This window comes from Halosimplex halobium (genome assembly GCF_051414055.1).
Taxonomy (GTDB): domain Archaea; phylum Halobacteriota; class Halobacteria; order Halobacteriales; family Haloarculaceae; genus Halosimplex; species Halosimplex halobium.
Window position 1 is genome coordinate 56,373 of sequence record NZ_JBLKNX010000006.1, and the last position, 48,100, is coordinate 104,472.

54 protein-coding genes and 2 pseudogenes (1 of these 56 running past the window's edge) are annotated in these 48,100 nt (G+C 70.8%); 28 read left to right on the forward strand and 28 right to left on the reverse strand.

Features of this window, described 5'->3' with window-relative positions; all coding sequences use genetic code 11:
* Positions 1-403, forward strand: the 3' portion of a protein-coding gene (locus ACMGFG_RS08225; protein ID WP_436929857.1) for an SDR family NAD(P)-dependent oxidoreductase. It extends 605 nt beyond the left edge of the window; 403 of the gene's 1,008 nt are visible here — the last part of the coding sequence; its start codon lies beyond the left edge, outside the window; its stop codon occupies positions 401-403.
* A gap of 27 nt (positions 404-430) precedes the next feature.
* On the opposite strand, the gene ACMGFG_RS08230 is transcribed toward ACMGFG_RS08225, so the two are convergent.
* From ACMGFG_RS08230 to ACMGFG_RS08240, 3 genes are all read right to left on the reverse strand, one after another.
* The gene (locus tag ACMGFG_RS08230) at positions 431-1,342 is read right to left on the reverse strand and encodes a PhzF family phenazine biosynthesis protein (RefSeq protein WP_436929858.1); all 912 of its coding nucleotides are present in this window, start codon (positions 1,340-1,342) and stop codon (positions 431-433) included.
* A gap of 86 nt (positions 1,343-1,428) precedes the next feature.
* On the reverse strand, positions 1,429-2,343 hold the full coding sequence (locus tag ACMGFG_RS08235; RefSeq protein ID WP_436929859.1) for a class I SAM-dependent methyltransferase: 915 nt from the start codon (positions 2,341-2,343) through the stop codon (positions 1,429-1,431).
* A gap of 76 nt (positions 2,344-2,419) precedes the next feature.
* Positions 2,420-4,270 carry a PAS domain-containing sensor histidine kinase gene (locus ACMGFG_RS08240; protein WP_436929860.1) on the reverse strand — a complete coding sequence of 617 codons (1,851 nt, stop codon included), beginning with the start codon at positions 4,268-4,270 and terminating at the stop codon, positions 2,420-2,422.
* 218 nt (positions 4,271-4,488) lie between these two features.
* Between ACMGFG_RS08240 and ACMGFG_RS08245 the strand changes: the two genes are divergently transcribed.
* Both ACMGFG_RS08245 and ACMGFG_RS08250 read left to right on the forward strand, forming a co-directional pair.
* Positions 4,489-4,665, forward strand: coding sequence for a ribbon-helix-helix domain-containing protein (locus ACMGFG_RS08245; RefSeq protein WP_436929861.1), 177 nt, complete (start codon positions 4,489-4,491; stop codon positions 4,663-4,665).
* Positions 4,662-5,372 (forward strand): queuosine precursor transporter, encoded by a 711-nt coding sequence (locus ACMGFG_RS08250; RefSeq protein WP_436929862.1) that lies wholly within the window; start codon positions 4,662-4,664, stop codon positions 5,370-5,372. The genes ACMGFG_RS08245 and ACMGFG_RS08250 overlap by 4 nt, the downstream gene beginning before the upstream one ends.
* Positions 5,373-5,869: 497 nt before the next feature.
* Here the strand turns inward: ACMGFG_RS08250 and ACMGFG_RS08255 are convergent, their stop codons facing one another.
* The 6 genes from ACMGFG_RS08255 to ACMGFG_RS08280 all read right to left on the reverse strand — a co-directional run bounded on the left by ACMGFG_RS08255 (position 5,870) and on the right by ACMGFG_RS08280 (position 9,337).
* Positions 5,870-6,421, reverse strand: a complete 552-nt coding sequence (locus ACMGFG_RS08255) for a GTP-dependent dephospho-CoA kinase family protein (protein WP_436929863.1) — start codon at positions 6,419-6,421, stop codon at positions 5,870-5,872.
* A 1-nt stretch (position 6,422) separates the two neighbouring features.
* On the reverse strand, positions 6,423-6,623 hold the full coding sequence (spt4, locus tag ACMGFG_RS08260) for a transcription elongation factor subunit Spt4 (RefSeq protein WP_135365811.1): 201 nt from the start codon (positions 6,621-6,623) through the stop codon (positions 6,423-6,425).
* Positions 6,620-7,198, reverse strand: coding sequence for a DNA-directed RNA polymerase (locus ACMGFG_RS08265; protein ID WP_436929864.1), 579 nt, complete (start codon positions 7,196-7,198; stop codon positions 6,620-6,622). The genes spt4 and ACMGFG_RS08265 overlap by 4 nt, the downstream gene beginning before the upstream one ends.
* A gap of 1 nt (position 7,199) precedes the next feature.
* Positions 7,200-7,580 (reverse strand): PIN domain-containing protein, encoded by a 381-nt coding sequence (locus tag ACMGFG_RS08270; RefSeq protein WP_436929865.1) that lies wholly within the window; start codon positions 7,578-7,580, stop codon positions 7,200-7,202.
* Complete coding sequence (locus tag ACMGFG_RS08275; RefSeq protein WP_436929866.1) at positions 7,577-8,809, reverse strand: translation initiation factor IF-2 subunit gamma; 1,233 nt, start codon at positions 8,807-8,809, stop codon at positions 7,577-7,579. The genes ACMGFG_RS08270 and ACMGFG_RS08275 overlap by 4 nt, the downstream gene beginning before the upstream one ends.
* Positions 8,810-8,917: 108 nt before the next feature.
* On the reverse strand, positions 8,918-9,337 hold the full coding sequence (locus ACMGFG_RS08280; protein WP_436929867.1) for a response regulator: 420 nt from the start codon (positions 9,335-9,337) through the stop codon (positions 8,918-8,920).
* A gap of 141 nt (positions 9,338-9,478) precedes the next feature.
* Between ACMGFG_RS08280 and ACMGFG_RS08285 the strand changes: the two genes are divergently transcribed.
* Both ACMGFG_RS08285 and ACMGFG_RS08290 read left to right on the forward strand, forming a co-directional pair.
* A complete protein-coding gene (locus ACMGFG_RS08285) occupies positions 9,479-10,384 on the forward strand; it encodes a winged helix-turn-helix domain-containing protein (RefSeq protein ID WP_436929868.1) in 906 nt (301 codons plus the stop codon).
* A 139-nt stretch (positions 10,385-10,523) separates the two neighbouring features.
* Positions 10,524-12,767 carry a DUF7289 family protein gene (locus tag ACMGFG_RS08290; protein WP_436929869.1) on the forward strand — a complete coding sequence of 748 codons (2,244 nt, stop codon included), beginning with the start codon at positions 10,524-10,526 and terminating at the stop codon, positions 12,765-12,767.
* A 1-nt stretch (position 12,768) separates the two neighbouring features.
* Here ACMGFG_RS08290 and ACMGFG_RS08295 read toward each other — a convergent pair whose 3' ends face one another.
* Genes ACMGFG_RS08295 through ACMGFG_RS08315 form a run of 5 tightly spaced genes read right to left on the reverse strand, consistent with a single transcriptional unit; the run spans position 12,769 to position 16,107 of the window.
* Positions 12,769-13,530, reverse strand: a complete 762-nt coding sequence (locus ACMGFG_RS08295) for a DUF7289 family protein (RefSeq protein WP_436929870.1) — start codon at positions 13,528-13,530, stop codon at positions 12,769-12,771.
* Complete coding sequence (locus tag ACMGFG_RS08300) at positions 13,523-13,999, reverse strand: DUF7266 family protein (protein WP_436929871.1); 477 nt, start codon at positions 13,997-13,999, stop codon at positions 13,523-13,525. The genes ACMGFG_RS08295 and ACMGFG_RS08300 overlap by 8 nt, the downstream gene beginning before the upstream one ends.
* Positions 13,996-14,922, reverse strand: coding sequence for a DUF7261 family protein (locus ACMGFG_RS08305; RefSeq protein ID WP_436929872.1), 927 nt, complete (start codon positions 14,920-14,922; stop codon positions 13,996-13,998). The genes ACMGFG_RS08300 and ACMGFG_RS08305 overlap by 4 nt, the downstream gene beginning before the upstream one ends.
* Positions 14,910-15,506 carry a DUF7288 family protein gene (locus ACMGFG_RS08310; RefSeq protein WP_436929873.1) on the reverse strand — a complete coding sequence of 199 codons (597 nt, stop codon included), beginning with the start codon at positions 15,504-15,506 and terminating at the stop codon, positions 14,910-14,912. The genes ACMGFG_RS08305 and ACMGFG_RS08310 overlap by 13 nt, the downstream gene beginning before the upstream one ends.
* Positions 15,487-16,107 (reverse strand): DUF7287 family protein, encoded by a 621-nt coding sequence (locus tag ACMGFG_RS08315; protein ID WP_436929874.1) that lies wholly within the window; start codon positions 16,105-16,107, stop codon positions 15,487-15,489. The genes ACMGFG_RS08310 and ACMGFG_RS08315 overlap by 20 nt, the downstream gene beginning before the upstream one ends.
* Before the next feature lie 243 nt (positions 16,108-16,350).
* Here ACMGFG_RS08315 and ACMGFG_RS08320 point away from each other — a divergent pair, with 243 nt between their 5' ends.
* On the forward strand, positions 16,351-17,358 hold the full coding sequence (locus ACMGFG_RS08320; RefSeq protein ID WP_436929875.1) for a DUF5787 family protein: 1,008 nt from the start codon (positions 16,351-16,353) through the stop codon (positions 17,356-17,358).
* Here the strand turns inward: ACMGFG_RS08320 and ACMGFG_RS08325 are convergent, their stop codons facing one another.
* A complete protein-coding gene (locus ACMGFG_RS08325) occupies positions 17,359-17,565 on the reverse strand; it encodes a hypothetical protein (RefSeq protein ID WP_436929876.1) in 207 nt (68 codons plus the stop codon).
* Positions 17,566-17,725: 160 nt separating this feature from the next.
* Here ACMGFG_RS08325 and ACMGFG_RS08330 point away from each other — a divergent pair, with 160 nt between their 5' ends.
* Positions 17,726-18,271: a gamma carbonic anhydrase family protein gene (locus ACMGFG_RS08330; RefSeq protein WP_436929877.1), complete on the forward strand. Its 546-nt coding sequence runs from the start codon at positions 17,726-17,728 to the stop codon at positions 18,269-18,271.
* Here ACMGFG_RS08330 and ACMGFG_RS08335 read toward each other — a convergent pair whose 3' ends face one another.
* Both ACMGFG_RS08335 and ACMGFG_RS08340 read right to left on the reverse strand, forming a co-directional pair.
* Positions 18,272-18,691, reverse strand: coding sequence for an SHOCT domain-containing protein (locus ACMGFG_RS08335; RefSeq protein ID WP_436929878.1), 420 nt, complete (start codon positions 18,689-18,691; stop codon positions 18,272-18,274).
* Positions 18,692-18,753: 62 nt separating this feature from the next.
* Positions 18,754-19,203, reverse strand: a complete 450-nt coding sequence (locus tag ACMGFG_RS08340; RefSeq protein WP_436929879.1) for a hypothetical protein — start codon at positions 19,201-19,203, stop codon at positions 18,754-18,756.
* Between the two features lie 199 nt (positions 19,204-19,402).
* Between ACMGFG_RS08340 and ACMGFG_RS08345 the strand changes: the two genes are divergently transcribed.
* Together ACMGFG_RS08345 and ACMGFG_RS08350 are read left to right on the forward strand one after the other, a co-directional pair.
* Positions 19,403-20,575, forward strand: a complete 1,173-nt coding sequence (locus ACMGFG_RS08345) for a WD40/YVTN/BNR-like repeat-containing protein (RefSeq protein WP_436929880.1) — start codon at positions 19,403-19,405, stop codon at positions 20,573-20,575.
* A gap of 212 nt (positions 20,576-20,787) precedes the next feature.
* Positions 20,788-22,008: a tryptophan--tRNA ligase gene (locus ACMGFG_RS08350; RefSeq protein ID WP_436929881.1), complete on the forward strand. Its 1,221-nt coding sequence runs from the start codon at positions 20,788-20,790 to the stop codon at positions 22,006-22,008.
* 9 nt (positions 22,009-22,017) lie between these two features.
* Here the strand turns inward: ACMGFG_RS08350 and ACMGFG_RS08355 are convergent, their stop codons facing one another.
* A complete protein-coding gene (locus tag ACMGFG_RS08355; protein WP_436929882.1) occupies positions 22,018-23,199 on the reverse strand; it encodes an outer membrane lipoprotein-sorting protein in 1,182 nt (393 codons plus the stop codon).
* A gap of 120 nt (positions 23,200-23,319) precedes the next feature.
* On the opposite strand from ACMGFG_RS08355, the gene ACMGFG_RS08360 reads away from it, so the two are divergent.
* From ACMGFG_RS08360 to ACMGFG_RS08380, 5 genes are all read left to right on the forward strand, one after another.
* Positions 23,320-23,688 carry a hypothetical protein gene (locus tag ACMGFG_RS08360; RefSeq protein WP_436929883.1) on the forward strand — a complete coding sequence of 123 codons (369 nt, stop codon included), beginning with the start codon at positions 23,320-23,322 and terminating at the stop codon, positions 23,686-23,688.
* Positions 23,689-23,717: 29 nt separating this feature from the next.
* Complete coding sequence (locus ACMGFG_RS08365; protein WP_436929884.1) at positions 23,718-24,551, forward strand: ABC transporter ATP-binding protein; 834 nt, start codon at positions 23,718-23,720, stop codon at positions 24,549-24,551.
* Positions 24,551-25,789: an ABC transporter permease gene (locus ACMGFG_RS08370; RefSeq protein ID WP_436929885.1), complete on the forward strand. Its 1,239-nt coding sequence runs from the start codon at positions 24,551-24,553 to the stop codon at positions 25,787-25,789. Before ACMGFG_RS08365 ends, ACMGFG_RS08370 begins: the two co-directional genes overlap by 1 nt.
* A 145-nt stretch (positions 25,790-25,934) precedes the next feature.
* Positions 25,935-26,483: a KH domain-containing protein gene (locus tag ACMGFG_RS08375; RefSeq protein ID WP_436929886.1), complete on the forward strand. Its 549-nt coding sequence runs from the start codon at positions 25,935-25,937 to the stop codon at positions 26,481-26,483.
* Positions 26,484-27,159: 676 nt separating this feature from the next.
* A complete protein-coding gene (locus ACMGFG_RS08380; RefSeq protein WP_436929887.1) occupies positions 27,160-28,221 on the forward strand; it encodes a zinc-dependent alcohol dehydrogenase family protein in 1,062 nt (353 codons plus the stop codon).
* Positions 28,222-28,258: 37 nt separating this feature from the next.
* Here the strand turns inward: ACMGFG_RS08380 and ACMGFG_RS08385 are convergent, their stop codons facing one another.
* On the reverse strand, positions 28,259-28,666 hold the full coding sequence (locus tag ACMGFG_RS08385) for an HVO_A0114 family putative DNA-binding protein (RefSeq protein WP_436929888.1): 408 nt from the start codon (positions 28,664-28,666) through the stop codon (positions 28,259-28,261).
* Positions 28,667-28,668: 2 nt separating this feature from the next.
* Positions 28,669-28,964, reverse strand: a pseudogene (locus ACMGFG_RS08390) (toxin-antitoxin system TumE family protein).
* A gap of 168 nt (positions 28,965-29,132) precedes the next feature.
* Here ACMGFG_RS08390 and ACMGFG_RS08395 point away from each other — a divergent pair.
* Positions 29,133-29,582 carry an RDD family protein gene (locus ACMGFG_RS08395; protein ID WP_436929889.1) on the forward strand — a complete coding sequence of 150 codons (450 nt, stop codon included), beginning with the start codon at positions 29,133-29,135 and terminating at the stop codon, positions 29,580-29,582.
* A 100-nt stretch (positions 29,583-29,682) separates the two neighbouring features.
* Here the strand turns inward: ACMGFG_RS08395 and ACMGFG_RS08400 are convergent, their stop codons facing one another.
* Positions 29,683-30,567: a hypothetical protein gene (locus tag ACMGFG_RS08400; RefSeq protein ID WP_436929890.1), complete on the reverse strand. Its 885-nt coding sequence runs from the start codon at positions 30,565-30,567 to the stop codon at positions 29,683-29,685.
* Positions 30,568-30,794: 227 nt separating this feature from the next.
* Between ACMGFG_RS08400 and ACMGFG_RS08405 the strand changes: the two genes are divergently transcribed.
* Positions 30,795-30,959 carry a hypothetical protein gene (locus ACMGFG_RS08405; RefSeq protein ID WP_436929891.1) on the forward strand — a complete coding sequence of 55 codons (165 nt, stop codon included), beginning with the start codon at positions 30,795-30,797 and terminating at the stop codon, positions 30,957-30,959.
* Positions 30,960-30,978: 19 nt separating this feature from the next.
* On the opposite strand, the gene ACMGFG_RS08410 is transcribed toward ACMGFG_RS08405, so the two are convergent.
* Together ACMGFG_RS08410 and ACMGFG_RS08415 are read right to left on the reverse strand one after the other, a co-directional pair.
* Positions 30,979-32,283, reverse strand: a complete 1,305-nt coding sequence (locus ACMGFG_RS08410) for an amidohydrolase (RefSeq protein ID WP_436929892.1) — start codon at positions 32,281-32,283, stop codon at positions 30,979-30,981.
* A gap of 115 nt (positions 32,284-32,398) precedes the next feature.
* Positions 32,399-33,526 carry a M48 family metalloprotease gene (locus tag ACMGFG_RS08415; RefSeq protein ID WP_436929893.1) on the reverse strand — a complete coding sequence of 376 codons (1,128 nt, stop codon included), beginning with the start codon at positions 33,524-33,526 and terminating at the stop codon, positions 32,399-32,401.
* Between the two features lie 248 nt (positions 33,527-33,774).
* On the opposite strand from ACMGFG_RS08415, the pseudogene ACMGFG_RS08420 reads away from it, so the two are divergent.
* A pseudogene (locus tag ACMGFG_RS08420) lies at positions 33,775-34,884 on the forward strand (MFS transporter); the annotation flags it as partial.
* A 35-nt stretch (positions 34,885-34,919) separates the two neighbouring features.
* Here ACMGFG_RS08420 and ACMGFG_RS08425 read toward each other — a convergent pair.
* The gene (locus tag ACMGFG_RS08425; protein ID WP_436929894.1) at positions 34,920-35,207 is read right to left on the reverse strand and encodes a hypothetical protein; all 288 of its coding nucleotides are present in this window, start codon (positions 35,205-35,207) and stop codon (positions 34,920-34,922) included.
* 109 nt (positions 35,208-35,316) lie between these two features.
* Here ACMGFG_RS08425 and hisG point away from each other — a divergent pair, with 109 nt between their 5' ends.
* On the forward strand, positions 35,317-36,165 hold the full coding sequence (gene hisG / locus ACMGFG_RS08430) for an ATP phosphoribosyltransferase (protein ID WP_436929895.1): 849 nt from the start codon (positions 35,317-35,319) through the stop codon (positions 36,163-36,165).
* Between the two features lie 18 nt (positions 36,166-36,183).
* On the opposite strand, the gene ACMGFG_RS08435 is transcribed toward hisG, so the two are convergent.
* Positions 36,184-36,663, reverse strand: a complete 480-nt coding sequence (locus ACMGFG_RS08435; RefSeq protein WP_436929896.1) for a DUF7473 family protein — start codon at positions 36,661-36,663, stop codon at positions 36,184-36,186.
* 128 nt (positions 36,664-36,791) lie between these two features.
* Positions 36,792-37,352, reverse strand: a complete 561-nt coding sequence (locus ACMGFG_RS08440; RefSeq protein ID WP_123535123.1) for a TATA-box-binding protein — start codon at positions 37,350-37,352, stop codon at positions 36,792-36,794.
* 262 nt (positions 37,353-37,614) lie between these two features.
* Here ACMGFG_RS08440 and ACMGFG_RS08445 point away from each other — a divergent pair, with 262 nt between their 5' ends.
* From ACMGFG_RS08445 to ACMGFG_RS08455, 3 genes are all read left to right on the forward strand, one after another.
* A complete protein-coding gene (locus tag ACMGFG_RS08445; protein ID WP_436929897.1) occupies positions 37,615-38,724 on the forward strand; it encodes a methyltransferase domain-containing protein in 1,110 nt (369 codons plus the stop codon).
* 75 nt (positions 38,725-38,799) lie between these two features.
* Positions 38,800-39,798 carry a thymidylate synthase gene (thyA, locus tag ACMGFG_RS08450; RefSeq protein WP_436929898.1) on the forward strand — a complete coding sequence of 333 codons (999 nt, stop codon included), beginning with the start codon at positions 38,800-38,802 and terminating at the stop codon, positions 39,796-39,798.
* Positions 39,799-39,811: 13 nt separating this feature from the next.
* Positions 39,812-40,378, forward strand: a complete 567-nt coding sequence (locus ACMGFG_RS08455; RefSeq protein ID WP_436929899.1) for a dihydrofolate reductase — start codon at positions 39,812-39,814, stop codon at positions 40,376-40,378.
* A gap of 433 nt (positions 40,379-40,811) precedes the next feature.
* On the opposite strand, the gene ACMGFG_RS08460 is transcribed toward ACMGFG_RS08455, so the two are convergent.
* Both ACMGFG_RS08460 and ACMGFG_RS08465 read right to left on the reverse strand, forming a co-directional pair.
* Positions 40,812-42,038, reverse strand: a complete 1,227-nt coding sequence (locus ACMGFG_RS08460; RefSeq protein WP_436929900.1) for a glucuronyl esterase domain-containing protein — start codon at positions 42,036-42,038, stop codon at positions 40,812-40,814.
* A 70-nt stretch (positions 42,039-42,108) separates the two neighbouring features.
* Positions 42,109-42,564 (reverse strand): ferritin-like domain-containing protein, encoded by a 456-nt coding sequence (locus tag ACMGFG_RS08465; RefSeq protein WP_436929901.1) that lies wholly within the window; start codon positions 42,562-42,564, stop codon positions 42,109-42,111.
* Between the two features lie 157 nt (positions 42,565-42,721).
* On the opposite strand from ACMGFG_RS08465, the gene ACMGFG_RS08470 reads away from it, so the two are divergent.
* From ACMGFG_RS08470 to ACMGFG_RS08500, 7 genes are all read left to right on the forward strand, one after another.
* Positions 42,722-43,450 (forward strand): sugar phosphate isomerase/epimerase family protein, encoded by a 729-nt coding sequence (locus ACMGFG_RS08470; RefSeq protein WP_436929902.1) that lies wholly within the window; start codon positions 42,722-42,724, stop codon positions 43,448-43,450.
* A gap of 73 nt (positions 43,451-43,523) precedes the next feature.
* On the forward strand, positions 43,524-44,519 hold the full coding sequence (locus ACMGFG_RS08475) for a hypothetical protein (protein WP_436929903.1): 996 nt from the start codon (positions 43,524-43,526) through the stop codon (positions 44,517-44,519).
* A 123-nt stretch (positions 44,520-44,642) separates the two neighbouring features.
* A complete protein-coding gene (gene gatD / locus ACMGFG_RS08480) occupies positions 44,643-45,896 on the forward strand; it encodes a Glu-tRNA(Gln) amidotransferase subunit GatD (protein WP_436929904.1) in 1,254 nt (417 codons plus the stop codon).
* A gap of 61 nt (positions 45,897-45,957) precedes the next feature.
* Positions 45,958-46,890 carry a GNAT family N-acetyltransferase gene (locus tag ACMGFG_RS08485; protein ID WP_436929905.1) on the forward strand — a complete coding sequence of 311 codons (933 nt, stop codon included), beginning with the start codon at positions 45,958-45,960 and terminating at the stop codon, positions 46,888-46,890.
* Positions 46,891-46,954: 64 nt separating this feature from the next.
* Positions 46,955-47,251 carry a ribbon-helix-helix domain-containing protein gene (locus ACMGFG_RS08490; protein WP_436929906.1) on the forward strand — a complete coding sequence of 99 codons (297 nt, stop codon included), beginning with the start codon at positions 46,955-46,957 and terminating at the stop codon, positions 47,249-47,251.
* 25 nt (positions 47,252-47,276) lie between these two features.
* Positions 47,277-47,525, forward strand: a complete 249-nt coding sequence (locus ACMGFG_RS08495; protein ID WP_436929907.1) for a type II toxin-antitoxin system RelE family toxin — start codon at positions 47,277-47,279, stop codon at positions 47,523-47,525.
* 72 nt (positions 47,526-47,597) lie between these two features.
* Positions 47,598-48,005: a PaaI family thioesterase gene (locus ACMGFG_RS08500; protein WP_436929908.1), complete on the forward strand. Its 408-nt coding sequence runs from the start codon at positions 47,598-47,600 to the stop codon at positions 48,003-48,005.
* Positions 48,006-48,100: the final 95 nt, after the last annotated feature.

The window sequence follows — 48,100 nt, forward strand, 5'->3', positions numbered from 1 at the left end:
GAAGCTCGCGAACGTCCTGTTCACGTACGAACTCGCCCGGCGGCTCCCGGCGGGCGTGACGGCGACCTGCTGTCACCCGGGCGTGTCGCCGTCGACGGGGCTGTCGCGCGACGGGTCGTCGCTCGCCGAGCTCGGCTGGAAGCTGTTCGGCGTCGTCGGGCGGCTGACCGGACGCGTCGACACCGCCGCCGAGTCCGCCGAGACGGGGACGTACCTCGCCACCGCCCCCGACGTGACCGGCGTCTCCGGCGAGTACTTCGACGACTGCGAGGCCGTCCGGTCGGCCGAGGCGACCTACGACCGCGACGCCCAGCGGGCCCTCTGGCGGGCGAGCGTCGAGTGGCTCGGCCTGGACGACGGCGAGGTCGTCGGCGCCGACGGCGAGCGGGCGCCGGAGGCGTAGGTTCGCGGCGGGAGCGGAGCCGGGCGGTCAGACCAGGTTGCCCCGGGCGACCGGCCGGACCGTGCCGCCGACCTCGACGACGATGCTCCCGGCGTCGGCGCTCTCGCGGGCGCGGAGGTCGAGCAGCGACGGCCGTCCCATCTCGTAGCCCTGTTCGACGCGCACGTCGACGGGACCGGTGCCGAGATAGCCGTGGCGGTGGAGATACGCCGCGAGGCAGCCGTTCGACGAGCCCGTCGCGGGGTCCTCGGGGACGCCGTAGTGGGGCGCGAACACCCGGACGGCGAGGTCGGTGTCGTCGCGCCGCGGATCGGGGCAGACGGCGAGGACGTTCTTCGCCTCGCGGTCGCCGGTGACGGCGTCGTAGGCGGCCCGGTCCACGCCGATCGACTCCAGAGCCGTGCGGTCGGTCAGCGGGGCGACGGTCGTCGGGAGTCCGGTCGAGACGACCTGGACCGGGAACTCGCGGTCGATGTCGGCCGCGTCGAGCCCGAGTACGGCCGCCAGGTCCTCGTGAGCGAGTCGGTCGCCGAACGTCGGCGGCTGCTGGGTCATCCACAGCGTCTCGCGGCCGTCGCGCTCGCGGACCTCGACGGGCACCCTGCCCACGTCCAGGTCGAGGACCACCTCGTCGGGCCGGCCGTCGGCGAGGTGCTCGCGGATGGCGTGGGCGGTCCCGAGCGTCGGGTGGCCGGCGAAGGGGATCTCCGCCTCGGGCGTGAAGATCCGGACCGGCCACGTGTCGGGGTCGCCGTCGCCGGACGACGGGCCGGACGCGGCGTCGGTCTCGACGTAGGTCGTCTCGGAGAAGCCGATCTCGGCGGCGAATCGCTGCATCTCGTCGTCGTCGAGGTCGGCGGCGTCGGTGACGACCGCGAGCTGGTTGCCGGCGTAGCGCTCGCGGGCGAACACGTCGACGAGGTGGAGGGGCTGGGGCATGGCTCGCCCGACGTTCTCGGCGGCGGCCGAAAGCCGTTTCCGTCGCCCGTCAACGACTGGCACGGCGGAGGTCGGCGACCGGGGACTCAGCCGCGGTCGGCGGGTTTCAGGAACCGCAGACAGAGGAAGTTGGGCGGTCCGTCGACGAACGGCTCGATGCGGTCGGGTTCTCGCTCCGCGAAGGCGTCGGTGACGCCCGGTTCGAGGACCCGCTCGACGAGCAGGCCGGCGTCGGTCGCGGGCTCGAACACCGCCTGCAGCGGGCGCCGGTAGAACGGGACGACGAACGGCTCCTCGTCGCCCCAGTCGCGGTCCGCGCGCTCGACCCGCCCGTAGGTCGCGCCGTCGGCGAGCACGTGCTCGCGCGCGCCGTACTCGGCGTCGACGTAGTCGCGGACGGGGTGGCTCGTCGAGACGACGACGCGCCCGCCGGGGCGGAGGACGCGAGCGAACGCCTCGAAGACCGACGGCCAGTCCGCGACGTGCTCCAGCGCGAGCTGACAGAGGACCAGGTCGAAGCTCCCGTCGTCGAGGAAGGGCAGCCCCGCGGTCAGGTCGGCCTCGTGGACCGGTACTCCGGTGTCAGAGTCGCCGAACCGCTCGCGCGCCCGGGCGACCATCTCGGGGCTGGCGTCGACGCCGACGGCGTCGGCGCCCGAATCGATCAGCCGCTCGGTGTAGAACCCGTCGCCGCAGGCAGCGTCGAGGACCCTCACCCCCTCAAGCGCCGGCAACAGCTCCCGGACCGCCGGCCACTCGTAGTGCTCGCGGATCGCCGCGCCCGTGATGTCCTCGTACCCCGGCGCGAGGTCGTCGTAGGTGTCCCGCGCCGGCGGACCGTCGGGCGGCCGGTCGGCGTTCCCGTTCCGGTCGTCCGCCTGACTCCGTTCCTCGCCGTTCGGTTCGTCTCCGTCGTTCCGGTCGTCCGCCTGGCCCGTCCGGTCGTTCGCCCGGTCCTCGCCGGCCGGTTCCTCCCCGGATCTCGCGTCGTCGTCCGCCATCGTGTCAGCGAATCGTCTATCGGCGTGATATACTTTCTCGGGGGCGGCCGGGAGCCGTCCCGGGGAGCCGGCGGCGCTACTCCGCCAGTTCGTCGCCGCGGGTGACGCCGGTGAACTCGAAGCGGGCGCCGCCGGCCTCGCTCTCGGTCGCGCGCACGTCCCACCCGTGGGCGTCGGCGATCTCGGCGACGATGGGGAGGCCGAAGCCGGTGCCGCCGTCCTCGCCCGTCACGCCGCGCTCGAACACCCGGTCGCGCACGTCCTCGGGGATTCCGGCCCCGTTGTCTTCGACGTAGAATCCGGGGTCGCTCTCCGGGAGCGTCCCGACGCGGACGGTCACGTCGTCGCCGCCGTGCTCGACGGCGTTGCGGAAGCAGTTCTCGAACAGGCGCCGGAGCCGGTCGGCGTCGCCCCGGACCGAGTACGCCCAGTCGGTCGCGAGCGTCGCCCCGGCGGTGTCGACGGCCTCCCAGGCGGCCTCGGCCTGGTCGCGACCGGTGATCCACTCCAGTTCGTCGATGTGGCTGCCCTCGCGGGCGTAGGTGAGCACCTCGTCGACGATGGCCTCGATGCGGTCGTGCATCGCCGCGACCTCCTCCAGTTCGGACTCGTCGCCCGTCCGCCAGTACAGGTCCAGCCGGCTCTTGGCGACGTTCAGCGGGTTGCGCAGGTCGTGGCTGAGGATGCCGGCGAACTCCTCCAGCCGCTCGTTCTGGCGGTCGAGCTCGCGCTCGCGGCGCTTCTGTTCGGTCACGTCGACGGTGACGCCGACGATCCCCCGGGCGCGGCCCTCGTCGTCGTACCACGGCGCCTTGGTCGTCTGGAAGAAGAGATCCTGGCCGTTGGGCGGCTGGGCGTGCTCGAGCCGGTCGCGGATCGGCTCGCCGCTCTCGACGACCTCGCGGTCGTCGGCCACCGCCTCGGCGGCGTTGTCCGCCTCGTAGAGGTCGAAGTCGGTCTTGCCCACCACGTCCTCCGGGGAGTGGAGGATCTTCCCCTCCGGCGACTCGATGAACGGCTCGACCACGTCCTCGCTGACGAGGACGTGGCGGCTCTCGGTGTCCTTGAAGTACACCGACATCGGGACGTGCTCGACCAGCGAGCGCAGCATCGCGGCCTCGTCGCCGCCGGGCGGGTCGGCCCGCCGCCCGGACGGCTCGGGCGCGGGCACGTCCGCGACGAGGTAGCCCGTCCCCGTGCGGTCGTCGACGAACAGGTCGACCTCGGTCTTGAACGCGGTCCCGTCGGCGCCGGTGCAGTGCCACTCGCGGCTCTCGTAGTTGCCGCCGCGGGCGCGCTCGACCATCGTCTCGACCGGGTCGGCGTCGGGGTCGATCCACTCCAGATGTTCCTCGCCGTCGGCCCCCCGGCCCTGCCCGCGCAGTTCCTCGGTGATGTCCGTCACGAGCAGGTCCCGGACGGTCGCGTCGGCCAGGTCCGCCGGCTCCCACCCCCACCGGTCGTAGAACAGCTCGTTGGCGTCCCGGAGCGCGAGCGTCTCCGGGTCGAAGGCGACGACCGCCTCGTCGGCGAAGTCCGCCAGCCGCCACGCGGTCGCCGCGGAGGCGTCCTCGGCGAGCCGCTCGACCTCGACCGGGAGTACCGTCCCGAGGTCCGCGTCCGGGTGGACGCGGGCGGCCCGGGCGTCGCCGGCCACCCGCTCGACGGCCGCCCGCGCCAGCCCCCCGGCGACCACGACGACCCCCACGGCGCGGTCGATCTCCCTGATCCGCTCGTAGTCCGCCACGCTCGAACAGACGAGACACTCGGGTTCGATGGTTTCCCGGTCGCCCCCGAGGCTGTCGATACCCCCCTGTTCGACGACCGCGACGGCGCCGTCCCCCGACAGCGCCGCCGCGAGCCGGTCGCGGTCGCCGCGGTCGCCCACGACCGCGACGCCGACTGGGTCGTCCCGTGTCTCCTGCATCGGCACCGTCTTCGCTCGGCCCTGTGAAATACTTCCCGACAGTACATTCCCCGGTGAAATGTGGATATTCCCACAGCCGTCCGGAGATCCCACCGACGCGACCGGGCTTCAACGCCGTCCGCCGGCGGCACAGAGGAAACCTGCTCCGCAGATCGGCCGGGTCGGGCGTCCCCCGGATCGAACCGCCTATATTCCTCGGCGAGCGCCTGAGTAATATCATGCCGAAGATCAGCGTGGAGGTGCCCCAGGAGTTGCTGGACGACCTCGACGAACACGTCGGCGAGGACGGGAAGTTCGTCAACCGCAGCGAGGCGATCCGCGCGTCGATGCGCAAGACGCTCGATATGCTCGACGACATCGACGCCCGGCAGGGCCGCATGGAGGAGGAGCGATGAGCGAGTCCCGCCCCGCGCTCTCGCCGGAGCAGGTCGGGCTCGTCGGCCTGTTCGTTACCGCCATCGTCACCGCCCAGTTGACCGCCTCGAAGCTGCTGATGTTTCAGCTACCCGTCGAGCTGCCGCTGGCCGGCGGCGCGCTCGTGCTCCCGGGCGCGGCGCTGGCCTACGCGCTGACCTTCTTCGCCTCGGACTGCTACTCGGAGCTGTACGGCCGCAAGGCCGCCACCGTCGTCGTCAACGTCGGCTTCCTGATGAACCTCGTCATGCTCGTGCTCGTCTGGAGCACCATCGAGGCGCCGGCCCTGCCCCAGTCCGCCCCCGGCCAGATCGACCTCGCGGCGTTCCGGAACGTGCTCGGCTCCGGCACCGCCATCGTCGTCGCCAGCCTCTCGGCGTACGTCGTCAGCCAGAACTGGGACGTGTTCGCCTTCCACTGGATCCGCGAGGCCACCGACGGCGACCACCTCTGGCTCCGCAACATCGGCTCGACCGCCACCAGCCAGCTCGTCGACACGGTCATCTTCATCCTCGTCGGCTTCGTCCTCCTCGGCTCGACGTCGCTGTCCGGCGCCGTCGCCCTCATCGCCGGCCAGTACCTCTTCAAACTGTTCGTCGCCGTCGCCGACACCCCCTTCGTCTACGCCGTCGTCGGCGCCGTCCGCTCCCGGGAATCGGCCTCCGCCACCGCCTACTCCCCCGAGTGAGGGTGCGTGTTCGGTTCTGTTCTGTTCGCTTCTGGTACTGTGGCGCGAGTGGCGTGACCCTCACCGCGGAACCATCGAGTGCTGAAAGCCCTCGGCCCGCTCGCGGTCGCTGAGCGACATATCCGCGCTCTCGGCACCGCCCGCGCGGATAGGGGTCGCTCAGACGACTGAACAAGCGCGAGCGCGCCTCGCCCTTTCATACGGATTATTGCAAGCGTTTACCGGGTCGACCGCACGCAGTCGTGCGACCGATCCCGGAATGTCTTGCAATAATCCGTATCAGTCCACCAGAACCGCACAGCGCTGCCACGGCACTGCAACCGCACAGCACCGCAGGGGTCCTCACACCTCCCCAGCCTCTTGCGCTCCGCGCGCCTACGGCGTGCGGTGCTCATCCCTCGCGCGATGCTGTCGCGAGACGAGACTCGCGACAGCGCGCGCCAGTTCGACTGTCGCACGGCTACAGGCGAAGCGAGGATGCCGAGAGGAACGGACAGTCACTCGCGGTCGACGTCGAGCGCGTCGAACGCGCGGGCGGGGTCGCCGTCCATGCGGTCGAGGAGGTCGACGACGCGGGCGCGGGTGTCGGCGTCGACTGTGACGTGGACGACGCCCTCGCCGGGTTGGCCGTAGAGGACGCTGGCGCCCGCCGGCGCGGCGGCGATGGCGGGCAGGGCGGCCAGGTCCTCCTCGCCGTCGACGCGGACGAGCGTCCGCTCGCCGGCGGCGAGCGCGTCGACCAGCGCGTCCAGCAGCGCGGCGGTGAGCGTCGCGGGCGGGTTCTCGATGGCGCGGACGCGGTCGAAGCGGTCGTCCGCGATCCCTTCGCTGACCTCGTCGTCGACGGCGGCGCGCTCGGTGCGCTCGTCGACGAACGCCAGGTCGGGGACGCGGCCCGCCTCGAGAGTGTGGTAGGTGACGATGTCGCCGACGGTGACGAGGGGGTCGCCGGCGGCGGCGAGAACGGCGGCCGTGTCGGTCGAGACGGGGCCGAACGGGTCTTTCAGCTCCGAACGGAGCGCGGGCTGGAGTTCGAGGACGACGGTCACGCTAGCGGACCTTCAGCGCGTAGCGGCCGGGCTCGGTGACGCCCATCTCCTCGGCGATCTCCGAGCGGTCGGGGTGGCTGATGACGACGAACCCCGCCCAGTCCTCCGTCAGCGACGACGACCCGCAGGCGACGCAGGTCTCGGCCTCCTCGGAGTCCTGCACGCGGTGGCACTCGCGACAGACTAGCCTGTCGGCCATCAGTCCTCACCCGCTTCCGCGGCGGCCTCGCGTTTCTGGCGCTCCTCCTCGAGCCAGCCGTGCTTGCCGAGCCCGACCTGCTTGGCCGTGAGGCCGATCTTCGAGTCCCGGGGGTTGCGCTCGTCGATGCTCTTGGTGACGATGCGCGCCCGGACGGCGTCGCCGACCCCCAGCGTGCGGTTGGAGTCCCGCGAGGAGAGCATCTGGCCCTCCTCGTCGTAGGCGAGGTACTCGTCGGAGATCTGCGAGACGTGCAGCAGGCCGTCGACGGGGCCGATCCCGACGAAGGCGCCGAAGTTGACGACCTCGACGACCTCGCCGTCGACGACCTCCTGCATCTGGGGGTCGAAGGTCAGCGCGTCGAACTCGGCGGTGAAGTAGACGCCCTCCTTCCCGGGGACGACCGCCCCCTCGCCGATGTCGTGGACGTCGATCACCGAGACGACCGAGCCGACGTCTTCGTCCATCCGTCCCTCGAGCTTGTCCTGCAGGAGCCGTTTGACCAGCCCCGGCGTCACGTCCGCCAGGTGTTCCGGCGGCACTTCGACCGTATCGCGGAGTGTAACCCGTTTGTACATGTTATGGTTGAGTGACTGCGAGTTTGTTCCCGGCCCGTAAACTAACTACCGGAATACCGGCGTCGAGCAGCCGGCCCTTGAGCGGACCGTCGTTCGTGACAGCGTGCGAAACGTCCTCCCGTCCGGCGACCTCGACCACCGCGTCGTCGGCGTAGCCCGCCTCGTGGCCGACCGGCTCGCAGCGGTCGGCCGCCAGGTCCAGCCCGACGCTGGCCGCGGCCGCCTCCTTCCCCTGCCCGTCGGCGAGCGTCGCGAGTTCGTCGCGGACCGCCTCGGGGACCAGCAGCTCGTCGTCCCCGAGCAGCCGCTCGAGCTCCTCGAACACGCGAACGTCGCATTCGACGGGCATCATCAGTGCGTTCGTGTCCATGACGACGCTCATTCCCGGAGCGTGCCGATGCCGATGAGCCGCCAGCGGCCGCCCAGCCGTCGGTTGATGGCGATCTTCGCGCCCTCGCGGGCACAGACCGGGCGCTGGAGCGCGACCTCGCACTCGCCCTCGCGTGCGCTGGTGACCGAGCCGACCGTCGTGGCCGTCCCGATGGTCATCATCAGCGGCTCGCCGGTGGAGATCTCCTCGACGTCGCCGGCGTTCTCGCCGACGATCCGGTCCAGTAGATCGACGTCCATCGTGAACTGCTCGTGGGTCGGCGGCAGCGTCCCGGGCGGACCCGCGACCTGGCCGGCGAGCGCGTCGCCTTTCGTGATCGAGGGGTCGAGCCCGGTACCGACGCCGAGCAGACCGCCCGGCGTGGCCGTCTCGACGGTCTCGCCGCCGGCCTGGAGCGACCGGACGGTCGTCTCGACGGGCTGCCACTCCGACTGGCCGCCCTCCTCGACCTCGCGGCCGGGCCGCAGCTGGATCTCGTCGTCGGCCTCGAGTTCGCCCTGGACGAGCGAGCCGCCGAGCACGCCGCCCAGCAGCGAGTCCCAGGTGGTGCCCGGGCGGTTGATGTCGAAGCTCCGGGCGACGAGCATCTCCGCGTCGGCCCCGGGGTCCCGCTCGGGCGTCGGGATCTCCCGCTCGATGGCGTCGATGAGCAGGTCCATGTTGACGCCCTGGCCGGCGCTGATGGGGACGATGGGCGCGTCCTCGGCGACGGTGCCCTCGACGAACTCCTGTATCTGCTCGTAGTTCTCGCGGGCCTGCTCGGCGTCGACCAGGTCGATCTTGTTCTGGGCGACGACGATGTTGTCGATGCCGATGATGTCCAGCGCCATCAGGTGTTCCTCGGTCTGTGCCTGCGGGACGGGCTCGCTGGCGCTGACCACCAGCACCGCGCCGTCCATGATCGCCGCACCGGAGAGCATCGTCGCCATCAGCGTCTCGTGACCCGGCGCGTCCACGAACGAGACCGTGCGCAGCACGTCCGTCTCGGTGTCGTGGTCGCCGCAGGTCTCGTCGACGGTGTAGGCGTCGGGGACCTCCCCCTCCGGACACTGCCGGAAGGTCGCGTCGGCGTAGCCGAGGCGGATGGAGATGCCGCGTTTCATCTCCTCGGAGTGCTGGTCCGTCCACTCGCCAGAGAGGGCTTGCACCAGCGTCGTCTTGCCGTGGTCGACGTGACCGACGAGTCCGATGTTCACCTCCGGTTGTGTGTTCGTCGTCATCTCGGGAGTAATCTTGGGGAATCTTCGCCCTCTGCGACTGATAAACCTACTGTTCCGTGTCCGACCGCCCCCGGGGACCGGCCGCCGTCCGCCGGCGGCGTCCCCGCCTCAGTCGTCGAGCGCGGTCTCGACGGCGTCGACCAGGTCGTCGAACCCTCCGTTCGACGGCCCCTTCCGGACGTACCGCGCGTCCCGCTCGCGCGCCCGCTCGGCCAGCCCCTCGGCCTCGGACCCCGAAAAGAGGATCAGGTCCACGTCGGGGTGGGCCGTCCGGACGGCGTCGAGCAGCGCCAGCCCGTCCATCCCGGGCATCTCGTAGTCGCTGACCACGCAGTCGACCGCGTCGTCGACACGGTCCAGGGCGTCGTCCGGGTCGGTCGCCGTCCGGACGGACACGTCGTCGATCCGGCCGAGGTACGCGCCCGCGAGCGCCGTCAGGTCCGGGTCGTCGTCGACGACCAGCACCGTGGGCGTCTCACAGCACCCGGCCGACCGGTGGAGGGGACTCGACTCGCGCGATGCACACATCACTCCACCCGTTGACTCCGATCCGTGTTAATGATCCACGAGCGTTTTCGCGCGCTGAAAGCGCCGTCGGACACGTGACAGTGTCGATACAAAAACCGGCTTCAGGGAACCCTTTTGGGAGTTCCCGTCGATCGATCGGGTATGAGCGGAGCTAGCGAGGGGCCCGGCGAGGACGGCGAGAGCGAGGCCGCCGGCGTGGACCCGGCGGAGGCGTTCGGCGTCGTCGCCAACGGGACCCGCCTGGAGATCCTGGAGGCGCTGTGGCGGGCCGACGACCCGCCGGTGAGCTTCTCCGCGCTGCACGACGAGGTGGCGATGCGCGACAGCGCGCAGTTCAACTACCACCTCCAGCAGCTCACCGACCAGTTCGTCGCCAAGTCCGACGCGGGCTACGACCTGCGCCACGCCGGCGCCCAGGTCGTCCGCGCGGTCCGCGCGGGCACGTTCACCCGCCGGCCCGACGTCGAACCCTTCGAGGTGGAGGGCGCCTGCACCCGCTGCGGCGGCGCGCTCGAGGCCCGCTACGCCGACGAGCAGTTCCGGATCGACTGCGTCGACTGCGGCAAGTCCCACGGCGAGTACGAGTTCCCGCCCGGCGGGCTGGTCGACCGGTCGAACGCGGAGGTGGCCACCGCCTTCGACGAGCGGGTCCGCCACCTCCACTGCCTGGCGGCGGACGGCGTCTGCCCGTCCTGCGCCGGCCGCATCCACACCGAGATCGTCCGCGGCGGCGACTGCTGTCTGGACGTCGCCCTGCGCGCCGAGCACGTCTGCGAGCGCTGTCGCAACGAGCTGTGTTCGCCGGTCGGGCTCGTCCTGCTCGACGAGTCGGTCGTCTCGGCGTTCTACGAGGACCACGGCATCGACCTGTCCTCGCGCCCGTACTGGACGCTCCCGTGGTGCGTCGACGACGAGTACACCGCCGTCGAGTCGGTCGACCCCTGGCGGGTCACCGTCGAGATCCCGCTGGCCGACGACCGGTTGACGGTCACGCTCGACGGCGACCTCGACGTGGTCGACAGCGAGTGTCGGTCGTGCGAGACATAGCGCCGGGGGACCAGAACCGAGTACTGTCCGGTCCGTCGGGATAGCCCTCGAGCGCCCGGGCCAGTCCAGTTCGTGCGCCGGAAATGTCGAAAGGATTATTTCGGCGTGTGTGTACGTTTCACCAACCAGAGACACAACGATGTATAGGGGTGTATGCCGCGTGGGCGGCTGGAGACGGGGGCGCGCACAGTCGGATATCCTGGCCGTCGTATTACTCGTTGCGATGGTCATCGCGGGGGCGACGACGGTGGTCATCGCGGGAACGGCGGCGCTGAACCAGGGACAGGGGGACGCTTCGTCTGCGGCCGCCGTCCAGTCGATGCAGTCGCTCGACACCACGATCGAGCGGATGGCCCGTGAGGGGTCGAGTCAGGCGCAGGTGGAGATCCCGGACCTCCAGGGGAACTTCCAGGTGGTGGGCGAATCTACCGGGGAGCCGGCCCGGGCGGGCAGGGTCACCGTAACAGTCGACCCGCCGTCCGGTTCGGACACGACCGAGGAGCTCTGGCTCGGGACGGCCAGATACGAACACGGCGGACAGACCGTCGCCTACCAGGGTGGGGGCGTCTGGCGGAAGACCGGGAACGGAAGCGTCGTCGTTTCGCGACCGGAGATCAGCTATCGGCCGAAAGAGAAGGCCAGCACGCTCACGTTCCCGGTTACCACGATCGAGGGGACGACCGGCGGTGGCGAGTTCAGTGTCGAGACAGTCGACCAGCAGGACCTGCTCTCCTCGATCGGGATGTCGAACCGGATCCCGAGCGGAACGACAATCACCGTCGCGGTGGAGAGCACCTTCTACCAGGCCTGGGGCGAACACCTCCAGTCGGAACTCGGTTCGGAGTCGGTCACCGTCGACCCCGACACGCAGACGGTCACGGTCACCGTCGAATCACCGAACGTCGGCGGGACCGTCTCCTCGGCGGCGTACTCGGACGGCCCCTCTTCGGCGCTGACCAACACGGTGACTACCGACAGTTACCTCTCGCCCGACTACGCCGGCTCGCCGCACAACGAGAACGGCGACGTGCTGACGACCGAGACGTTCGACCCGACCAATGACTTCACCGTCCGGGGCGATGTCCACGCCGAGAGCGGCGCCCCGGACATCACGAACGAGGTCGAGGTGCTCGGGAACGTCGTGCTGGGTCAGAACGCGGGCGGCCCGACCCAAATAAACAGCCAGCCGACCTTCCACAGCATCTTCTCGACGAAAGACGACCTGACGATCGTCAACGAGCCCGAATTCGAGGGCGACGTACTCGTCGGCGGAGCGAGCGGGAACGACTTCTCGCTGAAGATCACCTCGGGTCAGCCAGCGTTTCGACAGGACGTGTTCGTCGAGGGCGACCTCGAGGTAGGGTACAGCGCGGACCCGGTCATCGAGGGCGACGTGTACGTCCGCGACGGCGACATCGAACAACTGTCGAGCGTCGACACGATCGACGGCAACGTCTACGTCGAAGACGGCGACGCCAAGATCGGCGAAGACTACTCCGGCGGCGTGACTATTCAGGGCGATGTCGTCGTCGACGGCGATATCGACCTGGGCGGCGACACCGTCGATATCAACGGTGACGTGATCGCGGGCGGTAACGTCGAGCGTGGACCGGAAGACGCCGACGTAGCCGGGGACGTACGCGACGGCGAACCGGGGACTGTCTCCAGCCGTCTCGCTGCGAAGACGTTCGAGACGCCGCTGGACCCGTCGGTCCCGGACTACGAATCGGCCGAGAGCACGATCCTCGACAAGGAGTCGAGCTACAGCACGACCAACGACAACGGGGACGTCTCGGCTATCAGCGGGACCGACCTGGGCTCATGTGACCCCGTCTGCGAGCTGCCGGAGGGCGACTACTACGTCGACGACATCGACATGGGAAGCGGGGATCTGCTCAGGCTGGACACCACGGGCGGAGAAGTCAACGTCTACGTCGACGGGAGGATTGAGATGGACAACGACGCCGAGATCGTTATCGAGGGGTCCGGTCGGGCCAACGTCTACGTCGGCGCGTCCGGCGGCAACGCGCTCTCGATGGTCAACACGGCAGAGATCCGGACGAGCCCGGAAGCCGATCGCGCGCCGCTGTTCTGGATGTACTTGCGACCCAACGCGCAGGTCCAGCTCAGCAACGACGTCGTCTACACCGGCGTCATGTTCGGTCCCGGGGGGTCCAGTACCGACGGCGCCGAGATTCAGGTCGTGAACCAGGTCGAGATCTTCGGGAGCATTATCGGCGAGGTGACCCAGATGTCCAACGACGCCCAGGTCCACTACGACGAGAACCTCGGCTCGGCCAGGGTCTACGGCGGCGGATCGGGCGGCCCCGCCACGGTCGACTTCGTCTACCTCCGACAGCAGACTGCGACCGTCGACGACTGACCTACCCGAACCCGTACTCGACGGTCACGCTCGACACGACGACCGTCTCCGTCTCGAACGAGCAGGCGACCTCGTCGGCTTCCGGGTTCGTACACGACAGCGACCCGCTGCCCCCGTAGGCGTCCCGCAACGCGGTCTCCCACACCTCGGTCCGACCCGGAACGTCACGCATCGTTATCGTCACGTCGAGTTCGGTGACCGACGGGTCCTCGTTCGTCCGCACGACCTGCTCTGTTCCGTTCTCCATGGCCCGGATCTGCTCCGTCCCGCCGCTGACGGTGGCGTTCGTCGTCGCGTTCGTCCGGACGACCGGGATCACGGCACGCTCGTCGTCCAGCCGGAACAGTGAGCCGCTCACGGCGACGCTCCCCCTCCGTTGCTGCCGGACGATCAGCGAGTTCTCGTAGTAGATCGAGGCCGCGTCGCTCCGGTAGACGAGCGGGTAGAGCTTCCACTGCCAGCTCTCGGTGCTCGTCGAGACCACCGACACCTCCACCCGCGTCGGGTCGCCGACTTCGAGGGTCGCTGCGTCGAGCGTGAGTTCGGTGGTCGAGGTCTCGGCGGAGCCGTAGTAGATCGACTCGATGTCGTCGCCGACCGCCTGCATGGCGATCTCGCCGTTGTTGGCGACGGTGGACTCCTGGACGCTGTCGAGCGCGTTGAGGCCGAAGACGCCGACGACGAGCGTCGCCGCGAGGATGGCCGAGAAGACGATCACGAAGCCGATGACCTCGCTCTGCCCGCGGGATGTGTTGTCACGCATTCTCTAGCCTCACTCTGTCGTCGTCGGGGTCCGGGGCCCTGTCGTAGTAGACGCGCAGCGGCCCCCCGTTGATCGTCGTCTCTTCGAGGGCCGCTCCCGACCGGAGTCTGACGGTGAACGACTGGTTGATGGCGATGTCGCGAGTCTCGACGTACAGCCGCCAGCGGTTCGAGCCCATCTCGACGGTCTTGATGCGGTACTGGACCCCGCCGAGACGCCGGGGGAACTCCCGGATCACCGCGGCGGACGCGGGGCGGGGCTCGGTCGCGTTCATCCGGTCAACGGTCATGATCGTCGACGCTAGCCGTTCGCCGACCGCGTCGACCTGATCGCGGGCGACCTGCTCGCGCTGCTCGCCGATCATCGAACTCGTCCCGAGCACCAGCCCCGCGGTCAGTGATACCGTCAGAACGACGATCAGCGCGTATGACAGCGCCGACGAGAGGGCCCGCTCGTCACGGCGAATCATCGTATCTCCTCCGGTGCGATCCGCAACTCGGTGCGGTAATCGACCGTGGCCGACTGGTACGTGAAAGGCACCCGCGCGCTGTAGACGATGCTGTCGTCGTAGCTAGTACTGGGTGGCGTGCCCTCGCCGGTCAGCCACAGCTGCCCGCTGGTTCCCGAGAGGTCTCCACTGATCGTGACCTCGTAGTTGTCCTCCTCGAACTCGATGGCTTCGAGCGCCAGACAGTGGTCGCCGTCGATGGTCGCTCCGTCCACGTCCACGGTCATCTCCGAGGGCGACCCGGTGACGGTACACGTCCGGGCGTAGGTCGTCCCGGTCCGGTCGACGGTGACCGTCCACTGGCTTCCGCCGCCCGTCGCGGTCACCGTCAGCAGCCATTCCCGGCTCCCGGAGTCGAACGTCACGTCGAACGACGACGAGCCGGTCGGAACGTCGCTGAACACGAAGGTTACGTTCCGCGCTTTGGCGTCGCTGACCAGCGTCTCGGTTCCGGGTCCGTTTCTGCTGGTGTCCAGTCTATCGAACGAGCCGTCGGTCGCGAGTTCGATCTGATAGCCCCGCTCGAACGAGACGGCGGACTCGGGACCGATATCGACCAGTTGCCCGTGTTCCGCGTACCGCTCGTTCAGCCACGGGCCGAGCTGCGACACCAGGTCCCGGAAACTGTCTTTGCGCGCCGAGCGAGTCGTCGTTGCGGTGGGTTCCTCGTTGACGTCTCTCAGGTACCGTTCGAGGTCGGCGGACACCGACTCCCTGGTCGCGATCGCGTCGGTCCCGCGTTCGACCGAGGTGTCCTGTGTCGTGAGCGTCGTCGTGTATCCGCCCGACGTCAACACGATCGTCAGTCCGATGAGCGCGACCGCCAGGACGAACGCCCCCGAGAGGAGCAACTGTCCGCGGTTCACTCCGTTCAGGTCCGCCACGCAACCACCTCGACTCTCAGGAGCGCGTACACGTCCGACCCGGACCGCTGGCTGATACCGGGGTAGAGCCCCTCGGATTCGAGCGTCTCCGATTTCCTGTTGCCCGTGGCATCGTAGCGATGGTCCTCGTCGAAGACGGTGACGACCGCCTCGGACCGGACGGCGTTGTCCCCCGGAACACCGTTGTATACCATCCGCTGGCGCTCGGTCGTTCCGGAACCTGTTGGGTAGTGGACGACGACGTTCACGACGACGGTCGGTCCGACCGCCTGGTCGAGCGCCTGTCCGAACTCGTTGTCCGGGAACGTCCCGACGAAGTAGTCCCCGCCCGACGTTCCGGCGAACCCGTCGTCCCACGCCAGCACCGCACGTCTGAGCGCCCCGTTCTCGGCAGACTCGGAGAGGACGCTGTCGAGCCTGGTGTGGTCGACCGGCTGTGCGGTCGAACCGGTCGTCGACGGCGTCACCGTGACCGCCTGGAGCGCGAAGACGAGTCCGGCCACCACGACCACCGCCGCGAGGACGCTCTCCAGTGTGAACGCCTGCCCGCGGTCGGTGCTCGCGTCACCACACTCGAACGACAAGATACACCCCCTCTCGACCGAGAGACACGTAGCGCTCGGCCGTCGCGTACTCCTGATTATTCGCCGCGCTCGGTCCGGCAGTGAGTCTGACGTCCGTCGCCGTCGGGTCGCAAGCCGGTTCGTCGACCGAGACGAGCGGGCTCCCGCTCAGCCCGCCGTCGGTATCCCAGCAGAGCAGTTCGCGACCGGGATCTGTCGGCTTTCGGCGTTCGACGGTGACGTTCACCGTCCGTCTGCTCGCGTCGAGACTGGCGTTGCTCGCGAGCGAAGCGGCCTGTTCCAGTCCACAGTCACTCGGCGTCACGGTCAGGTCGGGGTCGTTCATCCGGCCGGTGAAAAACAGAAGCGTGCATTCGGTGTCTAACCCCACCGACGCGCCGCTGTCCCTGAGTGCGGATTCCGAGAGGTACGTCGCCGCTCTGTCGGCCGCGAGCCCGTCGCCGGCCCCTCCACCAGCACCCGACGTGAAACTCCCGAACGCCGTCGGCACGAACACGATCACTCCCAGCACGACGACCAGAAACAGGCTCACGCCGATCGAGAAGTCGAAGACTGACTGGCCGCGATCGTCGGCTCCGACCCGGTGCGTGTCCCGATTCATCGGTCCCGTGTCCCGAGCGACGACCCCCCTGTGGACCGCGGCCGCGAACGCTCTCCGCCCGCGGACGGCCCGAGTCGTCACCCCTGTCGTACCTGACATAGCTTAACACGTTTAGATAAAACTTGCGCCATCCGTGGGTATGGATGCGTGTTACTCACGTCGGACCGCCTGGTCGTCGCGCCGAGGGCTCGCCGGTCCGGCCGCCGTCAGCGGGCTTATGCCCGTTCGCGCCAACGGGCGGCTGTGCAGGAGTTCGCGTTCGAACTCGCGCTGTGCGCTCACCTGGAGGGGCCCGACCGGGTCGTCGGCCGCCAGCTCGGCGCCGCGGTCAACGGCCGCCGCGTCGCCGACGTGTGCCTGGTCGAACCGGGCCCCGAGTTCGACCGCCGTGTGGCGATCACGCCCCACACGATCCCGCCGCTGGCGATCGAGAGCGACGTGGGCCCGGGCACCGCTCGCCCGGTCACCGAGGCGTTCGACTGCCACCCCGACCGCGCCCGCGCGGTCGCCGAGCGGGCGGTCGAACTCGGCTTCTTCGAGCGCGAACGCGAGGGGGCGAGCACGGCCGTTCGCGGGACGGTCCGCTACCCCGAGGAGTGGTTCGACTCGCTGGTCGGGATCGAGAACAAGCCCGACCTCGACCGGCCGGGCGACCTCCGGGACCAGCTACGGATCGACGCCTCGCTGGGGCTGTTCGACGAGGTGGTCCTCGCGACCGAGACGTACGTCACCGGCGCGCACCTCAACCGCCTGCCCGACCCCGTTGGAGTCTGGCGGTTCGACCCCGGGACGGGCGAGCGCGAGGTGGTCCGCGAGCCCGAGCCGCTCGACCCCGACGGACCGGGCATCGAACTCCTCGACCGCCAGCCGGGCCGCGCCGAGGTGCGGCCGGTCACCGCCGCCGAGAAGCGCCGCCAGCGCCGCCGCGTCGCCGAACGCGCCTACGGGAAGGGGTGGCGGACCTACGATCTCCCCGACTGCGAGCAGTGCGCCCCGGGCGACGCCCAGCCGGCCGAACTCGCCGACGCGCGGCTGCCGTGGTGTGCGTGGAACGACGGGCTCGTCCGCCCGGTCGCCGACTGCGGGCCGACGTGTCCGGGGTACGAACCCGTCGGCAGCGACAGTGACGAAGACGCGGATGGCGCCCCGTCGTCGGAGGGGTCGGAAGCCGCCCGCGCCCGGCGGAGCGCCTGGGAGCCGGACCCCGCGGGCGTCGACCGCCGGCAGGCCGGAATCGACAGGTTCCTGTGATCACTCGGCGGACCGCTCGCGCAGGTAGCGGGCCCCGGCGACGTACACGAGCGTGAAGATCAGGACGAACGACGCCGTCTCGGCGGGCGCGACGGTCCCGTCGAGGACCAGCTGGACCCCGACGTAGGCCACCGTCGCGACGGCCGCGACGACCGCCGTCGCGAGGACGGGCCGCTCGACCGCGATGTCGTCCGACTCCGTGTCCATGGCACGCCCCACGGTTTCGACCCGCATAGGTGTGTGGGAGCGCGGCGGAGCGACGGTGTACGCCCGTTCCACACGAAACGAGGGGGATCGCCACGCCACAGTCCGCCGACCCGCGCGGGACGGGCCAAGGGTTTAGACGTGTGAACACGACACACACGCTATGGACAGTCGCGAGTACGCGTTCGAGGGGCAGCGGCCGGAAGTCCACGGCTACGCGCACGTCAGCCGGGAGGCGACGCTGGTCGGCGACGTGACCGTCGGGGCGAACGCGAACGTCTGGCCGGGGGTGGTACTGCGCGGGGACGTGGGGCCGGTCGTCGTCGGTCGCGAGTCGGCGGTCGGCGACAACGCCACCGTCCACGCCTCCGAGGTCGGCGAGAAGGCGATGGTCGGTCACAGCGCGGTGCTGAACGACACGACCGTCGAGGACGGCGCCCTCGTCGGGTTCAACTCGACGGTCAGCGACGCCGTCATCGGCGCGGGCAGCATCGTCGCGATGGGCACCGTCGTCCCGCCGGGCTACGAGGTGCCGCCCGAGTCGTTCGTCCGCGGGATGCCCGCCACCGTCACGCCGCTCTCGGAGACGAACATCGACCCCGAGGCCGTCTTCGAGGCGTTCAACTCCGGCGACTACGCCAACCTCGCCGACCGCCACGAGGAGCTGTTCGGCGGGGCCGCGGCGGACGGGGACGGCGACGGGGAGTAGTCACTCGCGTTCGACGGAGCGCTCCCGGCCGTCGACCGGGTCCGCGTCGAGGTCGTCCACGTCGGGACCGCCCGCGTCGAGGTCGCCGACCGCTCCGTCCGCGTCGAGCTCCTCGACGCCGACCAGCCGTTCGACCCGGCGCTCGAACTCGGCCTCGTCGATCTCGCCGCGCGCGTACCGGGCCTTGAGTTCCGCGAGCGGGGTCTCGGAACCGTCGGATCCCTCGTCGTCCCCGTAGCCGGGGAGCAGCGCGCCGACCTCCTCGGCGAACGTGACGAGCATCGGCGTCAGCAACAGCCAGCCGACGACGAAGACCGCGGCCGCAGGGACGATACCGACGAACAGCGCGGTGAGCAACCCGAGCGGGAGGGTGAGGATCGCGATGAGGATACCCGCGCCCGCGACGGGATGGTGGACCATACGCTCAGTTGACATTCCAGCGGAAAAACGGTTCGGTCGTGCGGGCGTCGATCCGCCGGAGATTAGAGGCCGCTCGTGTTCACGGCGGCGGTCACGTCGCGCCAGTTGCGGACGGTCCAGTAGCCGAGCCCGGAGGCGATCATCGCCGCCGACAGCAGGTACACCGAGAGGTGCGAGGCGACCACGGCGTCGGGGTGGGTCAGCCCGTAGACGACGCCCTCGGTGCCCAGCCCGATCGTCACGAAGCCGACGACGCCGACGCCCGCCGCGGTGACGAGCGCGGGCCGCCCGTAGTAGTCGGAGTGTTCGGCCGCCAGGAGCGCGGCGACGAAGCCGACCGACCCGGCGAGCACGTAGAGGGGCAGTCGCCCGACCAGCCCCCCCGCGTTGCCGGACGCGATCCCGACGATGCCCAGGAAGGCCGCCGTCAACACGAGCGTCGTCGCGCCGATCAGCGGCCCCGCCTGTACCAGTACGTCCCGTTCGAAGTGCCCGTTCGCCGACGTGGCCATCACTACAACGAGGGCCGTCACCCTACAAAAACACCCGTCAGCCGGGCGTCTGACCCCTGTGAGCGCAGTGACGGGTCCGGCGGATCGCCCGGGTCGCCGCCATCGCCTGGGGGGTGGCGGCGCCCGCGCGGCGACCGTCCCGTTCGCGGGAGCGAGTCCCCGGTACAAGAGCGGGGACGCGCAACGCCGGGCGAGGCACATGACACGACACACGCGGCGGGAGATCCTGCGGGCCGCGGGCGTCACCGCCCTGGGCGGTGCGGGCGCGGCGGCGTCGGCGGTCGGCGAGAACGAGGACGGCGCACAGGGCACCTGGGAGGCGGTCGACTCCCCGACGGACAAGCCGCTCAACAGCGCGGTCGACACGGCGGCGGGGCCATACGCCGTCGGCGGGGGCGGCGACGTGGTCGGCCGGACCGACGACGGCTGGCGGACGGTCGTCGAGTACGGGCCACAGGCGCGCAGCCGGCCGCTGACCGGCGTCGACGCGACCGACGACGGCGCCGCCGTCTGGTTCGTCGGCGGCAGCGGCGTCATCGGCGAGTACAACGTCGAGACGCGGACGCTGACCAACTACTCGGCGCCGAAGGGCAAGACGAGCACCTGGGAGGACTGCGCGGTCCGCGGGACCGCCGGCGAGGACGAGCGGCTGTTCTTCGTCAACGGCTCGGGCGAGCTGCTCGTCGGCGTCCGCCAGGACAGCGGCGCGATGGAGTACCGCGACGTGATCAAGCCCGGCGGCGGCTCGACTATCCCCGGCGTCGACTTCCACTCGCGGTCGGCCGGCCACGTCTGCAGCACGAGCCAGTTCGTCGCCGGGACGGCCGACGGCGGCGAGTCCTGGAACAGGATCGGCATCGGCTTCGCCGGCACGAGTTTCTTCGACGTGGCGAGCGCGAGCGAGCGCGACGTGAACGTCGCCGCCGGCAACGGCATCGTCTACCGCTACGACGGCTTCCGGTGGACGCCCCACGTCGTCGACGACGAGCGACAGGCGGTCCGGTCGGTCGACCGCACGCCCGACTCCGGCATCGCGGCCGGCGACGGCGGGAAGGTGTACGAGCGACGCTCGACCGGGCAGTGGGAGCGGATCCGGACCCCCGTGGACACGAAGCTCCGCGGCGTCGCCCGCGGCTCCGGCGTCGCCGTCGCCGTCGGCAACAACGGCCGGATCGTCGAGCGCGTCGAGGGCGCGGACGGCGGCACCGACACGGGCGGGACCGCGACGCCGACGCCCACCGCGACCCCGACGGCGAACGGAACGGCCGCCAGCGACGAGCGGACCGTCGTGGACGCGGACGCCGCGGAACGGGTGACGCTCCGCCTCGACCCGGGGCTGGTCGACACCTACCGCGAGGGCGTCTGGCTGTAGGCGCTCCCGTCCTCCGAAACCTATTTGCCCGCCAGCGGGCTACCGGCAGGTGATGACGCGGTCCGCTCTCGCGTGGCGCTGGCGCTCGCCCGCCCAGAGAGCGGACAGTATCGCGAGCGCGGTCGGTCGGGCCTAACCCGGCCGCCCCGGGCGCGGTGCTCACTCGTTCTCCCGCACGCTCGCCCGCCAGCCGCCGCACACCCACCACACACATGCACGACGACAGTGCCACCGACGCACAGCATACCGACCGATCCGCCGATTCGACGCCGAAACCCGACGGGACCGACGGCGACAAGTTCACCGTCACGCCCTACGACGTGGCGGGGACGGTCGACTACGACCGCCTGCTGGAGCAGTTCGGCGCCGACCGGCTCACCGACGAGCAGGTCGCCCGGTTCCCCGACCACCCGATGCTCCGGCGGCGGGTCTTCTACGCCGGCCGCGACGTCGACCGCTACCTCGCGGCCGCCGAGGCCGGGGAGACCCACTCCGTCGTCACCGGCGTCGGCCCCTCGGGACCGATGCATCTCGGCCACGTCCTCGTCTTCTACCTCGCCAAGCGCCTGCAGGACGAGACGGGCGCGCACGTCTACGTCCCGCTCTCCGACGACGAGAAGTTCTACGCGAAGGACCTCACCTTCGACGAGATCGAGGACGCCACCCGCAGCAATCTGCGGGACCTGCTCGCCGTCGGGTTCGACCCCGAGCGCACCCGTATCGTCGTCGACCGCCTCGACGCCGACGTACTCTACCCCCAGGCCGCCCGCGTGGCCGCCGACATCACCCAGTCGACTGTCGACGCGACCTACGGCGACCCCGAGAACGTCGGGCTCTCCTTCTACCCCGCCGTGCAGGCCACCCACCTGCTGCTCCCGCAACTGGTCCACGGCCGCCACCCGACGCTGGTCCCCATCGCCGTCGACCAGGATCCCCACGTCCGGGTCTGTAGAGACGTGGCCGCCAAGGAGCGGTTCGACGTGGCCAAGCCGGGCGCCCTGCTCGGGAAGTTCCTCCCCGCGCTCGACGGCCCCGGGAAGATGTCCTCCTCCTCGGACGCGCCGGCCATCGAACTCACCGACGACCGCGAGACGGTCCGGTCGAAGATCATGGAGCACGCCCACTCCGGCGGGCGCGTCGATATCGACGAACACCGCGAGCACGGCGGCGACCCGAGCGTCGACGTGGCCTACCAGTACCTCCACACGTTCTTCGAACCCGACGACGAGCGTGTCGAGGAGCTCGCTGCCGACTACCGCTCGGGCGAGTTGCTCACCGGCGAACTGAAGGAGACCGCCGCCGAGCGGATCGGCGACTTCCTCGCCGGGCATCGGGAGCGCCGGGAGGCGCTCGGCGATCTGGCGACGGAACTGGAGCCGTACCGGCTGACCGAGGAAGAGCGGGCGCGGCTGCGGCCGTCTGTGTTCGCGTAGCCGGCCGCGTCAGTCCACGACTCGTTCGGCCAGGTCGACCAGCTCCCCGCGCGGCAGGTCGCCGACGACCGCCCGCGTCACGCCGTCGTCGTCCCAGACCACGGCCGCTCCGTCGTCGCGCTCGACGTAGGTCGCGTTCGCGCCGGCCACCGTGACGTTCTCGCCGGCACTACCGTTCAGCATCGGCAGGTCGTCGGCCGTCGCGACGACGGTCACGTTCGCCCCGCCGGTGTACGTCTGGGCGGCGACGGTCCGACCGGCCCGGGTCACGACGACTGCCTCGTCGAACTCGTAGCCCTCGGCGTCGAGGTGCTGGAGCGTGACCTCGGTCCCCGTCTGCGCGGCGTCGAAGCTGTCGTACCGTTCCTGTCCGACGGTGTTCACCGAGGCGGCGTCGGGCGGCCGGAACGTGCTTTCGTGGACGCTGGCGTTGAACTGCACGCCGTCGAAGGCGACGGTCGTCGAGTTCTCGCCGTAACTCGCGCGCAGCTCGTGGACGCGGTAGTCGTCGGTGTCGACCCACAGCGTCGCTTCCCCCCGGTAGGACTCGTTGGTCGGTTCGAGCCCGACGACGTACACCTCCGCGCCGTCGAGCGTCGTCGTCTCGCGCACCTCGGCGGTCACGTTCTCGGCGAGCCACGCCGAGACGTTCGCCGAGCGGTTCGGGGCAGCCCACGCGGTGTCGTTCCAGGCGTGGGTACCGTTCCAGCTGTGATTCCCGGCGTTCGCGTAACTCCCGTTCCAGCTGTGGTTCCCGGCGGCCGTCGCCGAGCCGTTCCAGGCCGATTCGTTCCACGCGGAGGCGTTCTCGGGCAACGCCCAGACGCGGGCGGTGTCGTTCGCGCCGTCGTAGACCCACGCGACCGAGCCGTTCGTGCCGACGGCGTACTCGTCGCCGTCGCGGGTGGTACTCAGCCTCGTCCGGTTCGGCCGGTCGAGGACGAACGAGACGTTCGCGGAACGCTCGGCGGTCGCGTTCGCGACGGTGACGGTCGCCTCGCCGGTCAGCGTCTCGGCGTTCGCGTAGCGCTGTTCGACCCGGTCGAGGACCGCGTCGCCGTCCGGCCGGGCGTCGCCGTCGAGGGCGCCGGGGAGCGCGCCGGCCGCGACCGCGCCGGCGACGGCGAGGAGGACCACGCCGACCGCCAGCGGGACGGCCCGCGTCGCCAGGGACCCGCGGTCGTCTGTCATTGTTGTCGGTTGGGACCGGAGCGGCTTAACGACACGGACGGGAGCGACCGGCGATTCCGGTGGCCGGCACCCGAAGCGAACGCGCCAACCGCTTTCCCGGCGGGCCGTGAACGTCGGATCGTGACTGCCGATACCTCGTCGGTGACCGTCGATATCCGGTCGATCGCCGTCAGCACCGTCTTCGCCTGGGCGGCCGCACTCGCCCTCTGGCCGCCCCGCGCCGTCTACTGGACGGCGGTGGCCGCGGTGGTCGGCGAGGCCGTGGCCCTCGCCGCTGTCGCCGCCGTCGCGATCGCGCTCGGTGCCGCGTTCGCGACGCTCGCCGGCGTCGGCGTCCGCGAGTTCGCGGTCGGCGCGGCGGTCGCCTACCTCGTCGGGATGGCGGTGATCGCGGTCGCTCTCGCGCCCGACAGCCCCGTGCATCTCGCCCTCTACGGCGGGATCTGCGTTTGTCTCGTCGCCGGCGTCGCCGGCGCGAGCGTCCGATGATTAATGCGGACGCGCCCCCTGGAACGGGTGTGACCGATGCGACCGACACGGAGGCGACGGGCGCCGACTCGCCGGCCGGCGCGGACGGTGGGGACGACGGCGGCGAACCGGTCGTCGACCTGGCGGACGTGACGAAGACCTACGAGGGCGGCGTCGCCGTCGAGGCGCTCTCGCACGTCTCGCTGTCGCTGCCCCGGGGTTCCTACACCGCCGTCATGGGGCCCAGCGGGTCGGGCAAGAGCACGCTCCTCAATCTCGTCGGCGGCCTCGACACGCCGACCGAGGGGACCGTCCGCCTCGACGGCCAGGACCTCGCCGCCCTCTCGGACGCCGAGCGGGCGCGCGCTCGCGGCCGGACGGTCGGGTTCGTCTTCCAGACGTTCAACCTGATGCCCAGGCTGACCGCCGTCGAGAACGTCGCGCTCCCCCTGGTCTTCCAGGGCGTCGACCGCGGCGAGCGCCGCGAGCGCGCCGCGGCCCTGCTCGGGGACGTGGGCCTCGGCGACCGCCTCGACCACCGACCCTCGGAACTCTCTGGCGGCCAGCGCCAGCGCGTCGCCATCGCCCGCGCGCTGGCGGCCGACCCCGCGCTCCTCCTCGCTGACGAGCCCACCGGCAACGTCGACACCGGGACGGGCGCGCAGATCATGGAACTGTTCGCCGAATTGCACGAGGCCGGCAACACCATCCTGCTGGTCACCCACGAGCGCCGCATCGCCGAACACGCCGACCGCATCGTCCACTTCCGCGACGGCGAGATCGAGGGGGTCGAGGACGTGTCCGGGGCCGACCCGGCCGATTCCGACGACGCTGGTCCTGGCGACGGCCGGGAAGGGGCGAGGGAGGAGGGGGAGGGAGCCTGATGGACCTCGCCGAGACGTTGCGGATCAGCGTCCGCTCGCTACGGTCCCATCGCCTGCGGGCGGCGCTGACGGTGGTCGGGATCGTCATCGGCATCGCCGCGGTCGTCACGTTCGCCACCTTCGGCGCGAGCCTGAAAGCCGATGTCGTGTCCGAAATCGAGGGATCCAGCGCCAACGAGGTGTACCTCGTCGCCACGGAGGCCGACGAGGGCGGGTTCGGCGGCGCCGGCCAGCCCGTCTTCACCGAGTACGACCTCTCGCAACTGCGAACCATCGAGGGCGTCCAGCGGGTCGTCCCGAGGGGGATCGTCCCCGTCAGCGCCGTCGGCCACGACGGCGAGACGATAGCCCAGCGGCAGGTCACGGCCACGAACGCGACCGCCTTCGACACCGCTACCTTCGAGGCGGGGCGACCGTTCCGCAACGGCGCGAGCGAGGCGGTCGTCAACCGCCCGGCCGCGCAACTGTTCCCCGGGAACCTCTCGACCGGCGACGAACTGACGGTCACGCGCTCGTCGGGGGACCGATTCAACGTTACCGTCGTGGGGGTCGTCAACGGGACCGGCGGCCAGCTGCCGTTCAGTTCCTTCACCGACCAGCCGCGGGTGTTCGTCCCGGCCGACCCCTACTACCAGTCGGTCGTCGAGAGCCCCAACGCCGTCGCCAGCCAGCGGGTCTACTCGCAGGTGACCGTGGTCACCGACCCCGCCGACACCAGCGCCACCCAACAGCGCGTCCGCGAGTACTTCGACGGCGACCGCTCGGACGCCGCGCAACTGGTCCCCGACGGCTACGAGGTGACCGCACAGACGAACGCCGACCTGGTCGACAGCATCGAGCGCATCGTCACCCGGCTCACCCGGTTCGTCACCGGCATCGCCGTCATCGCCCTGGTCGTCGGCGCCGTCGGCATCGCGAACATCATGCTCGTCAGCGTCACCGAGCGAACCCGCGAGATCGGGATCATGAAGGCCGTCGGCGCGCGCAGCCGCGACGTGATGGAACTGTTCCTCGCTGAAGCGGTTCTGCTGGGCGCGCTCGGCGCCGTCCTCGGGGTCCCGCTCGGGATCGCCGGCGGCTGGGTCGCGACGCGGTACGCGGAGATCCCCCTCGAACTCGCGCCCGGGTGGTTCGCCGCCGCGGTGGCCGTCGGCGTCCTCACCGGCGTGATCGCGGGGCTCTATCCCGCGTGGCGCGCGGCGCGGGTCGATCCCATCGACGCGCTGCGCTACGAGTGAACGGACCCGGTCTGGTCCGACTTCGGGTCGGGGGTGGGGTAGGATGGGGTGGAACCGGCATCGACGGTCGGACCGGCCTGGGTCCCCGTGACACGGTGGCGCGACCAACAAAGGCTTAAAACGGCGGAGACACCTACGGTCAGGTATGCAACACGTGAAGATTCCGCAGGACCGGATCGGCGTCCTCATCGGCGAGGGGGGTGCGACGCTGCGGGAGATCGAGGACCGGGCGGAGGTGCGGCTCGACGTCGACAGCGAGACGGGCCAGGTGAAAATCGAGCAGACCGGCGACCCGCTCACCGCGCTGAAGGGGCCGGACATCGTCAAGGCCATCGGTCGCGGGTTCGCCCCCGAGGAGGCCATGCGCCTGCTCGACGACGACATGATGATGTTCGACATCGTCGACATCGACGCCGCCGCGCGCAACCGCAACGACCTCCAGCGCCACAAGGGCCGGCTCATCGGCGAGGACGGCCGCACCCGCGAACTCATGGAGGAACTGTCCGGTGCCTCGGTCGTCATCTACGGCTCCACGATGGGCATCATCGGCGGCCCCGAACAGGTCGACACCGTCCGCGAAGCCGCCGAGATGATCATCGACGGCGCTCCCCACGGGACGGTCTACTCCTTCCTCGAAGAGAAGCACAACGAGATGAAACACAAGGGCCTCGACTACCACAAGTTCACGGGTTAGTCGGTTTCGGGTTACTCGGCCGTTCTGTGGGGCTCCCCTCTCGTTCTACTGCGACGACCGCTTCCGCGACGACCGCTTCCGCGACGACCGCTTCCGCGACGACCGCTTCCGCGACGACCGCTTCCGCGACGACCGCTTCCGCGACGACCGCTTCCGCGACGACCGCTTCCGCGACGACGGCCTCCGCAAACAGCGTGAAAGCCCCGACGCGCTCGACTCGGGGGTCTCGCTGCGCTCCTCGGGCTTCGCCCTGCGGTGTCTGAGGGTACGGCCTCAGATTAGCGGGACCTCCGGTCCCGCGTCACTTGCATCGCCCGCCTTCGTCGAGCGCGTCGCCCCTTTCATTCCCACCCGCTTAGACTGGCCGATCAGCCGATACGGGCGGGAATGAAAGGGGCCGGTCGCTCCGGGAAGACGGGCGACGCAAGCACTGGAGCGAACGGAGTGAGCGAAGCGCGCAGCGAGCCCCTCGACCGGAGCGGCCGGGGGCTTTCACGCTGTCTCGCACTACGATCAAGTCCGCGGTGTGGGCTGTCGTGGAGGTTCGCGGGCTGATCGCGGTTCAGCGATCGATGACAGCAGTTGTCGCCGTCACACCGGAATCCGATGCCGGAGATCACACACAATTCGACTCCAGGTACGAGGGTATTTCACGGGTGCTGCCGATACCCCGGGTATGCGCGCAGCAGTGTTCACGGACTACGGCGAACCGCTGGACGTGCGGGAGGTCGAGGACCCCGAGCCCGAACCCCACGGGGCGGTCGTCGCGGTGGAGGCCTGCGGCGTCTGCCGGAGCGACTGGCACGCCTGGCAGGGCGACTGGGAGTGGCGCGGGCTCGACCCCGTGCCGGGTCACATCCTCGGCCACGAGCCCGCCGGCCACGTCGTCGCCGTCGGCGAGGAAGTCGACGGCGTCTCGGAGGGCGACCACGTCGCCGTTCCCTTCAATCTGGGCGACGGCTCCTGTCACCTCTGCCGGACCGGCCACTCCAACATCTGTGAAAATCGCCAGGCGCTGGGTCTCCAGCCGAGCGCGCCGGGCGCGTTCGCCGAACAGGTGCCCGTCCCCCACGCCGACCACAACCTCGTCACGCTCCCGGAGGGCGTCTCCTCGGTCGATATGGCGGGGCTGGGCTGTCGGTTCATGACCGCCTTCCACGGGCTGGCCCACCGCGCCGACGTGGGCGCCGGCGACTGGTTCGTCGTCCACGGCTGCGGCGGCGTCGGCCTCTCCGCGGTCCAGATCGCCGACGCGCTGGGCGCGAACGTCGTCGGCGTCGACCTGATGGACGAGAAGCTCGACTTCGCGGAACAGCAGGGCGCCGTCGAGACCGTCAACGCCGGCGAGGTCGAGGACCCCGCGGCCGAGGTCCAGGCGATCACCGACGGCGGCGCGGACGTGTCGATGGACGCGCTCGGCATCGAGACCACCTGCCGCAACGCGGTCCGGAGCCTCGGCAAGACCGGCCAGCACGTCCAGGTCGGGCTGACGACGAAGGAGGCCGGCGGGAACCTCCCGCTGCCGACCGACGAGATGGTCACCGCCGAGATCGACTTCCTCGGCGCGCTGGGGATGCCGCCCGAGCGCTACGACGAGATCTTCCGGATGGTCGCGACCGGGAAGCTCGACCCCGCCGCTATCATCACCGAGCGCATCTCGCTCGACGAGGTGTCGGGGGTCCTCGACGACATGACCGACTTCGAGACGGTCGGGATCCCCGTCATCGACGAGTTCTGACAGCCGGGTCGGGCCGGACCGGTCGCCGCCGCCGGTTTCAGGGCGCGATGCCGGCGCTTCCGCCGTCGTCCAGTCCCCGTAGCGCCACGTCGCCCGAGAACTCGATCGAGTCGTACCATATCGTCGGGCGCTTGGCGCTGCCCTCCTCGCGCAGTTCGACGAGCCCGTAGTCGGCCAGTTCGGTGACGTTGTCGGTCACCTCCGGCGGGTGGCGGTCGACCAGCCGCGCGAGTTCGCGGATGCTGGCCGGCTCGTGTTCGGCGATCGCTTCGAGCAGTTCCAGATTGACGGGTCGGAAGATCCGACCGAACGTCTCCAGGCTCTCGACGCTCAGCCGCGAGGGGCGAGCCGATGGCTCCTCGCCCGCGTCGACCGCGGCGAGCCTCTCTTCGAGGTCGCTCCGGTCCGGCGTCCGTCCGATCTGGATGTGGAGTGTCCGGGTCATAGTTACCAGTCGCATCGTTTCTCGGCCGGGAGCGCGGCACGCCACGCGCGGTAGAGCGGTTGCAGCCCGCGAAACGCTATCTCGAAGGTCCCGTTCCCGACGTGGAGTTCGTGCGGCCCGTGGTGGTTGTCGAACCTGACGATGGGGTCGTCGCCGCCGGCCTCGCCGTAGTGGAACGCGTACTTCAGTCCCTCCGGGAACCGCTCCGACTCCGGGACCGACAGCACGCGTACTCTCGCGACCGTCCGTCGTCGTAGGCCACCGTCTCGTCCTCCAGCACGACGACGTCGTCGCCCATCCGTACCGACGGTACCGCCCGAAACGGTATCAATGTTAGGGAGGATCCTAACACACCCTGTGACCAGATTCGAGACGGTCGCCATCCCCGTCATCGACGAGTTCTGACGGCCGACCGGCCGCGCCGGAGAAAGCAACGCTCTTTGACACGACGGCCGCAGAGGGTCGTATGACCGACAGCCCTGAACGGTGCGGTCCCGGCATCCGCGGCGTGGCGATGGCCATCGACACCGTCGTCTGGTTCGCCCTCCTGTTCGTCGCGGTCTACCCGATCGCGGCGATCACCGGGGACATCACGACCACGAGCGAGGGCGTCGACGCGTCGCTCAGCGGGACGCCGGGACTCGTCGCACTCGTCCTCTGGTTCGCGCTCGCGCTGGGCTATCACACCGTCCTCGAGTGGCGCTACGGGCAGACGATCGGCAAGTACCTCGTCAAGATCCGCGTGACCGGCGGCGACGGCTCGCCGCCCTCCCTGCGCGCCGCCGCGGTGCGGAACGCCCTCCGACTCGTCGACTGGCTGCCGGCGTTCTACGTCGTCGGGATCGTCGCCGTGGTCGCCTCCGACGGGTCCCGACGCATCGGCGACCGCGTCGCCGACACCGCCGTCGTCAGGTGACTGCCCGGTCCGCTCCGGACCGACACCTCCAGGGAGTCACCGCAAAAACTCCGAGAACAGTGGGTCCAAGGCCTCGCTGGCTGCCGAACGCTACTCTCGATTACCGGCCGCCGGCGGCGCCGTTGCCGGCGTGGTCCGGCGGTCCGCCGGACTCGTCGTCGTCCTCGTCGGCGTCGTCGTCAGCATCGTCTTCCTCGTCTTCCTCGTCTTCTTCGTCGGCGTCGTCTTCGTCCGCATCGTCTTCTTCGTCTGCTTCGTCACCATCGTCCGCGTCTTCCTCGTCTTCTTCGTCCGCTTCGTCGTCGTCGTCGCCGTTACCGGCGTGGTCCGGGGGTCCGCGGGTCTCGTTGCCGTCGTTACCGGCGTGGTCGGGCGGACCCTGCGTGGCGTTCTCGGTCTCGTTGCCGTCGTTACCGGCGTGGTCCGGAGGTCCGCGCGTTTCGTTGCCCGTCTCGTTGCCCGGGCCGGCGTGGGCGGGCGGTCCGCCGCCGTTACCGGGGTTGTTGGCCGTCACCCACGACGCGATCGCCAGCCCGCGCGGGCCGTCGGTGTCGTTCGTCTCCGACATGAAGCCGACGAGCTGCAGCCCGAACGGAGCGGCCGTCCCGTTCGCGTCGTCCATCTCCGTCTCGTTGTCCTCGGCCGCAGTCAGGTCGGCCGTCGTCGTCGCCGAACGGTTGTCGACTGTCGCCGTCACCGACACTGCCAGCGACTGGTTCGGCGCCGGCAGTTCGACCGTCCCGTTCGGCCCGGTAGTGTGCGTCCCCGCACCGCCGTACGTGACGTTCTCGGTGACCGTCGTCACGTTCAGCGACGCGTTCGCGACCGCATCGTCGGCCGTTTCGTTCGTGACCGTCACGGTGACATCCTCCGCCTGGTCCACGTCGACGCTCAGCGACTCCGACGACTGCGCCGCCATCGCCGGCGCCGCGACCGAGACGACCATCAGTGCCGCCAGTATCAACGCTCGTGTGCCCTGACTCATACGTCACTACTCCACGGTCGGATCCCACTTAGTGGTGGATTACCCTCGGTCCGGTTTTCGTCGAATTAACCCGAATTTAGCGCCGGTAAACAGTCTCCGGGTCGATTCTTCGAACTGAAAACGGCTCGGCGGGCGGTAGCGGGCCGACCGGGAACGGCGTGGCAGGGCGAGCGCGGACCACGTCGGCGGATACGAAGGGTTTTCGCCCCGGTCGGCGACACACGGGTATGAACCGCCGCGAGGTCCCGACGGACTCGTACGCGCTGTGGCTGGTCGTCTTCTTCGTCCCGGCGCTCGTCGTCGGCGCACTGACCGACGCCGTCGTCGAGGCGTCGGTCGCTGCGGTCGTCCTGGCCGGCGTGGGATACCTCTACTTCGAGTACCCGTTCTGACCCGGGTTCGCTGCGGTCGTCAGTCGTCGCCCTCCGCCCGCGCGACCAGGTCGCGGGCGTGCTCGTTCGCCCGCTCGCGCACTGCGGCCTCGTCGAGCGTCAGCACCTCGCGGTCGCGCATGAGGACCTCGCCGTCGCAGACGGTGTGGCGCACGTCGCCGCCGCGGACGGCGTAGGCGAGGTGGCTCACGAGGTCGTGGGCGGGCGTCAGGTGCGGCGCCGACAGGTCGACGACGGCCAGGTCGGCGTTCGCGCCCGCCGCGACGCGCCCGCTGTCGAAGCCGAGCAGGTCCGCGCTCCCCCGCGTGACCATCTCGACGGCCGCCGCGGCGGGGACGGCGCCCGCGTCGTCGGCCGCGAGCTTGCCGACCATCGCCGCGTCGCGCACCTCGTCGAAGGCGTCGAGGTCGTTGTTCGACGCCGCACCGTCGGTGCCGATCCCGACGGTCACGCCGGCGTCCTGGAGTTTCTGGACCGGTGCCATCCCGCTGGCGAGTTTCATGTTCGACGCCGGGCAGTGGGCGACGCCGGTCCCGGTGTCGGCCAGCAACTCGATCTCGCGGTCGTCGACGTGGACGCCGTGGGCGACGTAGGTGTCCTCGCCCAGCAGTCCGAGGTCGTCGGCATATTCGAGGGGGCGGACGCCGTGCTCGTCGACGATGGGGTCGACCTCCCCGGTGGTCTCGTTGGCGTGGAAGTGGATCGACAGCCCCGCGTCACGGGCCTCCGGGACGAACTCCCGGAGGTACTCCTCGCCGACGGTCGTCAGCGAGTGCGGCTGGAAGGTCGTCGCGATGCGACCGTCGGCCGCGCCGTCGAACTCCCGCGCCACGTCGAGGCTCCGCTGCAGGTCCGCCCGGGCGTCCTCGTCGTCCTTGCCGACGGTGACGGCCGTGTGGCCGAGGACCGCTCGGACGCCCGCGCGTTCGACCGCGTCGGCGATCCGGTCGACGTGGAAGTACATGTCCGAGAAGGCGGTCGTCCCCGACTTGATCATCTCGACGATACCCAGCTCGGCGCCGGCTTCGATATCGTCGGCGGTGAGTTCGGCCTCGACCGGCCAGATGTCCTCCTGCAGCCACGCGTCCAGCGGCTTGTCGTCGGCGTAGCCGCGCAGCAACGTCATCGCGACGTGGGTGTGGGCGTTGACCAGCCCCGGAATGACGAGTCCGTCGCTCGCGTCGAGCGTCTCGGCCGCGTCGACGGTACCGGGATCGGCCACCTCGGCGATGTCGCCCGTCTCCCGGTCGACCAGCACGTCCGCCCGCTCGACGGTGGAGTCGGGTCGCAGCACCTGTCCGCCCGCGACGAGGAGGTCGCTCATGCACCGGGGTTTTCGCGGCGGGTGCGTGAATCTGTCCTTTCCGGGCCGCGCAGAGCGGGCCCACCCCGAGCGGCGTGGACCGGGGAACTCATTCCCGGGCGGCGCGGCCCCCGGGTCACTCCCGGGCCGCCCGGTCGCGCAGACGGTCGATCCGACGGCGGAGCGGCGGTTCCATCCGCCGCAGCGAGGTGAGCCGGCCCCACTCCATCCGGGCGTCGTTGAGTTCGGCGTACCGCTCGATGGCCGTCTCGACGGCCTCGCGGCTCGTCCGCTCGGCGGCCGCGGCGTCGGCCCGGTAGACCAGCCGCTGCCCGGCCCACAGCCCGAAGAGCCCGGCCGCGAGCGCGACCAGCGCGACCGTCCCGTCGGCGACCCCCGGCACCGAGAGCACGCCGAGGAGCGGCCCCAGCGTGAACAGGGCCGTCCCGACGACGACCGCGGCCCTGACTTCGAGGTGGTTGACGCGCGCCCGGCCGGCCTGCAGGGCCAGGTACGCCCGGAGCGTCCCGTCGTCGAGTTCGTCGAGCAGGTAGTCGGTGGCGAACAGGTGGCGCCGGCCGGGGAGCCCGCGGACGAAGGCGAACGCCTGTTTCGCGTCGGCGACTTCGAGGACGCGCACCGCCCGCGGGTCGAGAGCCGCCCCGTCGCAGAGCCGGCCGAGCCGGTCGCGCTCGTCGGTGGTCGGTTCACGGGTCGACTGGAGCAGGCGGACCAGCCACGGCGACCCGGCCCATGCGACTCCGAGGAGGACCGCGACCGCGGCGGCGAAGCCGGCGCCCGACGCGAGGCTGTCGCCGGCGAGCGCGACGGCCAGCACGACGAGTACGAACACCCCCGCGAGGCCGGCGGCGTATCGCGCGAGGCGAGCGGCGACCGTCGCGGCCGAGACCTCTACCTCGCGGAGCTCCCGGACGGCGGGGAAGGCGCCGAAGTAGCCGGCGGCGACGGCAACGGCGGGCGCGCTCAGCCCGACGACGACCGTGGCGGCGCCGCCCACCGCCGACTCGCCGCCGGGGAGCGCGGCGACGGCGGCGTCGACTGCGTCGAGCCACCCGGCGCCGACCATCGCGACGAGGGCGACGACGTAGACGACCGGCAGCCCGACTCGCAACGCGCGGCGGATCCGCGAGAGGGCCGCCGTCTCGTCGTCCGCGGAGCGGTATCGGCGACCGTACAGGGAGAAGGCGAGCGCGGCGGCCAGCGAGACGGCCGCCAGCGCGCCGGCGGCGAGGAGGGCCGACATGGACGGCGGTCCGACCGGCCCGGGTAAAATCCTTGCGTGTCGACAGGAATCGACCGTGCTCTCGTGTCGACGCGACGCGGGCGTGTTCCGGCAATCGCGTCGCCGACCGCCAGCGGCTTTCGACCGGCCGCTCTACCCGCGACTCGATGGGAACGCGCGGACGCCTCGGACGGGCCGTGGCCGGGCTGCGCGGCGAGGGGCGCGGCTGGCTGCTGCTCTCGGTCGCAGTCGGCTAGTTTCTCGTCCTCGGGATGCGCTTCGTCGTGCCGGGCATCCTGCCGACGATCACCGGCGACTTCGGCGTCTCCGACTCGGCGGCCGGGCTGGCCGTGACCGTCCTCTGGATCACCTACGCCGTCATGCAGTTCCCGGCGGGCCTGTTCGCGGACCGGCTCGGCGAGCGGACGCTCCTTGCGGCGGGGTTGCTCGTCGCCGGCGCCGGGCTGGTGAGCTACGCGTTCACGCCGACGTTCGGGCTGTTCGTCGCCGCGACCGGGCTGTTCGGGCTCGGGACCGGGCTCTACGGCCCGCCCCGGGGGACCGTCATCTCGAAGACCTACGACGACAACGACGGCGCCGCGTTCGGGACGATGCTCGCCGCGGGGAGCGTCGGCGCCGCCGCGCTGCCCGCCGTCGCGGCCGTCGCGGTCGGCGAGGTCGACTGGCGGACCGTGCTCGGCGTCGCCGCACCCGGGTTCCTCGCCGGCGCCGTCGCCGTCTGGTGGGCGGTCCCCGACACCCGCGTCGGGACCGACGACGGGAGCCCGGACCACTCGCTCGGCGAGGCCGTCCGCGCCGCGGCCGTCGCGGTCCGGAACCGCCGGATCGCGCTGGCCGTCGCCGGCGCGACGCTGATGCTTTTCGCCTTCCAGGCCGCGACGGCGTTTCTCACGACCTACCTGACGACGGTCAAGACGCTCTCGCAGGGCACCGCCGGCGCGCTACTCGGTGCGCTCTTCCTGGTCGGCGCCGCCTCCCAGTCGGTCGCCGGCGGACTCGCCGACCGCTACGGGGCGCCGCCGGTCCTGACCGCCATCGGCATCGTGAGCGTCCTGCCGCTGGTCGCGCTGCCGCTGGTCGAGGGACGGGCGGCGCTGGCGGTCCTCTCGGCCGCGGTCGGGGTCCGCATGAGCATCGGCCCCGTCTCGAACGCCTACATCGTCGACCTGCTCCCCGACGACGTGCAGGGGACCGCCTGGGGCGCGCTCCGGACCGGCTTCTTCGTCGTCGGCTCGTTCGGGTCGACCGCTGTCGGCGTCATGGCCGACGCCGGGCTGTTCGACGCCGCCTTCTACGGACTGGCGGCGATCACCGCCGTCGGCGCCGCCGTCTACGTCTTCCTCCCCGAGCGGCCGTGACCCGCCTGACCCGTGCCGGACGCACTCGTGATGGGTCACACCGCGCGGCTGTTCCCCCGGCGGACGCCGTCGGCGACCACCTTGTAGAGCACGCCGAACGTAGCGCCGTACAGCGCGAGGAGGCCGGTCACGGCGAGGACGGCACCGACGAGCAGCCGCCCCCAATGGGTCACGTCCAGCCCGCCGTAGCCGGCGTAGACGGCCCCGGTTGCGAGGTTCGTCCCCGCGAGCGTGCAGGCGAGCGCCGCGACGAGGAGGAGTCCGAACGAGAGTGTCGTCTTGAGCCCGTACGAAATACCGCCGGTCGTGCTGACTGCGACCATGGGCCCGGGTGGTCGGGCGCTCCGGAATAAACCTACGGGCGCGGTTGTCGGGAGGGCGCGCCCCGTCGGAGAGGGAAAGACAGTTGCCCGCGGCCCGCCCAGTGGCCGTATGCGCATCGCCGTCCCCAACAAGGGTCGCCTGCACGACCCGGCGATCGATCTGCTGGACCGGGCCGGCCTCCACGTCGTCGACGGGGCCGACCGGAAGCTCTACGCGCAAACCGTGGACCCGGACGTGACCGTCCTCTACGCCCGCGCGGCCGACATCCCCGAGTACGTCGCCGACGGCGCCGCCGACGTGGGCATCACGGGGCTGGACCAGGCCGAGGAGTCCGAGACCGACGACCTCGTCGACCTGCTCGACCTGGAGTTCGGCTCCTGCCGGCTCGTCCTCGCGGCGCCCGAGGACGGCGACATCGGGGCCGTCGCGGACCTCGACGGCGGCACCGTCGCCACCGAGTTCCCGTCGATTACGCGCGACTTCTTCGCCGAGCGCGATGTCGAGGTGGACATCGCGGAGGTCTCCGGCGCAACGGAACTCACGCCCCACGTCGACATCGCCGACGCCATCGTCGACATCACCTCCACGGGCACCACGCTGCGGATGAACCGCCTCGCGGAGATCGCCGACGTGCTGGAGTCGTCGGTCCGCCTGTTCGCCCGCGAGGACGTAGTCGACGACGAGAAGGTCCAGCAGACCCGGATGGCACTCGAATCCGTCCTCTCGGCGGAGGACAAGCGCTACCTGATGATGAACGTCCCCGAGGACCGGCTTGCGGACGTGAAAGACGTGCTGCCGGGGATGGGCGGCCCGACCGTGATGGACATCGCCGGCAAGGAGGACGTGGCCGTCCACGCCGTCGTGAACGAGCGCGAGGTGTTCGAGACCATCAACGCGCTCAAGGATGTCGGCGCCAGCGACGTGCTCGTCACCGAGATCGAGCGGCTGGTGGAGTGACGCCAGCCCCGCGGCCGTTCAGAAGAACCCGAAGATGTTGTTCAGGGCGAAGCCGAGCACGGCCGCGAAGGCGAGGTGCAGCGCGGTGAGGACGGCGGCCGGTTTCCAGGTGATCCGGTAGGAGACGCTGATCGCGATGGCGTCGGCGACCAGCGTCGCCAGCAGGACGACGACGATGCCGAGACTCGGGGAGACGAAGCCGACGCTCTCGACGCCGTAGCGGCCCAGCAGGATGGAGACGGCGGCGGGGACGGGACCGACGTAGGCGGCCCGCTGGCTGGGCACGTCGCCGATGAAGAAGGTCGCGGCGAGGTGGAGCGTCACGGCGTAGAAGAGGGCGGTGAGCAGGAAAGTGATGATGAGCGCGAATATCCCGCCGCCCGTCGGGTCGACCTGGAGCGGGCCGAGACCGCCGACCGTGAGCGGACCGAGCGCGTCCAGACCGGAGTCGGCGGCGAGCGCGACAGGTTCGGCCGAGGGCTGCGCTACGAAGTCCATGGCGGCGATAGGGAGGGGCGCCGTTTGTAGCCTGCTATCGCAGGCCGGCGCGGTCCGGGTCGGGCGCGGTCCGGTGCGGCGTCGCGGTGTCGCGTCGGGCGGTCCGGCGCGGTGGTGGAATCGGGTCGTTACTCCAGCAGGCCCAGGTCTTCCAGCCGGGAGACGATCTTGTCGACCGCTTCCTCGGCGTCCTCGGGCTGTTTGCCGCCGGTGATGACGAGCTTCCCGGAGCCAAAGAGTAGGGCGACCACGTCGGGGTCGTCCAGCCGGTAGACGAGGCCGGGGAACTGCTCGGGCTCGTACTCGATGTTCTCCAGGCCGAGGCCGATGGCGATGGCGTTGAGGTTGAGATTGCGGCCCAGGTCCGCGGAGGTGACGATGTTCTGGACGACGATCTCGGGGTCCTCGTCGACCTGGATATTGAGATCGCGCAGCTTGTCGAAGACGATGCGGAGGCTCTCGTGGACGTCGTCCGTACTCTTGGCGCCGGTACAGACGATCTTGCCGGACCGAAAGATCAGCGCCGCCGACTTGGGCTCCTGCGTGCGGTAGACGAGGCCGGGGAACTGCTCGGGGTCGTAGTCCGCCCCCTCCAGGTCCATCGCCACGCTCTGCAGGTCGAGCTCCTGCCCGATTCCAGTCGAGGCGACGACGTTTTCGATATTGATTGTCTCCTTGGGGTCAACCATGTCTCGACTTAAACGTTGTATTTAAGGCTTATAAACTTTCATACGGAGAGCTGATACGTCACGATCGCGAACGGGTCACCTCGCTTAGGTTCTCCGGCGGGTCGAGGCCCGAAAACGCCTTTTAATGGGCGTGAGGGGCGGTTTTATGAGGGGTCGTGGGTTCGGCGATGGATCGGGTGTTCGATGGGGAGACGGCTCGGTCGCGGGACGGTCGCCGGCGGGCACCGGTGGGTTCTTGGCCGGCGGCGGGCGACTGTGGGGCGTGTACGTCCTCGAACTCGGGGGTCGGGACGACGAGTTCGCGGCCTGCGAGGCCGCGAGCGCCGCCGCGGGGGTCGAGGTGGTCGGCGCGGGGCTGGCGACCGCGCGCGCGGTGACCGACCGCGTCCGCGACCTCGCGTACGTCCACCGCGCGAGCGAGGTGGTCGGCCACTGCGACCCCGACGTGGCGAGCGCCCGGGCGCTGCTCGACGCGGCGACCGTCGACCGGGAGGGGACGGTCGCCGTCCGCGCCGTCGACGTGCGCGCGACGACCGGCGTCGACACCCAGCGCGCCGAGCGCGAGCTGGGCCAGGTCCTCGTCGACCGCGGCCTGTCCGTCGACCTGGAGGACCCCGACCACGAACTGCGCGCGCTGTTCGCCGGCGCACCCGGCGCCGACAGCACGGCGACAGAGGCCCAGTCGGCCGACGAAGCGACCGCGGAACCGACCGGCGGAGCGGCCGAAGAACCGACCGGTGGAGCGGCCGAAGAACCGACCGGCGGAGCGGCCGGCGGGACGGGTATCTGCGTGCTCGGCTGGCTCGGCGTCGAGAGCGACCGCGGCTTCGGCGAGCGCCGGCCCACGGACCGACCGTTCTTCCAGCCCGGGAGCATGGACCCGATGCTCGCCCGCGCGCTGGTGAACATCGCCGGCGCGCGCGAGGGGGCGACGGTCGTCGACCCGATGTGCGGGACCGGCGGCCTGTTGCTGGAGGCCGGCCTGGTTGGTGCGCGCGTCGTCGGCTCGGACGCCCAGCGGAAGATGGTCCGCGGGACGCGCGCGAACCTGCGCGACGCGCTCGACGCCGACGGCGACTTCGCGGTGTGTCGCGGCGACGTGACGCGGCTCCCCTTTTTCGACGACTTCGCCGACGCCGCCGTCTTCGACGTGCCCTACGGTCGCCAGTCGAAGATCGAGGGCGACTCGCTGGCCGACCTCGTCGCCGGCGCGCTCGCCGAGGCGCGACGGGTCGCGCCCCGCGCCGTCGTCGTCGCCGACCGGTCGTGGGAGCGGGCGGCGGTCGACGCCGGCTGGACCGTCGCGGAGCACTTCGAGCGGCGCGTCCACAGGTCGCTCGTCCGGCACGTGCTAGTGCTCGACGCGGACTGAGGAGGGTCGGGGTCCCGCTGTCGGACCGCCGGAACCGTAGCTGATAAGCGCTCCCGGACGGAGGTACGCCCAACGATGCAGCAGTACCTCGATCTCGTCCGGGAGGCCATCGCCGAGGGCACCTACAAGCCCAACCGGACGGGCGTGGACACGCTCTCGACGTTCGGCGCGCACTACGAGGTCGACCTCCAGGAGGGCTTTCCCCTGCTCACGACGAAGGACCTGTCGGGCTACCGCTGGAACTCCCTGATCCACGAGCTCCTGTGGTACTTCTCCGGCGAGGAGCACATCCGGAACCTCCGTGAGGAGACGAAGATCTGGGACGCCTGGGCCGACGAGGAGGGACACCTCGACACCGCGTACGGCCGCTTCTGGCGGCGCTACCCCGTCCCCGAGGAGGGCCTGGAGGGGGAGTCCTGGCCCGACGACGCTCACCGCTGGGTCAACGACGACGAGCGTACCTTCGACCAGTTCCAGTACGTGCTGGATACCCTCCGCGAGAACCCCCAGTCGCGGCGTATCGTCGTCAACGCCTGGCACCCCGCCAACGCGACGACCAGCACGCTCCCGCCGTGTCACTACACCTTCGTCTTCAACGTCCAGGGCGACCGGCTGAACCTCCACCTCACGCAGCGCTCGGGCGACATCGCGCTCGGGATCCCCTTCAACATCGCCGCCTACTCGCTGGTGACCCACGTCGTCGCACAGCGGACGGGCTTCGAGGTCGGGAGCTTCTCGCACTCGGTCGTCGACGCCCACGCCTACTGCGGCGAAGGGGCCCGCGGCGAGTGGTACGAGGAGAATCGCGAGGAACTGCGCGAGCGGATGGCCGCCGTCGACGACCGCGCGGGCTACGCCGGCGTGCGCGACTGGATCCTGACCGAAGCGCCTCCCGAACCCGGCGAGGAGAACGCCGACCACGTGCCGAACCTGCTGGAGCAGCTCACGCGCGAGCCGCGCGAGCGGCCGACCATCGAGGTCGCGGACAAGCCGATCGACGACCTCGAATTCGAGGACATCGCGGTGCGCGACTACGACCCCGCGCCGGGACTGGACTTCGCGGTCGCCGAGTGATGGGGGGCGAGTGATGGTCGACGCCGAGCGGGACGAGACGGATGTCGAGCGGGACGAGACGGATGTCGAGCGGGACGAGACGCCGGTGGAGATCGCCCTCATCGCCGCCGTCGCGGAGAACGGCGTCATCGGGAACGAGGGGGAGATGCCGTGGCACTACCCCGCGGACCTGGCCCACTTCAGGGAGACGACGATGGGCCACCCCGTGATCATGGGTCGAGTCACCTACGAGTCGATTTCGGCGCAGCTGGGCGGGCCGCTCCCCGGCCGGACCAACGTCGTGCTGACGCGCTCGGGGGTCGACGCGCCGGACGAGGTCGTGCAGGTCGAGAGCGTGGACGCGGCCGTCGAGGCCGCCGCGGAGGCTGCTTCGGAGGCCGGCGTGGAGACGGCGTTCGTCGCCGGCGGCGCGACCGTCTACGAGGCGTTCCTGGACCGGGCCGACCGGCTGGTGCTGACGGAAGTCCCGGGCGAGCCGGACGGGGACACCCGGTTCCCGGCGTGGGACCGCTCGGCGTGGGTCGAGGTCGACCGCGAGTCCGAGGGCGAGCTGTCGTTCGTGACCTACGAGCGACGGTGAGCGTCTCTGGGTCCCGATCTGCGTTTTCCAGGCGCTCGCTAGCAGTCGTTGCGACCGCAGTCGCCGGTGAGCGCTGAACGCCCTCGGTGCGCTCGCTAGCTGTCTCGGTGACCGCAGGGGACAGCAAACGGTGAAAGCCCTCGGCGCGCTCGCGGTCGCTGAGCGACATATCCGCGCTCTCCGCACCGCCCGCGCGGATAGCGGTCGCTCAGACGACTGAACTGGACGCGAGCGCGCCTCGCCCTTTCAGTCCGCCAGGGACGCACAGCGCCGCAACGGGCCACGAGCCTCCCCAGCCGATTCGCGACCCGGGCGTCGCGAATCCCTCGCGCGGTTCCGTCGCGCGCATGAACGCGCGCGACAGCACGCGCCACCGCCCAGCACCACGGACCAGGACACGCCACCGCGCACCACGCGGCTCCCGTCGCGGCCGTTATCCGGCGCCGTCGAAGTGCACGTCGGCGAAGTCGAGGATGGCGTCGAGATACCCCTCGTTCAGGGTGTGAGCGGTCTCGCGGCGGTAGTGACAGAGCGAGCCGACGGTCTCGTCGGCGATCTCGTCGTCGCCGTACAGCGGGAGGTCGTCGGCGATCCCCTCGGCGCCGAGCAGGTCCCAGACGGGTTCGGCGGCGCGGACGGCGTCGAGCGCGCGGCCGGGGTTGGTCCAGTAGTCGCGGGCGCCGGCGGTGTCGATCAGGGGGCGGGGCGCGACCAGCGCGGCGAGACAGTGGCTGTCGACGGGCAGCCGGTCGACCTGGCCCTCGAAGGCGGCGTAGGTGTCGGCGAACCACCCCGGGAAGGCTCCGGTGATGTCGCCGATCCCCTCCTGGTCGTTGTCGCGGTCGAGCGCCATCCCGCCGGTGCCGGACTGGTGGGGCGCGACGAGGCCGACCCGCTCGTCGGTCGCGCCCGCCAGCAGCGCGGCCTTCCCGCAGCGGGAGTGACCGAGGACGATGATCTCCTCGGCGCGGACCGCGTCCGTCGGGCGGAGCGCGTCGACGCAGCGCTGGAGGCCCCAGGCCCACGCGGCGAGGACGCCCCACTCGGTGCCGGGCGGTCCCGGCAGGTCGTCGTCGTAGCAGGGGCGAATGCCGTCGGCGGGGTCGCCGCTGTCGGGGTCGAGGTCAGCGGACTGGTAGGTCGCGAAGCCGTAGCCCCGCGAGAGGACGTGCTCGACGCACCAGTAGTCGGCAGCGGCGCCGCGGTCGGCGGCCTCCCCCTCGAACCCTCCGTGTTCCCGGGCCGTGTCGGTGACCGTGACCGCGGGTTCGTCGACCGCGGCGTGGTTACCCCGCCAGTTCAGCCCGAGCAGGACCGGGACCGACCGCCCCGCGTCGACGGCGTCGGCCGGCAGGAAGAGGGCGAGCGTGATCGCGGGCGCGTCGGGCGGCAGGTCCGCGAATTCGATCTCCGTTTCGACGAGTGTCGCCGCACCGTCGAGCACGCCTGGGGTGCGCTCGGTCGTCGTCTCGATCTCGGGCGCGCCCGGCGCGTAGCCGTAGACGTAGTGGCGGAGGAGTCGACGGAGTTCCGCCCGACGCTCGCGCCAGTCGGCGGTACTCTCGACGGGGGAGCCGTCGCGAAATTCGAGGAGCGGGGGCAACTCGTCGGTCGGGCGACACCGCGACGGCGGCGCCAGCCCGTCGTCGTCTCGGGACACGTCGGCCGGTCGACCGCCAGCGGCAAGGCGTTTGCGCCGCCCGGGGTGAGGGCCGGTGAGACTCGACTGGTCAGTCGTCGGCGTACTCCTTGCGGAAGCCGCGGAACTCGGTTCGGTGGGCCTCCTCGTCGGCCAACAGGGTCACCGCGAGGTCCTCGGTGAGCGGGTCGTCGGCGTCCTCGGCGGCGTCGATGAGGTCGTGGTAGGTCTCGATGGCGTCGGACTCGGCGTCGAGGACGCCCTCGATGACGGCGAGCACGTCCGTCGAGTCCTCGGGCGGCTGGAGGCTGTCCTGGTGAGCCTCGAACGCCATCGATCCCGGCGGTCGGGCCTCCAGCTGCTTGAGCCGCTGGCCGATCTGTTCGGCGTGGCCCAGCTCCTCCTGGATGTCCGCCTGCAGGCTCGCTTTGACTTCCTCGGCGTGGATACCGTCGAGGACGATCGCGTTCGTCTGGTAGTTCATCACCGTCTCGATCTCGTCGCTGTAGGCGCGCTTCAGCAGATCGATGACGCGGTCGGATGTCATAACGGTCAGTGCTACGGCCCCCGGCCTGATAGGGATAGTGTGGGACGGCGTGTCTAGAGCGCGACGCGGCGGCGACGGCAGCGGCTCCCCGGGCCGACGACAGCGAGACGTTCCGCGAGCCCAACGGCTTTCGGCCTGCGGGGCCTGGTCCGGACCGATGACCCGCTCGGCGATCCAGCTGTACACGCTCCGCAACGTCGACTGTCCGTTCACCGAGGTCCTCGAACTGGTCGCCGACGCCGGCTTCGACGGCGTCGAGTTCGCCTACCGCGTCACCGAGGCCGAGGCCGACGACGTGCTCGCGACGCTCGAGGAGACCGGCCTCGACGTGGCCGGCGCCCACGTCGGCATCGACCGGCTGGAGGACGACTTCGAGGAGACCGTCGCCTACTACGACGAACTCGGCGTCGAACACGTCGTCGTCCCGTGGCTCGACGCCGAGCACTTCGCGTCCGCCGAGGCCGTCGAGGCCGCGGCCGCCCGCCTCGCGAAACTGGTCGACGACCTCGCCGAGCGCGGGATGACCCTGCACTACCACAACCACGACCACGAGTACACCGACCTCGACGGCCGGACGGGCTTCGACGCGTTCCTCGACGGGACGGAGATTCCCATCGAACTCGACCTGGGACTGGCGCTCGCGGCGGGCGACGACCCCGTCGCACGCCTGCGCGCGCTCGGCGAGCGCTCGCGGCTGGTCCACCTCAAGGACTACGACGTGGACGCGGGCGAGTCAGTCCCCGTCGGCGAGGGCGACCTCGACCTGGCGGGGATCGCCGACGCGGTCGCGGATAACGACAGCGAGTGGCTGATCTACGAGTACGAGGGGGCGGACCCGCTGGCGTCGCTGGAGCGGGCGGCCGACCGGACGAACGACCTCGTCTGAGTCGTCCGGACGATACAGCGCCCGTTTGATCCACCTGAAGACACTTTTTCGCGGGGGACGGTCGTCGGACACGATGGACCGCGACCGACGACGCTACCTGGGGCTGCTCGCCGGCGCGCTGGCGGGGACGGCCGGCTGTCTCGGGGTGGGGGACGGTGACGACCCGACGGCCGACGGGTCGAACGGCCCGGCGGACGACGACCTGACGGCCACGCCGACTCACACGGGGACCGGGACGCCGCGGGCGACGCCGACGGACGGGGGATCACCGACGAGCGACGGATCGCCGACGGTCACCGACGGGGAGGCGGCGACGGCCGAAGCGACCGCGGCGCCGTCGCTCGTGCTCGACCCCGTGGACCAGTCGGGCGACGGGCCGCTGACCGTCTACCCGTCGAAGCTCGCGTCGATACTCCGGGCGGCCGCGACCGGAGACGAGCCCGTTCGGGCGGTGGCGGACGCGTTCGTCTACGCGCCCGAGCCGCTGCTCCCGGCGGTCGACGCGGTCGAGGTCGTCGACCCCGCGGGCGACGCGGGCGGCACGTACGCGGTCGACTGCGACGGCGGCCCCTCCCACCAGATGACGCTGGTCGCCGACGAGGTGCCCGCCGAGGAGGCCGCCGATCCCACGCCGGTCGCCGAGTTTCCCGCCGAGTACCGCGACCTGGTCGTCGCGGCGCTCACCGGGTCGCGGGGCGGCCCGGTCGCCCCCCAGACCGAGCGCGGCGAGTGGGTCCGCGAACACTTCTTCGGCGAGTACGTCGCCTACGACGGGCGGACCTACCGCGGGCGCGAGGTCCACCCGACCGACGCGGTCTTCTTCAGCACCGAGGTCTGGTACGTGCTCTCGCTGTCGCCGGTCGACGGCGCCGACGACCCGCTCCGGCTCCGGCTGTCCGAGATCGACCCCGCCGTCCGACGGCCCGTCGACGGCGCGCTGGAGGAGTGGACGAAGGGTACCGACGCCCCCGCCCTCGCCGGACCGCCGCTCGACGATCAGGTCCGCGCGTTCGCCGACGACACCGACCGGATCCTCACGCACACCCACGCCTACGACGTGTCGGTCTGACCCTGGAACGGGGGGTGAGGCGACTGTCCCGGCCGCCCGGACGGGCCCGCCGATGGGACGGCGACGAGCGGGTCACCCGTCCAAACGAGTGGATTCAAGTCCGCGGCGGGGGAACCGGCTCCCATGAACGCCGGAGACCGCGTCCGCGTCGAACGCGCGGACCAGACCTACGAGGGCGTCCTCCTGCCCTCGACGACCCGCGACCACCTGGTCGTCAAACTCGACGGGGGGTACAACGTCGGCGTCGACCGCGCCGAGGCCGACGTGGAGGTGCTCGAATCGGACGCCTACGACGTGGAATCGGCCCAGGCCGACAGCGACCAGTCGACCATCGAGTTCGACGACGACCTGCCCACCGTGTCGCTCATCTCGACGGGCGGCACCATCGCCTCGACGGTCGACTACCGCACCGGCGCCGTCACCGCGCAGTTCGACGCCGAGGACGTGCTCCGGGCCGTCCCGGATCTGGCGGGACGGGCCAACTACCGCGGCCGCGTCGTCGCGAACATCCTCTCGGAGAACATGACGCCCGAGGTGTGGGGGGACCTCGCCGAGGCCGTCCACGAGGAGATCGAGGCCGGCGCCGACGGCGTCGTCGTCATGCACGGCACGGACACGATGCAGTTCACCGCCGCGGCGATGGCCTTCATGCTCGACACGCCCGTCCCCATCGTCTTCACCGGCAGCCAGCGCTCGGCGGACCGGCCCTCCTCGGACAACGTGATGAACGCCGTCTCGGCGGTCGAGGCGGCCAAGTCCGACTGCGCCGAGGTGCTGATCTGCATGCACGAGGACGAGTCCGACGACCGCTGTGCGCTCCACCGCGGCGTCCGCGCCCGGAAGAACCACACCTCCCGCCGGGACGCCTTCGAGACCGTCGGCGCGAAGCCGCTCGGCGTCGTCGATTACAGCACAGACGGCGAGACCGAGGTCTCCTTCCGCCGCGAGCACCGCGAGCGCGGCGAGACGGAACTGGACATCGACCCCGCCCTCGACACGGAGGTCGAGCTCCTGAAGTTCACGCCCAGCACCGACCCAGCCTTCCTCGATGCCCTCGAAGGCAAATCGGGTGTAGTGCTGGAGGGAACCGGGCTGGGCCACGTCCACACCGACTGGATCCCGCGGATCGAGGAGCTCGTCGACGACGGGACGACGGTCGTGATGACGAGCCAGTGTATCGAGGGGCGGGTCTGCGACCGGGTGTACGACACCGGCCGCGACCTGCTGGAGGCCGGTATCGTCGAGGGCGAGGACACTCTGCCCGGGACGGCGAAGGTCAAACTCATGTGGGCGCTGGCCAACACCGAGAGCGTCGAGGAGGCCATGTCCACGTCGCTGGCCGGCGAGATCCAGGAGCGGTCGGTGCCGTGGACCTGAGCGGCGCGGTCGATATCGTGGATCTGAACGGGGCGGTCCGCGGGTCGCGGCCGCAGGGGCGATGACGATGGAGGTCCGCCAGGCCCGCGCCGACGACCACGAGGACGTCGTCGCGTTCACGAGCGACACGTGGGGCGACCGCTTCGACCGCGGCGACTACATCCCCGAGGTGTTCCCGGAGTGGGTCGAGAGCGACGGGCCCGACCAGCGAACCGTCGTCGCCGAGGAGGGGGGCCGCGCCGTCGGCGTCTGCCAGGTCGTCGCGCTCTCGGCTCACGAGGCGTGGGCCCAGGGGATGCGCGTGGCCGACGACGCCCGGGCGAAGGGAGTCGCCGAGGCGATGAACGACGCCTGCTTCGACTGGGCGCGCGACCGCGGCGCCGCCGTCTGCCGGAACATGGTCTTCTCGTGGAACGCGGCCGGCCTCGGCGCGGCCCGCGGGGTGGGGTACGACCCGGCCACGGAGTTCCGGTGGGCCCACCCCGACCCCGATGTCGACGCCCGCGCCGACGCGAACGGCGCGAGCGGGCTGGCGGCGACCGGCGACTCCGACGCGGCCTGGAGCTACTGGCAGCGCAGCGACGCCGCCCGCGAACTCGCCGGACTCTCGCTCGACCCCGACGAGTCGTGGGCGCTCTCGGAGGCGACCCGGGAGCGGTTCCGCGCCGCCGCCGACGAGCGGCGAGTGTTCGCGGTGCAGGGGCCCGACGGAACGAACGGCGCCGCCCTCCGGACGCGGGAGTACGAGCGCGACACCGAAGCCGGCGGATCGGAGCGGTGGGTCGAGTACGGCGTCGGCGCCTGGGAGGACGTGCCCGCGGCGCAGACGCTGTTCGCCGCTATCGCCCGCGACGCCGCCGATCTGGACGCCGACCGGACGCGCGTCCTGATCCCGGAGACGCCGCGGCACGTCTCCGACGCCGCCTACGCCGGCATCGCCGTCTCGGAGAACCCCGACTTCGTCATGGCCGCCGACCTGACGGGGCGGCGGTGAACTGTAGATTGGTTCGCCCCGTCGGCCGAAGACATTTGTATAGGCGGTGGCGTAGCATCTGTATATGTCCGATGCGGATACGGGGAGCGGCGACGACGGCCCGGAGATGGTGCAGATCAACCTCCGGCTGAGCGAGGCTTTCCTCGAAGACATCGATGCGACGTGGAAAGCGGAGGGGTTCAACTCCCGCAGCGAGTTCCTGCGCCACGCCGCGCGCGACGCCGTCAAGCACCCAGCGTTCTCCCGCGAAGGGTGGAAACAGATCGCCGCCAGCGAGCACGACCTGCGCGCCGGCGACGCGGAACTGGTCTCGCGCGACGAGGTGGTCGAGATGATGGACCGCGACGAGGATGACGGGTGACGGCGACTGGACCTGAGCGTTCACGGTGCGCGCGGCGGACCAGTTCGACGCGCTAGACGGCCACGTGCAGGACCGCGTCGTCTCGAAGCTCGACGAGGTCGTCGACTCGGAGTGGCGGGGCCCCGACGAGTTCCTCGAACCGCTGACCGGCGGTCCCTTCTCCAAACTCCGCGTCGGCCAGTATCGGCTCGCCTGCGTGCTGGACCGGGAAGACGCCACGCTCGAAGTCCACCGGATCGAACACCGCAGCGGCGCGTACACCGCCGACGACTGAGTCCGGACGGTCGCCGGTCTGCACGCGTTCTCGGCCCTGACACTTACCCCCACGCGACCCGAACCCGGACGCATGGACCCCGAATCGTTCTTCGAGGAGATGCCCTTCGCCGACCTGCTGGGCATCGAACTCACCGAGATCGACGAGGGTCACGCCGAGGGCCGCCTGCCGATGCGCGAGGCGCTGTCGTGGCACAGCGAGCGCGTGCTGGCCCACGGCGGGGTGACCTACACGCTCGCCGACACCGTCGGGGGTGCGGCGCTCGTGTCGCTGGTGGACCGGCCCGTCCCGACCGTCGACATGCGGATGGACTACCTGGAGGCGGGGACGGGGGATCTGACCGCTGAAGCCGACGTGGTCCGGAACGGTGGGGATGTCGGCGTCGTCGACGTGGACGTGTACGCGGAGGGGGGCGACGGTGACGGCGACGCCCACCTCGCCAGCGCCCGCGGCGTCTACAAGACCGGCGAACCCGAGTGAGATGGTGAGTGGGTCGAGGGTGCGTTCGTCGCGCTCGTTAGCTTGAATCGGATCGACCGCACGTGACAGCAAGGAATGAAAGCCCTCGGCCCGCT

What these genes read in the sequence shown, in the direction of transcription:
- ACMGFG_RS08230 (WP_436929858.1), bottom strand. Translation starts at nt 1,342, where the DNA reads ATGCCCCAGCCCCTCCACCTCGTCGACGTGTTCGCCCGCGAGCGCTAC.
- ACMGFG_RS08235 (WP_436929859.1), bottom strand. Translation starts at nt 2,343, where the DNA reads ATGGCGGACGACGACGCGAGATCCGGGGAGGAACCGGCCGGCGAGGAC.
- ACMGFG_RS08240 (WP_436929860.1), bottom strand. Translation starts at nt 4,270, where the DNA reads ATGCAGGAGACACGGGACGACCCAGTCGGCGTCGCGGTCGTGGGCGAC.
- ACMGFG_RS08245 (WP_436929861.1), top strand. Translation starts at nt 4,489, where the DNA reads ATGCCGAAGATCAGCGTGGAGGTGCCCCAGGAGTTGCTGGACGACCTC.
- ACMGFG_RS08250 (WP_436929862.1), top strand. Translation starts at nt 4,662, where the DNA reads ATGAGCGAGTCCCGCCCCGCGCTCTCGCCGGAGCAGGTCGGGCTCGTC.
- ACMGFG_RS08265 (WP_436929864.1), bottom strand. Translation starts at nt 7,198, where the DNA reads ATGTACAAACGGGTTACACTCCGCGATACGGTCGAAGTGCCGCCGGAA.
- ACMGFG_RS08270 (WP_436929865.1), bottom strand. Translation starts at nt 7,580, where the DNA reads ATGAGCGTCGTCATGGACACGAACGCACTGATGATGCCCGTCGAATGC.
- ACMGFG_RS08275 (WP_436929866.1), bottom strand. Translation starts at nt 8,809, where the DNA reads ATGACGACGAACACACAACCGGAGGTGAACATCGGACTCGTCGGTCAC.
- ACMGFG_RS08280 (WP_436929867.1), bottom strand. Translation starts at nt 9,337, where the DNA reads ATGTGTGCATCGCGCGAGTCGAGTCCCCTCCACCGGTCGGCCGGGTGC.
- ACMGFG_RS08285 (WP_436929868.1), top strand. Translation starts at nt 9,479, where the DNA reads ATGAGCGGAGCTAGCGAGGGGCCCGGCGAGGACGGCGAGAGCGAGGCC.
- ACMGFG_RS08290 (WP_436929869.1), top strand. Translation starts at nt 10,524, where the DNA reads ATGTATAGGGGTGTATGCCGCGTGGGCGGCTGGAGACGGGGGCGCGCA.
- ACMGFG_RS08295 (WP_436929870.1), bottom strand. Translation starts at nt 13,530, where the DNA reads ATGCGTGACAACACATCCCGCGGGCAGAGCGAGGTCATCGGCTTCGTG.
- ACMGFG_RS08300 (WP_436929871.1), bottom strand. Translation starts at nt 13,999, where the DNA reads ATGATTCGCCGTGACGAGCGGGCCCTCTCGTCGGCGCTGTCATACGCG.
- ACMGFG_RS08315 (WP_436929874.1), bottom strand. Translation starts at nt 16,107, where the DNA reads ATGAATCGGGACACGCACCGGGTCGGAGCCGACGATCGCGGCCAGTCA.
- ACMGFG_RS08325 (WP_436929876.1), bottom strand. Translation starts at nt 17,565, where the DNA reads ATGGACACGGAGTCGGACGACATCGCGGTCGAGCGGCCCGTCCTCGCG.
- ACMGFG_RS08330 (WP_436929877.1), top strand. Translation starts at nt 17,726, where the DNA reads ATGGACAGTCGCGAGTACGCGTTCGAGGGGCAGCGGCCGGAAGTCCAC.
- ACMGFG_RS08335 (WP_436929878.1), bottom strand. Translation starts at nt 18,691, where the DNA reads ATGGTCCACCATCCCGTCGCGGGCGCGGGTATCCTCATCGCGATCCTC.
- ACMGFG_RS08340 (WP_436929879.1), bottom strand. Translation starts at nt 19,203, where the DNA reads ATGGCCACGTCGGCGAACGGGCACTTCGAACGGGACGTACTGGTACAG.
- ACMGFG_RS08345 (WP_436929880.1), top strand. Translation starts at nt 19,403, where the DNA reads ATGACACGACACACGCGGCGGGAGATCCTGCGGGCCGCGGGCGTCACC.
- ACMGFG_RS08350 (WP_436929881.1), top strand. Translation starts at nt 20,788, where the DNA reads ATGCACGACGACAGTGCCACCGACGCACAGCATACCGACCGATCCGCC.
- ACMGFG_RS08355 (WP_436929882.1), bottom strand. Translation starts at nt 23,199, where the DNA reads ATGACAGACGACCGCGGGTCCCTGGCGACGCGGGCCGTCCCGCTGGCG.
- ACMGFG_RS08370 (WP_436929885.1), top strand. Translation starts at nt 24,551, where the DNA reads ATGGACCTCGCCGAGACGTTGCGGATCAGCGTCCGCTCGCTACGGTCC.
- ACMGFG_RS08375 (WP_436929886.1), top strand. Translation starts at nt 25,935, where the DNA reads ATGCAACACGTGAAGATTCCGCAGGACCGGATCGGCGTCCTCATCGGC.
- ACMGFG_RS08380 (WP_436929887.1), top strand. Translation starts at nt 27,160, where the DNA reads ATGCGCGCAGCAGTGTTCACGGACTACGGCGAACCGCTGGACGTGCGG.
- ACMGFG_RS08385 (WP_436929888.1), bottom strand. Translation starts at nt 28,666, where the DNA reads ATGACCCGGACACTCCACATCCAGATCGGACGGACGCCGGACCGGAGC.
- ACMGFG_RS08395 (WP_436929889.1), top strand. Translation starts at nt 29,133, where the DNA reads ATGACCGACAGCCCTGAACGGTGCGGTCCCGGCATCCGCGGCGTGGCG.
- ACMGFG_RS08400 (WP_436929890.1), bottom strand. Translation starts at nt 30,567, where the DNA reads ATGAGTCAGGGCACACGAGCGTTGATACTGGCGGCACTGATGGTCGTC.
- ACMGFG_RS08405 (WP_436929891.1), top strand. Translation starts at nt 30,795, where the DNA reads ATGAACCGCCGCGAGGTCCCGACGGACTCGTACGCGCTGTGGCTGGTC.
- ACMGFG_RS08410 (WP_436929892.1), bottom strand. Translation starts at nt 32,283, where the DNA reads ATGAGCGACCTCCTCGTCGCGGGCGGACAGGTGCTGCGACCCGACTCC.
- ACMGFG_RS08415 (WP_436929893.1), bottom strand. Translation starts at nt 33,526, where the DNA reads ATGTCGGCCCTCCTCGCCGCCGGCGCGCTGGCGGCCGTCTCGCTGGCC.
- ACMGFG_RS08425 (WP_436929894.1), bottom strand. Translation starts at nt 35,207, where the DNA reads ATGGTCGCAGTCAGCACGACCGGCGGTATTTCGTACGGGCTCAAGACG.
- hisG (WP_436929895.1), top strand. Translation starts at nt 35,317, where the DNA reads ATGCGCATCGCCGTCCCCAACAAGGGTCGCCTGCACGACCCGGCGATC.
- ACMGFG_RS08435 (WP_436929896.1), bottom strand. Translation starts at nt 36,663, where the DNA reads ATGGACTTCGTAGCGCAGCCCTCGGCCGAACCTGTCGCGCTCGCCGCC.
- ACMGFG_RS08440 (WP_123535123.1), bottom strand. Translation starts at nt 37,352, where the DNA reads ATGGTTGACCCCAAGGAGACAATCAATATCGAAAACGTCGTCGCCTCG.
- thyA (WP_436929898.1), top strand. Translation starts at nt 38,800, where the DNA reads ATGCAGCAGTACCTCGATCTCGTCCGGGAGGCCATCGCCGAGGGCACC.
- ACMGFG_RS08455 (WP_436929899.1), top strand. Translation starts at nt 39,812, where the DNA reads ATGGTCGACGCCGAGCGGGACGAGACGGATGTCGAGCGGGACGAGACG.
- ACMGFG_RS08465 (WP_436929901.1), bottom strand. Translation starts at nt 42,564, where the DNA reads ATGACATCCGACCGCGTCATCGATCTGCTGAAGCGCGCCTACAGCGAC.
- ACMGFG_RS08470 (WP_436929902.1), top strand. Translation starts at nt 42,722, where the DNA reads ATGACCCGCTCGGCGATCCAGCTGTACACGCTCCGCAACGTCGACTGT.
- ACMGFG_RS08475 (WP_436929903.1), top strand. Translation starts at nt 43,524, where the DNA reads ATGGACCGCGACCGACGACGCTACCTGGGGCTGCTCGCCGGCGCGCTG.
- gatD (WP_436929904.1), top strand. Translation starts at nt 44,643, where the DNA reads ATGAACGCCGGAGACCGCGTCCGCGTCGAACGCGCGGACCAGACCTAC.
- ACMGFG_RS08485 (WP_436929905.1), top strand. Translation starts at nt 45,958, where the DNA reads ATGACGATGGAGGTCCGCCAGGCCCGCGCCGACGACCACGAGGACGTC.
- ACMGFG_RS08490 (WP_436929906.1), top strand. Translation starts at nt 46,955, where the DNA reads ATGTCCGATGCGGATACGGGGAGCGGCGACGACGGCCCGGAGATGGTG.
- ACMGFG_RS08500 (WP_436929908.1), top strand. Translation starts at nt 47,598, where the DNA reads ATGGACCCCGAATCGTTCTTCGAGGAGATGCCCTTCGCCGACCTGCTG.